This is a genomic window from Microbacterium sp. UNCCL10, assembly GCF_000746195.1.
Classification (GTDB): domain Bacteria; phylum Actinomycetota; class Actinomycetes; order Actinomycetales; family Microbacteriaceae; genus Microbacterium; species Microbacterium saccharophilum.
In genome coordinates this window covers 53,601-101,166 of sequence record NZ_JQKT01000014.1, presented here as the reverse complement: position 1 = coordinate 101,166, position 47,566 = coordinate 53,601, and the positions used below count along the sequence as shown (strand labels likewise).

At 71.6% G+C, this 47,566-nt stretch carries 50 protein-coding genes (1 of these 50 running past the window's edge); 16 read left to right on the top strand and 34 right to left on the bottom strand.

The window, feature by feature from the left end:
• Positions 1–66: 66 nt before the first annotated feature.
• The 5 genes from BR85_RS13410 to BR85_RS13390 are packed head-to-tail and all read right to left on the bottom strand — an operon-like array spanning position 67 to position 6,133.
• On the bottom strand, positions 67–1,047 hold the full coding sequence (locus tag BR85_RS13410) for a Gfo/Idh/MocA family protein (RefSeq protein WP_036273097.1): 981 nt from the start codon (positions 1,045–1,047) through the stop codon (positions 67–69).
• A complete protein-coding gene (locus BR85_RS13405; RefSeq protein ID WP_028497126.1) occupies positions 1,044–1,877 on the bottom strand; it encodes a sulfurtransferase in 834 nt (277 codons plus the stop codon). The genes BR85_RS13410 and BR85_RS13405 overlap by 4 nt, the downstream gene beginning before the upstream one ends.
• Before the next feature lie 43 nt (positions 1,878–1,920).
• Positions 1,921–4,818, bottom strand: a complete 2,898-nt coding sequence (locus tag BR85_RS13400; protein WP_051526391.1) for an FtsX-like permease family protein — start codon at positions 4,816–4,818, stop codon at positions 1,921–1,923.
• Entirely contained in the window at positions 4,815–5,537 is a 723-nt protein-coding gene (locus BR85_RS13395) for an ABC transporter ATP-binding protein (RefSeq protein ID WP_028497124.1), read from the bottom strand. Before BR85_RS13395 ends, BR85_RS13400 begins: the two co-directional genes overlap by 4 nt.
• Positions 5,534–6,133, bottom strand: coding sequence for a PadR family transcriptional regulator (locus tag BR85_RS13390; protein WP_028497123.1), 600 nt, complete (start codon positions 6,131–6,133; stop codon positions 5,534–5,536). The genes BR85_RS13395 and BR85_RS13390 overlap by 4 nt, the downstream gene beginning before the upstream one ends.
• A 140-nt stretch (positions 6,134–6,273) precedes the next feature.
• Between BR85_RS13390 and BR85_RS13385 the strand changes: the two genes are divergently transcribed.
• Positions 6,274–6,846 carry a DnaJ family domain-containing protein gene (locus BR85_RS13385; protein WP_028497122.1) on the top strand — a complete coding sequence of 191 codons (573 nt, stop codon included), beginning with the start codon at positions 6,274–6,276 and terminating at the stop codon, positions 6,844–6,846.
• Between the two features lie 10 nt (positions 6,847–6,856).
• Here the strand turns inward: BR85_RS13385 and BR85_RS13380 are convergent, their stop codons facing one another.
• The 5 genes from BR85_RS13380 to BR85_RS13360 form a co-directional block, all read right to left on the bottom strand.
• Positions 6,857–8,008, bottom strand: coding sequence for a cystathionine gamma-synthase (locus tag BR85_RS13380; RefSeq protein WP_028497121.1), 1,152 nt, complete (start codon positions 8,006–8,008; stop codon positions 6,857–6,859).
• The gene (locus tag BR85_RS13375) at positions 8,005–8,997 is read right to left on the bottom strand and encodes a pyridoxal-phosphate dependent enzyme (protein WP_028497120.1); all 993 of its coding nucleotides are present in this window, start codon (positions 8,995–8,997) and stop codon (positions 8,005–8,007) included. Before BR85_RS13375 ends, BR85_RS13380 begins: the two co-directional genes overlap by 4 nt.
• A 161-nt stretch (positions 8,998–9,158) precedes the next feature.
• Positions 9,159–10,328, bottom strand: coding sequence for a thiolase family protein (locus BR85_RS13370; protein WP_028497119.1), 1,170 nt, complete (start codon positions 10,326–10,328; stop codon positions 9,159–9,161).
• A gap of 1 nt (position 10,329) precedes the next feature.
• Positions 10,330–11,001, bottom strand: a complete 672-nt coding sequence (locus tag BR85_RS13365; RefSeq protein ID WP_028497118.1) for a 3-oxoacid CoA-transferase subunit B — start codon at positions 10,999–11,001, stop codon at positions 10,330–10,332.
• On the bottom strand, positions 10,998–11,750 hold the full coding sequence (locus BR85_RS13360; protein ID WP_028497117.1) for a 3-oxoacid CoA-transferase subunit A: 753 nt from the start codon (positions 11,748–11,750) through the stop codon (positions 10,998–11,000). The genes BR85_RS13365 and BR85_RS13360 overlap by 4 nt, the downstream gene beginning before the upstream one ends.
• A gap of 120 nt (positions 11,751–11,870) precedes the next feature.
• On the opposite strand from BR85_RS13360, the gene BR85_RS13355 reads away from it, so the two are divergent.
• The 3 genes from BR85_RS13355 to BR85_RS13345 all read left to right on the top strand — a co-directional run bounded on the left by BR85_RS13355 (position 11,871) and on the right by BR85_RS13345 (position 14,721).
• The gene (locus BR85_RS13355) at positions 11,871–12,662 is read left to right on the top strand and encodes an IclR family transcriptional regulator domain-containing protein (RefSeq protein WP_028497116.1); all 792 of its coding nucleotides are present in this window, start codon (positions 11,871–11,873) and stop codon (positions 12,660–12,662) included.
• 41 nt (positions 12,663–12,703) lie between these two features.
• Positions 12,704–13,456, top strand: coding sequence for an IclR family transcriptional regulator (locus tag BR85_RS13350; protein ID WP_028497115.1), 753 nt, complete (start codon positions 12,704–12,706; stop codon positions 13,454–13,456).
• Between the two features lie 89 nt (positions 13,457–13,545).
• Positions 13,546–14,721 carry a 4-hydroxybenzoate 3-monooxygenase gene (locus tag BR85_RS13345; protein WP_028497114.1) on the top strand — a complete coding sequence of 392 codons (1,176 nt, stop codon included), beginning with the start codon at positions 13,546–13,548 and terminating at the stop codon, positions 14,719–14,721.
• A gap of 7 nt (positions 14,722–14,728) precedes the next feature.
• Here the strand turns inward: BR85_RS13345 and BR85_RS13340 are convergent, their stop codons facing one another.
• A complete protein-coding gene (locus BR85_RS13340; RefSeq protein WP_028497113.1) occupies positions 14,729–15,727 on the bottom strand; it encodes a VOC family protein in 999 nt (332 codons plus the stop codon).
• A 119-nt stretch (positions 15,728–15,846) separates the two neighbouring features.
• Here BR85_RS13340 and BR85_RS13335 point away from each other — a divergent pair, with 119 nt between their 5' ends.
• The 8 genes from BR85_RS13335 (at position 15,847) to BR85_RS13300 (ending at position 23,893) form a co-directional block, all read left to right on the top strand.
• Complete coding sequence (locus tag BR85_RS13335) at positions 15,847–16,509, top strand: GntR family transcriptional regulator (RefSeq protein WP_028497112.1); 663 nt, start codon at positions 15,847–15,849, stop codon at positions 16,507–16,509.
• Between the two features lie 131 nt (positions 16,510–16,640).
• On the top strand, positions 16,641–17,627 hold the full coding sequence (locus BR85_RS13330) for an ABC transporter substrate-binding protein (RefSeq protein ID WP_231478731.1): 987 nt from the start codon (positions 16,641–16,643) through the stop codon (positions 17,625–17,627).
• Complete coding sequence (locus BR85_RS13325) at positions 17,624–18,442, top strand: ABC transporter permease (protein ID WP_231478730.1); 819 nt, start codon at positions 17,624–17,626, stop codon at positions 18,440–18,442. The genes BR85_RS13330 and BR85_RS13325 overlap by 4 nt, the downstream gene beginning before the upstream one ends.
• The gene (locus BR85_RS13320) at positions 18,439–19,209 is read left to right on the top strand and encodes an ABC transporter permease (protein ID WP_028497109.1); all 771 of its coding nucleotides are present in this window, start codon (positions 18,439–18,441) and stop codon (positions 19,207–19,209) included. Before BR85_RS13325 ends, BR85_RS13320 begins: the two co-directional genes overlap by 4 nt.
• Positions 19,202–20,038 carry an ABC transporter ATP-binding protein gene (locus BR85_RS13315; RefSeq protein WP_051526390.1) on the top strand — a complete coding sequence of 279 codons (837 nt, stop codon included), beginning with the start codon at positions 19,202–19,204 and terminating at the stop codon, positions 20,036–20,038. The genes BR85_RS13320 and BR85_RS13315 overlap by 8 nt, the downstream gene beginning before the upstream one ends.
• A 192-nt stretch (positions 20,039–20,230) precedes the next feature.
• Positions 20,231–21,439, top strand: a complete 1,209-nt coding sequence (locus tag BR85_RS13310) for an MFS transporter (protein WP_036273095.1) — start codon at positions 20,231–20,233, stop codon at positions 21,437–21,439.
• Positions 21,440–21,537: 98 nt separating this feature from the next.
• Positions 21,538–23,439: an FAD-dependent monooxygenase gene (locus BR85_RS13305; protein WP_028497107.1), complete on the top strand. Its 1,902-nt coding sequence runs from the start codon at positions 21,538–21,540 to the stop codon at positions 23,437–23,439.
• Positions 23,440–23,449: 10 nt separating this feature from the next.
• Positions 23,450–23,893: a MarR family winged helix-turn-helix transcriptional regulator gene (locus tag BR85_RS13300; protein WP_197018632.1), complete on the top strand. Its 444-nt coding sequence runs from the start codon at positions 23,450–23,452 to the stop codon at positions 23,891–23,893.
• Positions 23,894–23,900: 7 nt separating this feature from the next.
• Here BR85_RS13300 and BR85_RS13295 read toward each other — a convergent pair whose 3' ends face one another.
• The 11 genes from BR85_RS13295 to BR85_RS13245 form a co-directional block, all read right to left on the bottom strand.
• Positions 23,901–24,461, bottom strand: coding sequence for an NAD(P)H-dependent oxidoreductase (locus tag BR85_RS13295; protein WP_036273093.1), 561 nt, complete (start codon positions 24,459–24,461; stop codon positions 23,901–23,903).
• A complete protein-coding gene (locus BR85_RS13290; RefSeq protein ID WP_036273090.1) occupies positions 24,461–25,510 on the bottom strand; it encodes an LLM class flavin-dependent oxidoreductase in 1,050 nt (349 codons plus the stop codon). The genes BR85_RS13295 and BR85_RS13290 overlap by 1 nt, the downstream gene beginning before the upstream one ends.
• On the bottom strand, positions 25,507–26,835 hold the full coding sequence (locus BR85_RS13285) for an O-acetylhomoserine aminocarboxypropyltransferase/cysteine synthase family protein (RefSeq protein WP_028497104.1): 1,329 nt from the start codon (positions 26,833–26,835) through the stop codon (positions 25,507–25,509). The genes BR85_RS13290 and BR85_RS13285 overlap by 4 nt, the downstream gene beginning before the upstream one ends.
• Positions 26,832–27,533 (bottom strand): alpha/beta fold hydrolase, encoded by a 702-nt coding sequence (locus BR85_RS13280; protein ID WP_155947984.1) that lies wholly within the window; start codon positions 27,531–27,533, stop codon positions 26,832–26,834. Before BR85_RS13280 ends, BR85_RS13285 begins: the two co-directional genes overlap by 4 nt.
• 58 nt (positions 27,534–27,591) lie before the next feature.
• The gene (locus BR85_RS13275; protein ID WP_028497103.1) at positions 27,592–28,425 is read right to left on the bottom strand and encodes an ABC transporter ATP-binding protein; all 834 of its coding nucleotides are present in this window, start codon (positions 28,423–28,425) and stop codon (positions 27,592–27,594) included.
• Positions 28,418–29,236, bottom strand: coding sequence for an ABC transporter ATP-binding protein (locus BR85_RS13270; RefSeq protein WP_051526388.1), 819 nt, complete (start codon positions 29,234–29,236; stop codon positions 28,418–28,420). Before BR85_RS13270 ends, BR85_RS13275 begins: the two co-directional genes overlap by 8 nt.
• Positions 29,233–30,117 carry an ABC transporter permease gene (locus BR85_RS13265; protein ID WP_028497102.1) on the bottom strand — a complete coding sequence of 295 codons (885 nt, stop codon included), beginning with the start codon at positions 30,115–30,117 and terminating at the stop codon, positions 29,233–29,235. Before BR85_RS13265 ends, BR85_RS13270 begins: the two co-directional genes overlap by 4 nt.
• The gene (locus tag BR85_RS13260) at positions 30,114–31,139 is read right to left on the bottom strand and encodes an ABC transporter permease (RefSeq protein WP_028497101.1); all 1,026 of its coding nucleotides are present in this window, start codon (positions 31,137–31,139) and stop codon (positions 30,114–30,116) included. The genes BR85_RS13265 and BR85_RS13260 overlap by 4 nt, the downstream gene beginning before the upstream one ends.
• A gap of 8 nt (positions 31,140–31,147) precedes the next feature.
• Positions 31,148–32,683, bottom strand: a complete 1,536-nt coding sequence (locus BR85_RS13255; RefSeq protein WP_028497100.1) for an ABC transporter substrate-binding protein — start codon at positions 32,681–32,683, stop codon at positions 31,148–31,150.
• Positions 32,684–32,714: 31 nt separating this feature from the next.
• Positions 32,715–34,073, bottom strand: coding sequence for an LLM class flavin-dependent oxidoreductase (locus BR85_RS13250; protein WP_036273088.1), 1,359 nt, complete (start codon positions 34,071–34,073; stop codon positions 32,715–32,717).
• Between the two features lie 161 nt (positions 34,074–34,234).
• Positions 34,235–35,089 carry a sulfurtransferase gene (locus BR85_RS13245; protein WP_028497098.1) on the bottom strand — a complete coding sequence of 285 codons (855 nt, stop codon included), beginning with the start codon at positions 35,087–35,089 and terminating at the stop codon, positions 34,235–34,237.
• Positions 35,090–35,230: 141 nt separating this feature from the next.
• On the opposite strand from BR85_RS13245, the gene BR85_RS13240 reads away from it, so the two are divergent.
• Together BR85_RS13240 and BR85_RS13235 are read left to right on the top strand one after the other, a co-directional pair.
• Positions 35,231–35,803, top strand: a complete 573-nt coding sequence (locus BR85_RS13240; protein WP_028497097.1) for a flavin reductase family protein — start codon at positions 35,231–35,233, stop codon at positions 35,801–35,803.
• Between the two features lie 113 nt (positions 35,804–35,916).
• Positions 35,917–36,537 (top strand): response regulator, encoded by a 621-nt coding sequence (locus BR85_RS13235; protein WP_028497096.1) that lies wholly within the window; start codon positions 35,917–35,919, stop codon positions 36,535–36,537.
• Between the two features lie 92 nt (positions 36,538–36,629).
• Here BR85_RS13235 and BR85_RS13230 read toward each other — a convergent pair whose 3' ends face one another.
• From BR85_RS13230 to BR85_RS13180, 11 genes are all read right to left on the bottom strand, one after another.
• Entirely contained in the window at positions 36,630–37,226 is a 597-nt protein-coding gene (locus BR85_RS13230) for a DoxX family protein (RefSeq protein ID WP_197018631.1), read from the bottom strand.
• 129 nt (positions 37,227–37,355) lie between these two features.
• Positions 37,356–38,126, bottom strand: a complete 771-nt coding sequence (locus BR85_RS13225; protein ID WP_028497094.1) for an enoyl-CoA hydratase/isomerase family protein — start codon at positions 38,124–38,126, stop codon at positions 37,356–37,358.
• An 8-nt stretch (positions 38,127–38,134) separates the two neighbouring features.
• Positions 38,135–39,304, bottom strand: coding sequence for a 1,2-phenylacetyl-CoA epoxidase subunit PaaE (paaE, locus tag BR85_RS13220; RefSeq protein ID WP_081782815.1), 1,170 nt, complete (start codon positions 39,302–39,304; stop codon positions 38,135–38,137).
• Positions 39,304–39,774 (bottom strand): 1,2-phenylacetyl-CoA epoxidase subunit PaaD, encoded by a 471-nt coding sequence (gene paaD / locus BR85_RS13215; protein WP_028497092.1) that lies wholly within the window; start codon positions 39,772–39,774, stop codon positions 39,304–39,306. The genes paaE and paaD overlap by 1 nt, the downstream gene beginning before the upstream one ends.
• On the bottom strand, positions 39,768–40,595 hold the full coding sequence (gene paaC / locus BR85_RS13210; RefSeq protein WP_028497091.1) for a 1,2-phenylacetyl-CoA epoxidase subunit PaaC: 828 nt from the start codon (positions 40,593–40,595) through the stop codon (positions 39,768–39,770). Before paaC ends, paaD begins: the two co-directional genes overlap by 7 nt.
• Positions 40,592–40,897, bottom strand: coding sequence for a 1,2-phenylacetyl-CoA epoxidase subunit PaaB (gene paaB, locus BR85_RS13205; RefSeq protein WP_028497090.1), 306 nt, complete (start codon positions 40,895–40,897; stop codon positions 40,592–40,594). The genes paaC and paaB overlap by 4 nt, the downstream gene beginning before the upstream one ends.
• Positions 40,897–41,889 carry a 1,2-phenylacetyl-CoA epoxidase subunit PaaA gene (gene paaA / locus BR85_RS13200; RefSeq protein ID WP_028497089.1) on the bottom strand — a complete coding sequence of 331 codons (993 nt, stop codon included), beginning with the start codon at positions 41,887–41,889 and terminating at the stop codon, positions 40,897–40,899. Before paaA ends, paaB begins: the two co-directional genes overlap by 1 nt.
• Before the next feature lie 35 nt (positions 41,890–41,924).
• Positions 41,925–42,383, bottom strand: coding sequence for a hydroxyphenylacetyl-CoA thioesterase PaaI (paaI, locus tag BR85_RS13195; protein ID WP_051526387.1), 459 nt, complete (start codon positions 42,381–42,383; stop codon positions 41,925–41,927).
• On the bottom strand, positions 42,380–44,485 hold the full coding sequence (paaZ, locus tag BR85_RS13190; RefSeq protein ID WP_051526394.1) for a phenylacetic acid degradation bifunctional protein PaaZ: 2,106 nt from the start codon (positions 44,483–44,485) through the stop codon (positions 42,380–42,382). The genes paaI and paaZ overlap by 4 nt, the downstream gene beginning before the upstream one ends.
• Positions 44,482–45,336, bottom strand: a complete 855-nt coding sequence (locus BR85_RS13185) for a 3-hydroxyacyl-CoA dehydrogenase family protein (protein WP_028497088.1) — start codon at positions 45,334–45,336, stop codon at positions 44,482–44,484. Before BR85_RS13185 ends, paaZ begins: the two co-directional genes overlap by 4 nt.
• Entirely contained in the window at positions 45,333–46,100 is a 768-nt protein-coding gene (locus tag BR85_RS13180) for an enoyl-CoA hydratase/isomerase family protein (RefSeq protein WP_051526386.1), read from the bottom strand. Before BR85_RS13180 ends, BR85_RS13185 begins: the two co-directional genes overlap by 4 nt.
• A 135-nt stretch (positions 46,101–46,235) precedes the next feature.
• On the opposite strand from BR85_RS13180, the gene BR85_RS13175 reads away from it, so the two are divergent.
• Positions 46,236–46,856, top strand: a complete 621-nt coding sequence (locus BR85_RS13175; protein ID WP_028497086.1) for a TetR/AcrR family transcriptional regulator — start codon at positions 46,236–46,238, stop codon at positions 46,854–46,856.
• 220 nt (positions 46,857–47,076) lie between these two features.
• On the opposite strand, the gene BR85_RS13170 is transcribed toward BR85_RS13175, so the two are convergent.
• Positions 47,077–47,256 carry a hypothetical protein gene (locus BR85_RS13170; RefSeq protein ID WP_028497085.1) on the bottom strand — a complete coding sequence of 60 codons (180 nt, stop codon included), beginning with the start codon at positions 47,254–47,256 and terminating at the stop codon, positions 47,077–47,079.
• A gap of 114 nt (positions 47,257–47,370) precedes the next feature.
• Here BR85_RS13170 and BR85_RS13165 point away from each other — a divergent pair, with 114 nt between their 5' ends.
• Positions 47,371–47,566, top strand: the 5' portion of a protein-coding gene (locus BR85_RS13165) for a cold-shock protein (protein WP_036273086.1). The gene runs 8 nt beyond the window's last position; 196 of the gene's 204 nt are visible here — the first part of the coding sequence; its start codon is at positions 47,371–47,373; its stop codon lies beyond the right edge, outside the window.

Here is a 47,566-nt window from a genome sequence, read left to right as displayed (position 1 = left end):
CGCCGCGTCGCGGGGGCCGAGGCGACACCAAGTGACCCCAACTCGTGAGGCCCCGGCGGGCGTGAGTCAGTCGAGGGCGCGGCGCCAGTCCTCGAGCAGACGCGCGATGACGCGAGTCTGCGCCCACGGCATCTCGGGCGCTTCGGTGCGACCGTCGCGGAGCGCCGCGATGACGGCATCCGCCTCGGCCGCCATCGGATTCAGTGTCTCGGCCGTCAGGTGCTCGACCGTTCCGTCGGGCCGGCGCAGCACGGCGGCATCCGTGCTCTGCTGCCGGCTCCCCCACACGTTGGGCACCTCGATCTCGCCGGACGTGCCGACGATGCGCGCCGCGCGCGGCAGATCCTCGACGATGGCCGTGCGGACGCGCGCCGTCACGGCGCCGAGCTGCAGGACAGCGGATGCCGTCTCGTCGACGCCCGTGTCGCCGATGAGACCCTCGGCGGAGAGCACACGGGCATCGTCGAGCGGCTGCCCGGCCCAGGCCGCGACGCCGGCGGCGAGGGAGACGGGGTAGCAGCCGGCATCGAGGATCGCGCCGCCGGCCACGGCGGGATCGAAGAGGCGGCCCGTCCGCTCGGCCGCCGTGAACCCGATCGTCGTCACGACCTCGATGATCTCTCCGATCGCCCCGTCCTCGATTCGCCGGCGCAGCAGCTCTGGGAAGGGGCCGAAGCGGTACTTGAACGCCTCGACGAGCGGGAGGCCGGTGCGTGCGGCGACCGCGAGCACGGCATCCGTGTCGGCGGGAATCGTCGTCAGCGGCTTCTCGCACAGCACCGCCTTGCCCGCCTCGAGGGCAGCGATCGCGAGCTCGCCGTGCGTCGTGTGGACCGTGCCGATGTAGAAGGCGTCGATGTCGTCGCGCTCGAGGATCTCCTCGTAGGTCCCGGCGACGGCGGCACCGTGCGCGTCGGCGAAGGCGCGGGCGTCGGCGGCGGAGCGGGCACCGACGGCGTGCAGGTGGCCGAGGGTCGCGTGGGTCAGACCGTTCGCGAAGTCGCGGCTGATGGCGCCGGCGCCGAGGATCGCCCAGCGCGCGGTCACGGCTGGGCTCCCGTCACGACGGGGCGGTCCGGGTGGTTGGACCACTGGCTCCACGACCCGACGTACAGGGCGGGGTCGAGCCCGGCGCGCTGCAGCGCGAACACGGCGTGCGCGGCCGAGACACCGGAGCCGCAGTACACGCCGATGGGGCCGTCGACGTCGAGGGCTTCGACGCGGCGACGGAGCGCGGCGGCGGGCAGGAACCGACCGTCCGCGTCGAGATTGTCAGTCGTCGACAGGTTGAGCGCACCCGGGATGTGGCCCGCCTGCGGGTCGATCGGCTCGTTCTCGCCGCGGTACCGCTCTGTCGCGCGGACGTCGAGGAGCGCGCCGTGCGCGGGGAGCGCCGCGGCCTCGTCGATCGTGAGCTGCGGCAGATGCCCGGGCGCGAGCCTCACCGTGCCAGGCACGGGAACGACATCGCCGGTCTCGAGCGGCAACCCGGCGGTCCGCCATGAGCCCAGCCCGCCGTCGAGGAGACGCACGTCGGCGACACCGGCGTCGGTCAGCATCCACCACGCGCGAGCCGCGCCGAAGGACTGCCAGTCGTCGTAGACCACGACGGTGTCGCCGTCGTTGAGGCCCCAGCGCCGCGCGGCGGCCTCGAAGTCGGCCGCGGCGGGCAGCGGATGCCGGCCGTCGGCCGGTTCGCCGTGCGCGGCCAGCTCGTCGTCCAGGCTGACGTATACCGCGCCGGGAATGTGGCCGGAACGGTAGGCCTCCCGACCATCCGGCGCGTCGAGCCGCCAGCGGATGTCGAGGACGACCGGCGGTCGCTCCGATCCGAGGAGGTCATCGAGCTCGGCGGGGGTGATGAGTTCTGCGCCCATCCTCCGAGCGTAGGCCGCGACGCCCGCGTCGGCGTGCTGACCGTCAGGCGATCGCGGTCCGCCGGGTGAGGTCGGGGTCGCGCGGTGGCACGAGCCACGACACGAGCGCAATCACCGCGGGCAGGCCGAGGGCGAGCACGACGAGCCACAGCCACGGCATGTCGCCGAAGGACGGCGGGTTGTAGATCCGCTCCGACGCGAGGGCGACACCCCAGACGGGGAGGATGCCGGCGACCGTACCCGTCACCATGCCGAGGCCGGCCACGATCGCGGCCTGCCAGAGCGCGATCCCCCGGCGCAGCCGGCGGGTGCCGCCGACGGCGGCGAGCGTCGCGTCGTCGGGTCGCCGCTCGACGCGCGCGAGCCCGAGCGCGACGCTCGAGGCGCCGATGACGAGCACGGCGGTCGCGCCGACGGCGAGCCACATCCAGGGGGCGGCGTCCGGCGGGCCGGACTCCAGGTGCGGCCACATGCCGACCTCGCCTGTGCGCGACAGGGTGTCCGCCTCCTGCTGCAGGCTGTCGACCTGCGCCGTCGTCAGCGGCACGTCGTAGGTCGCGATGACCGTCCAGTTGCCGGAGCGGAGTCCCCAGCTGTCGGCGAGTTCCGGGACGATGAGCACCGAGACCTGGCGCTGGGGCTGATCGCGCCGGATCGCGGCGACCGAGACGACGTCGGTGGGGGCCTCGGCGACCTCGGTCTTGGCGAGTCTCTCCTGCGTTGAGAAGGCCACCGCCACCGTGCCATCGTCGCGGATGTAGTCGGGATCGAGGACGAGGGCCGCGCCGTCGCGGTAGGCGGCGAGCTCCGCCGTCGACAGCTCCTCCCCCGTCACCGCCTCCAGCTCCGTCGCATCGACGATGCCGAGGTTCCACCACGGTGACTGGTGCCACCGGCAGTCCGCGATCTCGAGCTCCTTGCACTGGTCCGCCGCGAGCGCGGCATCGATGTGCTCCATCCGCGGGAAGGCCAGGATGTCGTCCGGGTTGAGCAGCGTGCCCGTTGCATCCCATCGCCCGGTCCCGGCATCCCACACGGTGCCGAGCGTGCCCGGACCGGCGGACTCGAGCAGGCTCCGGGCGGTCGCCTCCGCGTCGATGTAGACGCCGCGCGACGCCCCCGCGCCGTCGTCCTGCCACCCGGTCACGACGGTGCCGACGGCGAGGTGCTGCCGGTCGATGTCGTCCATCCAGCCCGCCACCGAGACGCTGCCCACCGGCGCGGCGTAGGTCCAGCCCCGCTCGGCCTGCTTCGTGACGAGGGCGATGGACCCGAGCGAGGCGGCTGCCAGGAACGCGCAGGCCGCGATCGCGGCGAAGGCCGGGACGATCCGGCCCGGGTTCGCCGCGGCATCCCGGCTCGCGATCCGCGAGGCGAGCCCGAGGCGGGAGAGCGGCCGTGCCAGGAGCGAGATGAGCCAGTGCCCGCCCAGCATGACGCCGACCTGCAGCAGGATCGGGCCCAGGATGATGCCGATGATGCAGATCGTGCGCCGGCCGTCGTCGCCGCTGACGAACTCCTCGGCATTGATCGCGGCGAGCCAGAGCGCGCACACCGCTGTCAGCCCCACGCCGGCCGCGATGAGCAGCACGCCCCACAGGGGGCGGTCCACGCGCACCCGCGCCGGCCGGCGCGACCCGCGGAGCGCGGCGATGACCTCGCCCTTCGTCGCGGCGCGCGCCGGCGCAATGGCCGCGATCGTCCCCACGATCACGGCGAAGGCGATGACGGCGGCAAGGCCCCACCAGGGCACGTGCACGCCCTGGAACGCGGTCGTCGACCCGTCGTCGAAGAGATGGAGGAACAGGATGCCGAGCCCGATGCCGGCCGCGGACCCGACGATGCCGCCGACCCCGCCGAGCACGGTGCCCTGCAGCAGCACGACGCGGAAGACGTCCGCGCGGGTGGCTCCCACGCTCGCGGCGACGGCGAGCGCGCGCTGCTGCCGGCGCGCGCTCACCGAGAAGGCTGCGCCGGCCAGGAGGACGACGAGGTACCCGGCGAAGGCGGCGGCGGCGCCGATGAGCCAGACCATCGACAGGGCGAGCGCATCCCCCGACGCCCAGGGGTTCGCCATGTCGCCCGGCGCGACGAAGAGGTCGCGGTCGAAGACGATCATCCCCTCCCGGTTCAACGCACGGACGTCGTCCGGGGTCGGACTCCACTCCGGCAGGTACCAGACCGTGCTCAGGACGTCCTCCTGCAGCGCGCGGTTGGCCGGCGTGCCGGGGAGGAAGACGACTTCGGCGGCGTGGGGGTCTTCCGCCCGCTTGAGGACACCGGTCACGGTGTAGGTCGCGGCCGGCTCGGTGAGCTCCAGCCGGTCGCCGACCCCCACGCCCAGGCGCTCGAGGGCACCGGGCGAGACGACGACCTCGCTGTCGCTCGCAGGAGCCCGCCCCTCGATCAGCTCGAAGCGCCCGCGCAGCACCGGCGCCGCGGCATCCCCGATCACGGCGGTCATCGCGCCGATGCCGCCCGCCGTCTCGGCGGTGACCCGCCCCGCACCGATCTCGATGGCGCCGGCTGGGAGGAACGGGCGGGCGCTCCCGTGGGGCGGCAGCTCCTCGTTGATGAGCTCACCGGTCTGCTCTTCTCGCGCGACATCCCACCAGGTGGGCTCGTCGAGGTACTGCGTGAGCGACGGGTCCGGGCCGTGCACGATCGACACCCAGGCGTCCGCCCCGCCGAGTTCGGCGCGGATCCGCTCCTCCGTCGTTGCGACGTGGCCCATGCCGAACACGATGGCCCCCGCGACGAGGGTCATGGGCAGCGCGATGAGCGCCACGACGAGCAGGCTCGAGGCCCAGCCGCGCAGCGACTGCCGCCGGGCGAGCCGCAGGTCGGCGCGCAGGCGCGGCCAGATGCTCGGACGGTCGGGGCGTGGGTCGGCGGCCGGCGCGGCGGGCGGCGCATCGGCGCGCTCGAGAAGCCCGGTCACGGCGTGCCCGCCAGCAGCGTCTCGGCACCATCGCGGCGCGACTGGTCGACGATACGGCCGTCGCGGAGGAACACGATGCGGTCGGCCCACGCGGCGTGCCGCGCCTCGTGGGTGACGAGGATGCCGGCCGCCCCCTGGTCGACGCGGGAGCGGATCATCTTCATGACCGCCTCGCCCGTCACCGAGTCCAGTGCGCCGGTGGGCTCGTCGGCGAGGATCAGCCGGCGGCCGCCGACGACCGCGCGGGCGATCGCGACGCGCTGCTGCTGACCGCCGGAGAGGTCGTCGGGGTAGGCATCGAGTTTGTCCTCCAACCCGACCGAGGTGAGCGCGTCTCGCCCGGCGCGCCGGGCGACGCGTGCCCGGAAGCCGTCGAGCTCGAGCGGCAGCGTCACGTTCTCGAGTGCCGTGAGCGTCGGGATGAGGTTGAAGTCCTGGAAGACGAAGCCGAGCGAGCGGCGCCGCAGCTGCGCGAGCTGACGAGCGGACGCCGTCGAAAGGTACGTGCCTTCGACGATGACCTCGCCGGTCGTGGGTTTCTGCAGCCCCCCGGCGATCGACAGCAGCGTCGACTTGCCCGACCCGGAGGCCCCCATGATGGCGACGAGCTCACCCCGCTGCACCGTGAGATCGACGCCGGAGAGCGCGGAGACCGACGTCGCACCCTCGCCGTACTGCTGCGTGACCCCGGTCAGCTGCAGCACCGGCGCGTCGGTCATGCGCCCGCCTCCGTCTTGACCGGGCGTCCGCGCTTGGGCTTCTCGGTCGACAGCTCGAGCTCCATGGCGTGCTGCGGGTGCAGCGCGAGCCGCTGCTCGGTGTGGTCGAGCCAGCGGATCTCCGCTTCCGCCGTGAAGATCATCGAGTCCACGACGAGCGACCACGCGAGCTCCTCCGGCCCATCGGGATTGGCGCCGGCGTACTTCGCGCGGTTGAGCTCCTGCAGCTGCCGCAGCGATGCGAGGCGCTGCGTCTGGATCACGTCGCCCACGTCGATGCCCGGCAGGGTTGCGGCGACGGCGAGCTTGATGGCCAGCTCGTCGCGCGTCCCCTGCGAGCGCTCCACGGGCGAGGCGAGCCAGGCGCGCACCTCGAGCCGGCCGGCATCCGTGATCTGCCAGTACACGTGACCCTGCTCGTCGACGTCGCCCTTCTCGACGAGCCCATCGCGCTCCAGCCGGTCGAGGGTGTTGTAGATCTGCCCGACGTTGAGCGGCCAGGTCGAGCCGGTGCGGCGGTCGAACTCCGTCCGCAGCTGATAGCCGTAGCACGGCCCCTGATCGAGGATGGCCAGCAGGCTCTGTCGCACCGACATCATGACTCCGTTCATGGACACGCGTTCATGCATACCGCGTATGTGATTTCTGAGTATATACATACGCGGCATCCCATCGTCCAGCGCCGGGTCTCGCGGCGCGTCGTACGCTGGAACACACGGCGCGGAGGGAGACGCGGATGGGCGAGGATCCGAGACTGGATGCCGCCCGCTATCGCGTCGACAAGCTCCGGCACGAGCTGGGGGAAGACCCGGATGCCGACCAGAAGCCGGCGAACGAGACGACGGATGCCGCGGCTCCCACCGCGCACGAGCGGGCGCTGTACGTGGAGACGGCGATCCAGCAGGCCATCCGCCGCGGCGACTTCGACGACCTGCCCGGGTACGGCAAGCCGCTCGAAGGGCTCGGGGAGAGCCACGATCCGGACTGGTGGATCCGGCGGAAGATCCAGACCGAGAAGCTCACCGGGCTCGGCCCCGCCGCCCTGACGCTGCGCACCGAGCACGCCGAGTTCGCCGAGCGGCTGGACACTCTCGCGCGTGAGGGCGATGTCCGCGAGTACGTCGAGGACTTCAACCGGCGCGTCATCGAGGCGCGGCGGCAGCTGCAGGGCGGGCCGCCGGTCGTGACACCGACGCACGACGTCGAGGCCGACGTCACGGCGTGGCGGGAGCGCCGCGCGGCGCGGCTCGCGGCATCCGCTCCCCCGCCGGAACCGCCGCGCACGCGTCGCTGGTTCCGGCGCCGCTGATCAGCCCCGGCTACGCGCGGAGCGCCTGCTCGACGTCGGCGAGCAGGTCGTCGACCGACTCGATGCCGACCGACAGGCGCACGACCTCGACGGGGACAGCGGCTTCGGTGCCGCGCACCGAGGCGTGCGTCATGGCGTCGGGGTAGTTGACGAGCGACTCCACACCGCCGAGCGACTCGGCGAGCTGGAAGAGCCGCGTCGACTCCGCGAAGCGACGGGCTGCGGTGCCGCTCTCCAGCGCGACCGAGACGATGCCGCCGAAGCCGGACATCTGCCGGGCCGCGAGGTCGTGGCCCGGGTGCGAGGCGAGCCCCGGGTAGTAGACGCGGGCGACGCGATCGGAGCTCTCGAGGAACGCGGCGACGGCGGCGGCGTTCTCGCTGTGCCGCTGCATCCGCACCGCGAGCGTCTTGATGCCCCGCGTCGTGAGCCACGCGTCGAGCGGGCCGGAGACGGCGCCGGCGGCGAACTGCAGGAAGCCGATCTTCTCGGCGAGGGCATCGTCGTTCAGCACCAGGCCGCCGCCGACGACGTCGGAGTGCCCGCCGAGGTACTTCGTCGTCGAGTGCACGACGACGTCGGCGCCGAGGGCGAGCGGCTGCTGCAGCGCGGGCGTCGCGAAGGTGTTGTCCACGACGACGAGCGCGCCGGCCTCGTGGCCGATGGCGGCGAGCCCGGCGATGTCGGTGATCCGCAGCAGCGGGTTGGACGGCGTCTCCACCCACAGCACCTTCGGGGCGCTCTCCTCGAGCGCCGCGCGCACGGCATCCAGGTCGCTCATGTCGACGACCCGCAGCCCGACGCCCCACGGCCCGAGCACCCGCGCGATGAGGCGGTGCGTGCCGCCGTAGACGTCGCTGCCGAGCAGCACCTCGTCGCCCGGCTGCAGCGCGGCGCGCAGGAGCACGTCCTCTGCGGCGAGCCCGGAGGAGAAGGAGAACCCGTGCGCGCCGCCCTCGATCGCGGCGAGCTGCGTCTGCAGCGCCGTGCGGGTCGGATTGCCGCTGCGTCCGTACTCGTAGCCCCCACGGAGGCCGCCGATGCCGTCCTGCGCGAACGTCGTGGAGAAATGCACCGGGGGGATGACGGCACCCGTCGCGGGGTCGAACTCCTGCCCGGCGTGGATGACGAGGCTCTCGAAGCCGCGTGCGTACTCGGTCATGTGAGGCTCCCGGTGGTTTCGGTGGTGGTCGACTCGGTGGCGAAACCGCGCTCGCGCATCCACTCGTCGTCGTACAGCTTGCTGAGGTATCCGCGGCCGTGGTCGGGCAGCACGACGACCACGACGGCATCCGCCGGCAGGTCGCGGGCGACGCGCAGCGCCGCGACGACCGCCATGCCCGACGACCCGCCGACGAGGAGACCCTCTTCGCGCGCGAGCCGCCGCGTCATGGCGAACGACTCGGCGTCGCCCACCCGCTCGTAGTCGTCGACGACGGTGGGGTCGAAGGTCGCGGGGTAGAAGTCCTCCCCGACCCCCTCGACGAGGTAGCCGTGGATCGGGCCGCCGGAGTAGATGGAGCCCTCCGGGTCGGCGCCGATCACGACGACCTCGCCGGCGGAGGCCTCCTTGAGGAAGCGTCCCGTGCCGCTGATCGTGCCGCCGGTGCCGACACCCGCGATGAGGTGCGTGACCTTCCCGTCGGTGTCGCGCCAGATCTCCGGACCGGTCGTCTCGTAGTGCGCGCGCGGACCGTTGAGGTTCGCGAACTGGTTCGGCTTGAAGGCCCCCGGGATCTCGGCGGCGAGCCGGTCGGAGACGCTGTAGTACGAGTCCGGATGCTCCGGGGGCACGCTCGTCGGGGTCATGACGATCTCCGCGCCGTACGCCTTCAGCACGGCGACCTTCTCACCGGCGAACTTGTCGGGGACGACGAAGATCATCCGATAGCCCCGCTGCAGGGCGATGAGGGCGAGCCCGACGCCGGTGTTGCCGCTCGTCGGCTCGACGATCGTCCCGCCCGGCTTCAGCTGCCCGGAGGCCTCCGCCGCCTCGATGATGTTCCGGGCGATGCGGTCCTTCGCGGAGCTCCCCGGGTTGAAGTACTCGACCTTCGCCAGCACGGTGGCGGCGATCCCGTCGGTCACCTTGTTGAGGCGGACGAGGGGGGTGTTGCCGACCATGTCGGCGATGTGTGATGCGTAGCGCACGAGGATGTCCTGTGATGTGGTCGCGCACGCAGAGGCGCGACGGGCTGTCGGTTCGTCGGAGGCGCGCAGAAGCGCTCAGCGACAACACTGACAGGTGAGGAGCATGAAGTCACCCTAGCCCGTCGCGCCCGGGTGATCCCCCGGACGTCGTCATATGACGCTCAGCGCTCGAGGACGACCGCAAGCCCCTGCCCGACGCCGATGCACACGGCGACGACGGCGACGCCGCCGCCCCGCGCGACGAGGTCGTGCGCGGCGCGGGCGATGACCCGGCCGCCGGAGGCGCCGAGCGGGTGGCCGATCGCGAGCGCGCCGCCGTGCGCGTTGAGCTTGGCGGGGTCGAGGTCGGGCCAGCCGGCGAGGCACGCGAGCGACTGCGACGCGAACGCCTCGTTCAGCTCGACGACGTCGACCTCGGCCCATGTGCGGCCGGCGCGCGCGAGCGCCTTGTTCGCCGCCTCGATCGGCGCCGTGGGGAAGTCGTCGGGGTCGACGCCGTGCGCGGCACGCCCGGTGATGCGCGCGAGCGGCTCGGCGTCGATCGCGCCCTCGCCGCCGATGAGCACGGCGGAGGCGCCGTCGTTGATCGAGGAGGAGTTGCCCGCCGTCACGGTGCCGTCCTCGGCGAAGAGGGCGCGGAGGCCCGCGAGCTTCTCCACCGACGTGTCGTCGCGGATGCCCTCGTCGCGGGCGAGCTCCGCCCCGGGGACCTGCACGATCTCGCCGTCGAAGACGCCATCGGCCCAGGCCTGCGCGGCGAGCCGGTGCGAGCGGACGGCGAACTCGTCCTGCGCCTCCCGGCCGATGCCCCACGTGCGCGCGGTCTTCTCCGCCGCCTCGCCGTTGCTGACGGTCCAGTGCGTCGGCAGCTTCCGGTTGGTCATGCGCCAGCCGATCGCGGTGTTCCACATCGTCTGGTTGCCGACGGCGGGGAACGGCTTCGCGGACTTCTCCACGACGAACGGCGACCGGCTCATCGACTCGACGCCGCCGGCGAGGACGAGATCGGCGTCGCCGGACTCCACGGCGCGGGATGCCTGGATGACGGCCTCGACGGACGAGGCGCACAGGCGGTTGACGGTCACGCCGGTGACCGTCGTCGGCAAGCCGGCCAGCAGTGCGCCGAAGCGCGCGACGTTGCGGTTGTCCTCGCCGGCCTGGTTGGCGTCGCCGAAGATGACGTCGCCGATGCGGGCCGGGTCGATACCGCTCCGCTCGACGATGGCCTTCATGACGACGGCGGCGAGGTCATCGGGCCGGACCCCGGCGAGCGCGCCGCCGGCCCGGCCGAACGGCGTGCGGACGGCGTCGTAGATGTAGCTGGTTCCCATGTCAGCGGTTCCCTTCCGTGAGGTCCGCGCCGGTGGCATCGGCCAGCACCAGGCCGGTGAGCTCGGCGAGCGAGGCGACGGTGTTCTCCCCGAACGCCTCGCGCACCGCGAGCCCGTCCGCCGTCACATCGAAGATGCCGTGATCGGTGTAGATCCGCGAGACGCAGCCGACGCCGGTGAGCGGGTAGGTGCAGGATGCCACGAGCTTGGACGAGCCGTCCTTCGCAAGCAGGTCGGTCATGACGTACACGCTCTTCGCGCCGATCGCGAGGTCCATGGCGCCGCCGACGGCAGGGATCGCACCGGGCGCGCCGGTGGACCAGTTCGCGAGGTCGCCGGTCTCGGAGACCTGGAAGGCACCCAGCACGCACACGTCGAGGTGGCCGCCGCGCATCATGCCGAACGAGTCGGCGTGGTGGAAGTAAGCGGCCCCCGGCAGCGCGGTGACCGGCTGCTTCCCGGCGTTGATGAGATCGGGGTCGACGTGCGCGGCATCCGGTGCCGACCCCATCCCGAGCAGCCCGTTCTCGGTGTGCAGGATGATCTCCTGGTCGACCGGGAGGAAGTTCGCCACGAGGGTGGGCGCACCGATCCCGAGGTTGACGTACGACCCCTCGGGGATGTCTGCCGCGATGCGACGCGCGAGGTCGTCGCGGCTGATCCGGGTGCTCACTGGTCCACCTCCGCTGTCGCGTCCCCGTGCGGACGCCCTTCCACATCGACGCCCCCGACGAAGGCGCCTCCCTGCAGCCACGCGCGCTCCCCCACCGCGACGACGCGGTCGACGAAGATGCCCGGCGTGACGACGGTCTCGGGGTCGATGCCGCCCAGCGGCACGACCTCGTCGACCTGCACGATCGTCGTCGTGGCCGCGGAGGCCATGATGGGCCCGAAGTTGCGGGCGGTCTCGCGGTAGACGACGTTGCCCCATCGGTCGGCGCGGAGGCCGCTGATGAGGGCGAAGTCGGCGCGGATCGGATACTCCAGCACGTAGTCCCGGCCGTCGATCGTGCGGGTCTCCTTGCCTTCGGCGAGCTGCGTGCCGACCCCGGTCGGGGTGAAGAACGCGCCGATGCCGGCGCCGGCGGCGCGGATGCGTTCGGCGAGGTTCCCCTGCGGCACGAGCTCGAGCTCGATCTCGCCGGCGCGGTAGAGCCGGTCGAAGACCCAGGAGTCGTGCTGGCGCGGGAAGGAGCAGATGATCTTGCGGACGAGTCCGCGGTCCAGCAGCGCCGCGAGCCCCGTGTCGCCGTTGCCGGCGTTGTTGTTCACGACGGTCAGGCCGCCCGCGCCGTGTGCGATCAGGGCGTCGATGAGCTCGACGGGCTGGCCGGCACGCCCGAACCCGCCGATCAGGATGGTCGCGCCCTCGGGGATGTCGGCCACCGCGGCGGCGCCATCGGGCACGGTCTTGTCGATCACGCGCACTCCTCATTGATCTGAGCGTTCCGCGAAGAATGTTCGCTGTGCGAACGCCCGTTCGCTTCTCGCACTATGCTAGCCCCTATCGACCCGGTGCGGCCAGCCGCGAAAGGAGCCGCCATGGCGGAGGAGACCCCGACCGCGGGCGAGTTCGTCCAGTCTCTGGACCGCGGACTCGCCGTCATCCGCGCCTTCGGGCCGCAGCGTCCGCTGCTGACGCTCAGCGAGGTCTCCCGGGAGGCGGGGATCAGCCGGGCCAGCGCGCGCCGCTTCCTGCACACCCTCGTCGAACTCGGCTACGTGGGAACGGATGGTCGCGCCTTCTTCCTGCGTCCGCGCCTCCTGGACCTCGGGTTCGCGTACCTCTCCGGCCTCGGCCTGCCGGAGATCGCGCAGCCGCACCTCCGGGAGCTCAGCGAGCGGACCGGCGAGTCGACCTCGGTCGCGATCCTCGACGGAGACGACATCGTCTACGTCGCTCGCGTGGCGACCTACCGGATCATCTCCGCGGCGATCGGCGTCGGCACCCGCCTGCCGGCGTTCGCGACCTCGATGGGACGGACCCTCCTCGCCTTCCTGCCGCCCGGGGAACGGGAGGCGTTCCTGGAGCGGGTCGAGCTGCGCCCGCTCACCGACTTCACGATCACGACCCGCGCGCGCCTCCGGAAGGCCCTCGAGGAGATCGCCGCCCAGGGCTGGAGCTTCGTCGACCAGGAGCTCGAGGAGGGGCTGCGGTCGTTCGCCGCGCCCATCCGCGACGCCTCGGGTGCCGTCACCGCCGCCGTCAACGTCTCGACGCCGGTCCGCCGCGGCGGCGTCGACGAAACGCGGGAGCGGGTCGTGCCGCCCCTCCTCGAGGCCGCCCGCCGCATCGAGGCGGACCTGCAGCGCGCCGGCACCCGGATCCGCTGACCCCTCCCGATCAACGGGAGACCGCTGTCAGACTGTCCCCCGTGGCGAACTCCTCCTCCGGTGACGGCATGACCGAGCGGCTCGTGCGGGTGCTCGAGACCTTCACCCCGACCCGCACGGTGCAGACGGCCGCCGAGATCGGGCGCCGCGCCGAACTGCCGAGCTCGACGGCGCACCGGATCGTCGCCGATCTCGTCGACGCCGGCCTCCTCGAGCGCGACGACGACAACGGCATCCGGATCGGGATGCGGCTGTGGGAGCTCGCCACCCGGTCCTCGGCCGCGCTGCGGCTGCGGCAGGCGGCGATGCCCTTCATGGATGCCGTGCAGACCCGGGTGCGCGAGCACACCCAGCTCGCGATCCTCGAGCAGGACGAGGCCCTGTTCCTGGAGCGGCTCAGCGGGCCGCGGTCCGGTGCGAACATCACCCGGGTCGCGGGGCGGCTGCCCCTGCACGCCTCCTCGTCCGGCCTGCTGCTCCTCGCGTACGCCGATCGGGAGACGCAGGATCGCGTGCTCGCCCGCCCGCTCGCACGGCTCACCGCCGCGACGCCCGCCGACCCCGCCGCGATCCGCCGCCTGCTCGCCGAGATCCGCGCGCGCGGCCAGGCCGTCGCCCCGGGCTTCATCGAGGACGTCTCGACCGGTGTCGCCGTCCCGGTGCGGGACGGCACGCGGCGCGTGATCGCGGCACTGTCGGTCGTGCTGCCCCGCGAGGCGTCGCCGGAGCCGGCCCTCGCCGAGCTGCACCGCGCGGCCCGCGGCATCGAAGCGGCGCTCGCCCGGTACCACTGAGCGCTCCCGTTCAACGGGAAGACTCGTTCCGAGGTGGGCGGCGGCGGCGCAGACTGGGCCACGACATCCCGCCCGTCGAAGGAGACGCCATGCCGATCACCACCCGTGTCGCGATCATCGGAGCCGGCCCCGCCGGCTTGCTCCTCTCGCACCTCCTCGCCGAGGCCGGCATGGAATCGATCGTGATCGACCAGCGCACCCGCGAGGAGATCGAGTCCACGATCCGCGCCGGCATCCTCGAGCAGGGCACGGTCGAAGTCCTCGACGGTCTCGGCGAGTTCAGCCGCGCCCGCACCGTGGGGCACCGGCACGACGGCATCGAGTTGCGCTTCGACGGGGCCGGCCACCGCATCGACTTCGCCCACCTCGTGGACCGGAGCGTCTGGCTGTACCCGCAGCACGAGGCGCTCAAGGACCTCATCGCGGCGCGTCTCGCCGGCGGGCAGGATCTCCGCTTCGGCGTCACCGCCGTCCGCGTCGAGGGCGCCGAGTCCGACCGGCCGCGCGTCGTCGCCACGACGGCGGAAGGCGAGCCGCTGGAGATCGACGCGGAGTTCGTCGTCGGCGCCGACGGGTCGCGCAGCGTCGCGCGCGCCGCCGTCACGGGGTCGTCCACGGGCGGCTACTTCCGCGAGTACCCGTTCGCGTGGTTCGGCATCCTCTGCGAGGCCCCGCCGAGTGCCGACGAGCTCATCTACAGCAACTCCCCCGACGGCTTCGCGCTCATCAGCCAGCGCAGCGACACCGTGCAGCGCATGTACTTCCAGTGCGACCCGGGCGTCGACCCGGCGGCGTACACGGAGGCGCAGCTGTGGGACGAGCTGCAGCGCCGCGTCCCCGGAACGACCCTCAAGGAGGGCCCGATCTTCCAGCGCGACGTCCTGCGGTTCCGCAGCTTCGTGGCCCACGAGCTGCTGCGCGGGCGGGTCGCGATCGTCGGGGATGCCGCGCACACCGTGCCGCCCACCGGCGCGAAGGGCATGAACCTCGCCGTCGCCGACGTGCTCGTCCTCGCCCAGGCGCTGCGGGCGCTCCTCCACGACGGCGATACGCGGCTCATCGAGGCGTTCCCGGAGACGGCGCTCGCACGCATCTGGAAGGCGCAGCACTTCTCCTGGTGGATGACGAGCATGCTGCACGTCACGGCGGATGCCAGCGACTTCGACCGCCGCCGTCAGCTCGGCGAGCTCCGCAGCGTCGTGGAGCCCGAGGCCGGCAGCCGGTATCTCGCCGAGGCGTACACAGGCTGGCCCGTCCCGGCCTGAACCGGGCTCAGTGCGGGCGGCCTTCGAGGGCCGCGCGGTCGATCTCCTCCTGGTTCTCCACGTACGGCGTGCCGTGCGTGTGGAACGTGGCGACCGTCTTCATCCCCCACGCCTGGCCCTTCGCGCGCTCGGCCTGCGACCATTCCACGACGGGGGCGTCGGGGTCGAGCACGAGGCGGGCCTGCGCGTTGGCGAACTCGATGCGGTTGCCGCCGGGCTCCCAGACATAGAGGAAGAAGGTCTGGTTGATGGCGTGCTTGTACGGGCCGTACTCGATGTAGATCCCGTTCTCCAGGCAGATGTCCGCGGCGCGGAGGATGTCCTCCCGGGAGTCCGGCGCGAACGCGAAGTGGTGGAACCTGCCGCGCTCGCCGGTCCAGTCGTCGGAGTAGACGACGTCGTAGGACTTCTGGTGGAAACGGAACCACCAGGCGCCGTACCGGCCGTCGTCCAGGCGCACGGCCTCGGAGTCCCGCGTCATCATGACGTCGCGCCAGAAGGCGCCGGCCTTGTCGACGTCGCTCGCGAGGTAGTTGATGTGGTCGAGGCGGCGGACGTTGATGCCGCGTCCCGGGAACGCGGAGGCCTGGTTCTTCAGCGCCGGCCGGTCCTCGTCGTCCGCGACGTACAGCTCGGTGTCGTAGTACAGCGCCATGAGGTGGCCGTCCGGGTCCTCGAACTCGTACGAGCGCCCCACCCCGACCTCGGGGTCCCGCCAGCCGTGGCCGAGGCCGGTCTTCTCGATCTCCGCGACGCGGCGCTCGAGGGCCTCCGGGGAGGTTGTGCGGTACAGCGTCCGGCCGACCCCGTTGGTGTGGGATGCCGTGAGCTTCAGCGAGTACAGCTGGTACTCGTCCCAGCAGCGCAGGTAGGCGGAGTCGCCGATGCGGGCGACCTCCCGCATCGCGAGCAGATCGCGGAAGAAGTGCAGGCTCTCCTCGAACTTCGGGGTGAACAGCTCCACGGCGCCCAGGTGCGCGAGGTCGAAGTTCTCGGGATGCGCCATGGCGAGGTCCTCTCTGACCGGATCGTCCACAATCTTGCTGACGACATTATCGCCATAGAGCGACAGCTCGGCTCCCCGTGGTGCACAATCGGAGGCATCCGTCCGGGAGAGGAATATCGGTGGCCGAGAAGACCGACGTCCGCGCAGCGCTGCGCGACGCCATCCTGCGCGGTGTCTACGCCCCGCGCCAGCGCCTGATCGAAGCGGAGCTCGCCGAGGAGTACGGCGCGAGCCGTTTCGTCCTCCGCAACGCCCTGATCTCCCTGGCCGCCGAGGGGCTCGTCGAGCTGCAGCCGAACCGGGGTGCGCGGGTGCGCGAGATCACCGTCGCGGAAGCCATCGAGATCACCGAGATCCGCCGCGCCGTCGAGGCGATCGTCGCCGGGCGTGCGGCGGAGAACATCACCGACGACCAGATCGTGCTCCTGCGCGGCATCGAGGCCGACATGCGGGCCGCCGTCGAGCAGAACGAGCTGGTCCGCTACTCCGAGCTGAACGCCTCGCTGCACGGGACGCTCCGAGACATCGCCGGGCACACCGCGGCGACCCGCATCCTCGAGCAGCTGAACGGGCAGATGGTGCGCCACCAGTTCCGGCTCTTCCTCGTGCCGGGGCGGCCCAGTGTGTCGCTCCCGGAGCACCTCGCGATCGTCGAGGCCGTGTGCAGCCGGGATCCCGAGGCCGCGAGCGCAGCGATGGCGGCGCACGTCGGGAGCGTCATCGGCACCCTCACGGAGCTGGCGTCGGAGCAGCGCAGCGGGGGACACGCCACGGCGCTCTGACCCGCCGGCGCAGCGCACAATGAGATTGATAACAATCTCGTTGACGGAATTGACAGCGCTGAGAGGCCCGCCTATCGTCGCCCCTATCGAGGGCGCGGGACCAGCCGAGGAGGGCGGGTCACCCAGAGCCCATGACACGACGGAGTGACATGAAGAAGTCCAGCTTTTTCGCCATCGCCGCGATCGCCGCGCTCGCCCTGAGCGGCTGCAGCGACTCGGGTGCGACCCCCAGCAGCACGAACACCGGCGACGCCGACGCGCCCGCCGAACTGACCCCCGTCACGATCGGCGTCATCCCCATCGCCGATACCGCCGCCGTCTGGCTCGGCAAGGACAAGGGCTTCTTCGAGGAGGAGGGCATCGATCTGACGATCGAGACCGCCTCCGGTGGCGCTGCCATCGTCCCGGCCGTCGTCGCCGGCGACTACCAGTTCGGGTTCAGCAACGTCCTGTCCCTCATGGTCGCCGCCGAGAACCTTCCGCTGCAGATCGTCAGCGCCGCCGTCGCGACGACCGGCGACACGTCGAAGGACATGGGCGCCGTCATCACGAAGGCGGACAGCGGCATCTCCGACCCCGCCGACCTCGCCGGCAAGACGGTCTCCAGCAACAGCATCGGCAACATCAACGACACCACCGTGCGCGACGTGGTCGACGGAGCGGGCGCGGACAGCTCGACCATCGAGTTCGTCGAGGTCCCGTTCCCCGAGGCCATCGCCGCCGTGGAGAACGACCAGGTCGACGCCGCGTTCGTCGTCGAGCCGTTCGTCACCTCCGCCGTCGAAGCGGGTCTGAACGTCGTCACGTACGCGTACGCCGACTTCGACCCGAAGCTCGACATCGCGGCCTACTTCGCCAAGAACGACGTCGACGCCGACCTCCTGGAGAAGTTCCAGACCGCGATGAAGAAGTCGCTCGAGTTCGCGACGGACAACCCGGACGAGGTGCGTCGCATCATCGGCACCTACACCCAGACGCCGCCCGAGGTCCTCGAGAAGATCACGCTGCCGCTGTTCCCCACCGAGGTGAACCGCTCGGCGCTCGAGAAGCTCGCCAAGGCCGCGCAGGACTACGGCGTGCTCTCCAAGACGCCGGACTTCGACGCACTCCTGCCGTGACGACCCTTACGGCACCCAAGGCGGCGGAGCGCGTGCGCTCCGCCGCCCTGCGGGGCCCGGTCCTCGGCGTCGTCGGCGTCGTCGGGTTCCTCGTCCTCTGGGAACTCGCCTCCCGCATCGGCCTCATCGACCCCCGCTTCTTCCCGCCGGCCAGCGAGGTGCTCATCCGTCTGGGTGAATACCTCCTCGACCGGGCGTTCTGGCGAGACGTGGCCGCCACCATGTGGGCGTGGTTCCTGGGCCTGGCCATCGCCATCGTGGCCGGCGCCGTCCTCGGCTTCCTCATCGGAGCGAGCCGGTTCCTCGAGCGCTTCACGCAGTCCACGATCGAGTTCCTGCGTCCGATCCCGTCGGTCGCGCTCGTCCCCCTCGCCGTCCTGCTGTTCGGTACGAAGGTCCAGTCGGAGCTGCTGCTCATCGTGTACGCCTCGATCTGGCAGGTCCTCCTGCAGGTCGTCTACGGCACGAAGGACGTCGACCCCGTCGCCGACGCGACCGCGAAGAGCTACGGGCTGAACCTCTGGCAGCGGATCCGCTACGTCGTGTGGCCCACCACGCTCCCCTACCTCATGACCGGCATCCGCCTCGCCGCCTCGGTCGCCCTGATCCTCGCCATCACGGCGGAGATGATCATCCAGACCCCGGGCCTCGGCAAGCAGATCATCCTCACCCGCGAGGGCGGGGCCGCGACGAGCATGTACGCGCTGATCCTGGCGACGGGCCTCATCGGCGTGCTCATCAATCTCGTCATGCGCTTCATCGAGCGGCGCGTGCTCGCCTGGCACCAGTCGGTCCGGATGGAGGTGGCGGGATGAAGATCATGAAGTCCGCGCTGTTCCTCGTCGCGCTGCCCGCGATCCTCATCGCGATCTGGTGGATCGCGACGCTCAACAACACGAGCTACCTCGTGCCGACCCCCGGCGGGCTCATCACGGCCTTCTTCGACACCTGGTTCGGCGACCGGTTCTGGGACGACATGGTCCCCAGCATCGCGCGCCTGTTCGGCGGCATCGCCGGTGCCATCATCGTCGGCGTCGGACTCGGCCTGCTGATCGGCTCGTTCCGGACGCTCCGGCAGCTGCTCGAGCCGCTGCTCGAGTTCTTCCGCGCGATCCCGCCGCCGGTCCTCGTGCCCCTGCTCGGCCTCATCCTCGGCATCAGCGACCAGATGAAGATCACCGTGATCATCTTCGGCTCCGTCTGGCCCATCCTGCTGAACACGATCGAGGGCGTGCGCGCCACCGACGAGGTCCAGCGCGACACGGCGCGCAGCTACCGGCTCACGAGGCCGCATCGACTGCGCTACCTGATCCTGCCCGCGGCGGCGCCGCAGATCATGGCCGGCATCCGGCAGAGCCTGTCGATCGCCCTCATCCTGATGGTGATCTCCGAGATGACGTACTCGTCGTCGGGTCTCGGCTTCGCCATCATCCAGTTCCAGAGAAACTTCGCCATCCCCCAGATGTGGAGCGGCATCCTGGTCCTCGGGCTCATCGGCCTCGCCCTGAGTCTCGTGTTCCAGCTCGTCGAGCGCCGCGTCCTGGCTTGGTACAACGGTTTGAGAGAGGTGCAGCGTGCCTGAACCCACCACCCCCGTCCTCGTCGTCGAGGGCCTGCGCAAGGTCTACCCCGCCCCCACGGCGGGCGGGCAGAGCGTCGAGGCCATCCGCGACCTCACCTTCACGGTCCCGCAGGGGCAGCTCGTCTGCATCGTCGGCCCGTCCGGCGCCGGTAAGACGACGCTGCTGAAGTGCATCGCCGGGCTCCTGCCGCCCACGGCCGGCAAGCTCGAGCTGCAGGGCAAGCCCATCAGCGGACCCCCGCGCACGATGGCGGTGGTCTTCCAGGAGTACGGGCGCAGCCTCTTCCCCTGGATGACCGTGCAGGCCAACGTCGAGCTTCCGCTCAAGAGCGCCGGCGTCGGCAAGGCCGAGCGCCACCAGCGGTCGCACGAGGCGCTCGTCGCGGTGAACCTCGCCGATGCCGGGGAGAAGTACCCCTGGCAGCTCTCCGGCGGCATGCAGCAGCGTGTCGCGATCGCCCGCGCCGTCGCCTACCGCCCCGAGATCCTCATCATGGACGAGCCGTTCGCGGCCGTCGACGCGCAGACCCGCGCGGAGCTCGAGGACCTCGTCCGCAAGCTCTGGAAGGAGCTCGGGGTCACGGTGCTGTTCGTCACGCACGACATCGACGAGTCGGTGTACCTGGGCGAGCGCGTCATCGTCCTGTCGAACCGGCCCACGGTCGTGCAGGACGACGTCGTCATCGACCTGCCGGCTGAGCGCGACCAGCTCACCACCCGGTCGGACCCCCGGTTCGCCGAGCTGCGGCTGAAGATCTATGGCGAGATCCAGCGCGCGAAGGACACGACCGGCGACACCATGACGGTCCGGACGATCCCCGCGGCCTGACGCACGCCACCGTCCCGCACGCAACGGCGGAGATCGTCGTCGACACCCCGCGCATCGGCATCCGATCGCGCAGGAACGACACGATCTCCGCCGTTCGGTCGTGCGGACGCCGTCAGGCGGATGCCGGATGCCGGGCGCCGTCAGGCGGATGCCGGATGCCGGGCCTCCGCCGAAGAAGACTAAGGACCCTGCATGACCGTCATGACCCCTCGCCGCGCGGCTGCCGTGACGCTCGTCGTCGCGTTCTGCCTCGTCGCCGCCAACATGCGGTCCGCGATCACCGCGGTGGGTCCGGTGCTCGATCGCATCGGGGCGGACACGGGGCTCTCCGTCGCCGCCCTCGGCATGATCACCTCGGTGCCGCTGCTCGTGTGGGCCGCGGCGTCGCCCTTCGCGCACGGCCTGAGCCGCCGCTTCGGCCTGTCGCACACGCTCCTCGGTGCCCTCGGACTGCTCGCGGCGGGCGTGATCATCCGCTCCCTCCCCGGCTCGAGCGTGTGGCTGTGGCTCGGCACGCTCCTCATCGGCGCCTCGCTGGCGCTCGGCAACGTGCTCATGCCGGCCGTCGTCAAGCGCGACTTCCCCGGTCGCGTGCCGCTCATGATGGGCGTCTACTCCGCCCTGCTCGGCGCGTTCGGCGCCCTGGCCTCCGGTGTCGCGGTGCCCCTGGCCCGTCTGCCGCTCGGCGACGGTGAGGCCGGCTGGCGGTTCGCGCTCCTGGTGACCGGCGGCGCCCTCCTGCCGTTCGCCATCGTGCTGTGGTGGCGGGTGATCCGTCGCGAGACCGCCGACCCCGCGGTGGCCTCCGCAGCCCCCCGCGCGCGCCGCGCGATCTGGGCCGACCCGGTCGCCTGGGTCGTCGCCGTGTACATGGGGCTGCAAGCATCCAGCTTCTACATCTTCGTCACGTGGATCCCGGCGATCTCGACGTCGATCGGGCGCAGCGAGGAGCTGTCCGGCATCGACGTTGCGGTCTACCAGCTGTGCTCACTCGCCGGCTCCCTGAGTCTGCCGTTCCTCCTGCGCGGCCGCGCGGAGCGGATCATCCCCGCGGCCCTGCCCCTGCTCGGACTCGTCGGCGTCGCCGGGCTCTTCGCGGCCCCGCAGGGGATCCTCGCGTGGATCGCGGCCATCGGACTCTTCTCCGGCGCATCCCTCAGCATGTGCCTCACGCTCATGGCGCAGCGCGCCCGCGACCAGGATGGCGCGACCGCCCTCTCCGGGATGTCGCAGTCGGTCGGCTACCTCATCACCGCGGTCGGGCCCGTCGCGTTCGGCGCCCTCCACGCGCTCAGCGGGGACTGGATCGGGCCCCTCGTCCTGTCCGGCGCGATCATGCTGGGGCAGGCCCTCGTCGGCGTCTTCGCCGGCCGCGACCGGTACGTGTTCGAGCGCCGCTGACCGGACGCGCGGCGCTCACTTTCATCCCCGCACTTGATTCGTTGGGGTACTGACGATATTGTGGGCGCATTCCTCTCACGCTTTCGAAGGAGATCGACGTGCAGTTCTATCGAGACGGCTACCGCCCCGGAGACCCCGACATCCAGCCCGCCGCCGGCTGGGGAGTGGACCGGCCCGCCGACCTTCCCGCCGAGATCGACGTCCTCATCGTCGGCACCGGCCCCGCCGGCTCCGTCCTGGGTGCGCAGCTCGCCGAGTTCCCCGGCATCCGCACCCGCATCGTGGAGCGGCGCGAAGGCGCTCTCGAGGTCGGCCATGCCGATGGCGTCGCGTGCCGCACCGTCGAGATGTTCCAGGCGTTCGGCCTCGCCGACGCGCTCATGCGCGAGGCGTACTGGGTCAACGAGGTGCGGTTCTGGGGTCCGTCCGCCGACGACCGCTCGCGCATCGAGCGCACCGGCTGGGTCGAGGACACCCCCGAGGGCCTCAGCGAGATGCCGCACGTCATCGTCAACCAGGCGCGCATGCAGCAGTACCTCCTGGACCACATGGCGCGCTCCGCGAGCCGCATCGAGCCGGACTACGGCGTCGAGTTCGTGACGCTGAGCGTCGGCGAGGGCGAGTTCCCCGTCGCGGTGACCCTGCGCCGCGGTGCGGAGGAGTTCACGGTCCACGCGAAGTACGTCGTGGGCTGCGACGGGGCGCGCAGCAACGTGCGCCGCGCGCTCGGCCTGTCGCTGAAGGGCGACGCCGCCAACCATGCGTGGGGCGTCATGGACGTCCTCGCGACGACGGACTTCCCCGACTGGCGCACGAAGAACGTCATCCAGTCCGCCGGCAAGGGCAGCCTCCTCATGATCCCCCGCGAGGGCGGCAGCATGGTGCGCGTCTACGTCGACCTCGGCGAGGTGCAAGCCGGCGACACGACCATCCGCAGCACGACTCCGGAGCAGCTCACCGCAGTGGCCAACGGCATCCTGCACCCGTACACGATCGACGTGAAGTCGGTGGCTTGGTCGTCGGTGTACGAGGTCGGCCAGCGTCTCGCCGACCGGTTCGACGACGTCGCCCCGGAGGACGTGGACACCGCGCTGCCGCATGTCTTCATCGCCGGCGACGCCTGCCACACGCACTCCGCGAAAGCCGGCCAGGGCATGAACGTATCGATGCAGGACGGCTTCAACCTGGGCTGGAAGCTCGCCGCCGTGCTGCGCGGCCTGTCCGGCCCGGCGCTGCTGCGCACGTACTCCGCGGAGCGCCAGTCGGTCGCGAAGGACCTCATCGACTTCGACCGGTTCTGGTCGGCGTTCATCGCGCAGCCCACGGTCGATCCCGAGCACCCCGAGCTCGGCGGTGTCACGAGCGAGCAGATGCAGGCGGAGTTCTCGCGGCAGGGCCGCTACACGGCCGGCCTCGCCACGACGTACCGCATCTCGGCCCTCACCGGCGAAGCCGCGCACCAGGATCTCGCCACCGGTTTCGAGATCGGCACGCGCTTCCACTCGTCGCCCGCCGTGCGCGTCGCCGACGGCAAGCGGATGCAGCTGGGGCACGCCGCCCGCGCCGACGGCCGGTGGCGCATCTACGCCTTCGGCGACGCGGACGGCAGTGCACTGCGCGACTTCGCGACGTGGCTCGGCGAAGAGCCGGACTCCCCTGTGACGCGCTTCACGCCGGCCGGCGCCGACATCGATGCGGTCTTCGACGTGCACGGCATCTTCGCGGGCTCGCACCACGACGTCGACATCACGGCGCTGCCCGAGGTGCTGCTGCCCCACTCCGGACCACTGGGCCTGCAGGACTGGGAGAAGGTGTGGGCCGTCGACCCGGCCGATGACATCTTCGCGGCCCGCGGGATCGGGGCGGCCGGCGCCGTCGTCGTCGTGCGCCCCGACCAGTACGTCGCGCACGTCCTGCCGCTGCAGACGCGGGAGGAGCTGACGGACTTCTTCGCCGGCATCCTGCGTCCGCAGCGCGAAGAGGCGGACATCGCCCGGTAGCGTCGTGCGGGTGGACACCCCCCTGGACGAACGCGAGGATCAGGACCCGTATCGGCACACCGGGTACCTCCTGCGCCGCGCGCAGCAGCTGCACGTCGCGACATGGACCCGCCTGGTCTCCGCCGAGACGACGAGCGTGCAGTACGCGGTGCTGGCCCTCCTCGACAGGCTGGGCGCCGCGAGCCAGCGGACGCTCTGCGACGAGGCCGACCTCGACCGTTCGACGATCGCGGACATCCTCGTGCGCATGGAGCGGCGCGGCCTCGTCGAGCGCACGCGCGACCCGGACGACCGGCGACGCAACGCCGTGACCCTCACGGCGGCGGGGCGCGATGAATACGACCGGCTGCGGCCGCGCGTGAACGTCGCGGACGCCGAGCTGACCGGCGCGCTCGGCCCGGAGGAGCTGACGGCGCTGCGCGCCCAGCTGCGCCGAATGCTCGCCTCGGCCTGACCGCGGGCTACGGCACGGGCACGCGGGTCACGCGGGGCACGCCGGGCAGCGCCGGGAGTGCCGCCTCGGCGGCGCGGCGGATGGCGGCCGGGAGCGCCTCGCCGCCGATGCGGCGGTCGGTGAAGTCCGCGCTGCGCGCGTAGACCCCGACCGGCCGCGAGACGGCGCGGAAGAACGCGAACAGCGGCCGCAGCTGGTGGTCGATCGCGAGCGAGTGCTGGTCGTCGCCGCCGGCAGCGGCGAGCAGCACGGGGGTGCCGGCGAGCGCGTCCTGATGCACGAGGTCGAAGAACTCCTTGAACAGACCCGTGTACGAGCCGCGGTAGATCGGCGTCGCGACGACGAGGAGGTCGGCGCCGGCGACGGCGTCCAGCGCCGCCGTGACGGCATCCGACGTCCCCCCGCCCGTCAGCGCGGCGGCGAGGTCGCCCGCTATCGGATGCAACTCGATGACCTCGCGGGTGATGTCGACGTGCGCCGACAGCTCGTCCAGGATGCCGTCGATGAGCGCCGCGGTCGTCGAGGGCGACCGGAGGCTCCCCGAGACGGCGACGGCCCGGAGCGCCATCAGTGCACCAACTCGCCCTGCGGCACGAGCGGGAAGACCTGCTCGGCGATGCGCTCCAGCTCCTCCTTCAGCGGCGAGGACTGGATGAGCAGCAGCGAGATGCCGGCATCCCCGTAGGCGCGGATGCGCTCGGCGACCTGCTCGGGCGTCCCGACGAGGTTCGGACGCAGGCCGCGCGTGCCCACGGAGTACTCGCGCTTCGTGAGCTCCAGCGACAGCTTGGAATTGCGCTGGAACTCCTCGAACGACGCGTATCCCGGCGAGGTCGGGTCGACGTCCGTGATCCGCTCGAGCTCGCGTTGCGCCTCGGACTCGGTGTCGCGGACGATGACGTACGCCGGCATTCCGATCTCGCGGAGCGGCCGGTCGTGGATCCGCAGCGAGCGCTCCGTGATGTCGGCGACGTTGGCCCGCACCTCCTCGAGCGTGCCGCCGTGCATGACGTACGCGTCGGCGAAGCGCGCGATCGCCTCCTTGCCGGCCTCGCTCTCGCCGCCGGCGAACACGACGGGCTGCGCGGACGGCTTCGGCTCGACGATCGTGCCCTCGAGCTCGTAGTGGTCGCCCGCGAACGTGAACGGGCTGCGCCCCCAGAGTCCGCGGAGGACCTGCACGAACTCCTCGGCCTGCACGTACCGGTCGTCGTGGGTCGTGAAGGTGCCGCCGAACTGGCGCGCCTCCTCCGCCCACCACGCCGCGACGACGTTGAGGGCGACGCGCCCCGGGGCGATGGAGTCGAGGGTCGAGACGGTCTTGGCGAGCACGGCGGGCAGGTGGAAACCGGGCCGCACGGCCGTCATGACCCGCAGGCGGTCGGTGACGGCGAGGATCGCGGCGGTCAGCGACCAGGCCTCCAGACTCGGCGCGTCGATGCCCTTCCGGTCGTTCAGGTACAGCTCGGGGACGAGCGTCGTGTGGAAGCCGAGCCGGTCGGCGGTCACCGAGACGTCGCGGATCGACGCCCACGTGGCGGCCATGCCCTCTTCGTCGCCGACGTTCCGCAGGAACCCGCCGTAGACGGGGGTCCAGTAGCCGAGGTTGATCGTCATGGGGTGACCTCCACGGTCTCGATGGATGCGGCGACGAGCGCCTGCGCGATGTCGGCGAGGATGTCGGCCGGGTCTTCCAGGCCGATCGAGAGGCGCACTGTCGTGCGGGAGATGCCCGCCTCGGCGAGCTGCGTCTCGGTCAGGTGACTGTGGGTCATGGATGCCGGGTGGGCGACGAGGCTGCGCGCGTCGCCGATGTTGGCGACGAGTTTCACCAGCCGCAGCGCGTCGACGAAGCGGTGCACGCGGATGCGGTCGGCCTCCGCGTCGCCGGTGGAGACGAGGTCGAAGGAGAACACGGCGGGGACGCCCCGCGGCAGGTAGCGGCGCGCGGCCTCTGACCACGGGCTGGACGGGAGGCCGGGATGCTGCACGCTCGCGACGCCTTCGTGCTGCGCGAGGTATTCCGCGACGGCGAGCGCGGAGGCGCTGTGCTTGGCGATCCGCAGGTCGAGCGTCTCGATGCCCTGCAGCAACTGGAAGGCGTTGAACGGCGACAGCGATGGCCCGAGGTCGTGCACGTACTTCGTCTTGATGAGCACGGCGAGCGCCTGCCCGGACGGGCCGAACCGGTCCCACAGCACGACGTCCGCGATGCGCGGGTACGGCTCGGTCAGCTGCGGCCAGCGGGCCGGCTCCGCGCCGAAGTCGAACGAGCCGATGTCGACGATGACGCCGCCCATCGAGGTGCCGTGCCCGCCGAGGTACTTCGTCGCGGAGTGCACGACGATGTCGGCGCCGTGCTCGCCCGGACGCTGCAGGTACGGCGTGGCGACGGTGTTGTCGATGACGAGCGGGACGCCCGCCGCGTGCGCGATGTCGGCGACCGACCGGATGTCGAGCACCTGCGCCGTCGGGTTGGTCACCGACTCGGCGAACAGGGCGCGCGTCGTGGGGCGGAGGGCTGCGCGCCACGCGTGGAGGTCGTCCTGGTCGACGAAGGTGACGTCGATGCCCCAGTCGGCGAACGTCTCCTGGAGGAGGTCGACGGTGCCGCCGTACAGCTGGCGGGCAGCGACGATGTGCTCACCCGCCTTCGCGAGGGCCAGCAGGGAGATCGCGACGGCCGCCTGACCGGATGCCACGGCCACCGCCGCGCGCCCGCCTTCGAGCGCGGCGACTCGCTCCTCGAGGATGAGCTGCGTCGGGTTCGCGGCACGGCTGTAGAGGTTCCCGACCTTCCGGAGCGCGAAGATGTCGGCGGCATCCTGCAGCGAGGCGAACTCGTACGCCGTGGTCTGGTAGATCGGTGGTGCGACGGCGTTCTGCGGTGTGCCGGGCGTGTAGCCGCGCTGGACCTGGAGCGAGGCGAAGCCGTCGGTCATCGGACGATCTCCCGCACGATCGGCGTCTGCACGCCGGAGGCGCGAAGCCGCTCGAGCCACAGGATGATCGTCGCCGCGACCGAGCGGTGGCTCGCGTCGTTGAGCGCGTCATGCAGGCCGTCGACCGTCTCGACGAGATCGAGGTGCGGGATCGGCGTCAGGGCATCGCGGGCCGCGGCCAGCGGGGCGATGACGTCGGCGCCGCCGTGGATCGCGAGGACCGGGACGCTCAGGCGGCCGAGGGCCGCGGCATCCGGGAGATCGATCTCGGCCGCGACGGCGGCAGAGGTCGCGCGCGCCGCCGCCTCGCCGAGGACGCCGAGGTGCACGGGGCAGGCGGTGCGCTCCGCGTCGTCAGCCGCCGCGTCGTCGCCCGGCCCGGCCGGGGTGCCGGCGACGATGACGCCGTCGACCGGAGCGCCGTCCGCGGCCAGAGCCAGCACGGCGGCGGCGCCACGGTCGGAGCCGACCAGCACGCGCGGCGCGTGCTCCTGCACGGCGAGCCACGCGGCGGCATCGGCCGCGTCCGGCGCCTCGAACGCGGCGACGACGTAGCCGTCCACCGCGATGCGGCTGCCGAACCGCTCGTACACGCGGGTCGTCTCCCCGGCACCGGCCACGAGGGCCAATGCGCCGCGCACCCGCACGGCGGCGGGCGGCGTCCAGAGGGCGGGCGCGGGGGCGGTGGCGTTCGTCATGGTGTCCATTCCACAGCAGCGGTCGGGCGAAATCGCGGGTGTTTCCGTCTGTTGCGTCTCATGCCGCGGAGTGCTCGGCGATCTCGGCTCGCAGTCTCGCGCGATGTGCGCGGTCGGCGCCCGCGGCATCGAGGGTGGGCGCCGACTCGACGAGCAGCCGGGTGTACGGATGCTGCGGGCGGGTCAGCACCTGCGCCGTAGGCCCGTCCTCGACGATCCGTCCGCGGTACACGACGGCGATCCGGTCCGTGACGCCCGCCACCGAGCCCAGGTCGTGGGAGATGAAGAGCTGCGCGAAGCCGCGCTCCCCCGCCGAGAGGCGGAGCAGGTCGAGAACGTGCACGCGGTTCGCGGCATCCAGTGCACTCACCGGCTCGTCGAGGATGAGCAGGCGGGGCTCGAGGATGAGGGCACGGGCGAGGGCGATGCGCTGACGCTGGCCGCCCGAGATGTCGCCCGGCCGGCGGGCGGCGAGCGCGGGGTCCAGACCGACGGCGTGCAGCGCGTCCGCGATCCGGGTGGCCCGATCGGATCGCTCCAGGCGGCCACGCACATCGAGCCCCTCGGCGACGGAATCGCCCACGGGGATGTCGGGGTCGAGGCTGCGCAACGGATCCTGGAAGACGTACTGCACGACCCCCTCACGCCGGAACGCGCGCAGGGAGCGACCCCGGAGGCGTGCGAGATCCCGGCCGTCGACGGCGACCTCGCCCGCGAGGACGCGTGTCAGCCCGAGGAGGGACCGCGCGATCGTCGTCTTGCCGGAACCGGTCTCCCCGATGAGCCCCACGGACTCACCCGGCGCGATGCGGAGCGTGACACCCTTCAGCACCGGCGTTCCCCGGTGGTACCCCACGGTCGCGTCGCGCAATTCCGCGATGAGGTCAGACATGCGCCACCTCCTGCTGCCGAAGACGGTCGAGTCCGTACTCACGGTGGGCGGCGAGGAGGGACTGCGTGTATGGATGCCGTGGCGCCCTGAGGACGTCCGTCACCGCTCCCTCCTCCACGACCACCCCGTCACGCATGACGAGGACACGATCACACACCTGCGTGATGACGGCGAGGTCGTGCGAGACGAACAGCAACGTCAATCCGGACGAGCGACGCAGGTCGGCGAGCACGTCGAGCACTTCGGCCTGCACGGTGGCGTCCAGCGCCGTGGTCGGCTCGTCCGCGATCAGGAGATCCGGGCCCTCGGCGATGGCGACGGCGATCAGCACGCGCTGCAGCATTCCGCCGCTGAGCTCGTGCGGATAGCGCGTGAAGACGCGCGCGGGATCGCGGAGGCCGAGCCGGTCCAGGAGGTCGATGGCCTCGGTCCGAGCGGTACCGCGTGTGTGCCCTTGCTTCACGCGAAGCACCTCGGCGAGCTGCCGTCCGACGGTGAGCGAGGGGTTCAGGTAGGACGCCGGGTCCTGGAACACGGCGCCGATCCGGCTTCCACGAACCCCGCGCCACGCGCGCTCACTGAGCGACCGGAGATCGGTCCCCTGAAAGGCCAGACGAGCGGCGCTGACTTCCAGCCCCTCGGGCACGATGCCGAGGACGGAGCGGCATGTCAGCGACTTCCCGCTGCCGGACTCCCCGACGATGCCCACGCTCTCGCCCCGGCGCAGGACCAGGTCGACGCCGCCGACCAGTTGCGAAGCCCCCGACGCGATACGCAGGTCATGGATCTCCAGCAGGGGCAGATCTGTCATCTTGAGACCTCCGGTTCAGCTATGGACAGCGGCAGGGATTCGGTCGCGGGCTCCTCGGCGACGACACGGCGCGCCTTCGCGGTCTGCGCGTCGCGCAGCGCATCGGCGAGGGCGTTCAGCGCCCACACCGTCGCGACGATCAGGAGCGCCGGGGCGACAGGCCCCCACGGCCGCTGGTACAGGTACTGCAGATCGGTGGCGAGCAGCCCTCCCCACGTCGGGGTCGGTGGAACCACGCCGATGCCGAGGAACGTCAGCGACGAGACGATCACGAGCGAGGCGCCGCTCATGCCGGCCGCGGTCACGGCGACAGCAGGGAGGACATGACGCCAGACGTGGCGGCGCAGCACCCAGGCCGTGGATGCGCCCAGAAGCGTGGCAGCCTCCACGTACATGGAGCGCGAAGCCGTGAGCGCCGCCGCCCGACTCACCCGGTAGAAGGCCGGCGAGATCAGCACACCGACGGCGACCATCGCCTGGATGACGCCGTTGCCGAGGAGCGCGGTCATCGCGATCGCGAACACGAGGAACGGCAGCGCGATGAGGGTGTCCATGAGCCGAAGGGACACCCATTCGAACGCGCGCCCGAGATAGACCGACAGGAGGCCGGGGATGACGCCGAGCACCAGCCCGACCACGACCGCCAGGAGCGCAGCCGACAGCGAGACGGGCGACCCGGCGAGCAGCCTGCTCAGGACATCCCGTCCGAGCGCGTCGGTCCCGAGCAGGTGCACGAAGGAGGGACCTTGCAGCAGGAGGGCCGTGTTCTGCGCGAGCGGGTCATGTGGCGCAAGGATCGGCCCGAAGGCGGCCAGCGTCGCGACGAGAGCCAGCACCACGGCGGCGATCTTGGCGGACACGGATCGGAAGACGGCTCTCATTCGGATCGCGCCTCTCTCCGGCCCGCGGGCTGCAGCCCCTCGAGCACGATGTTGACGAGCAGGCTGAACGCCAGGACGAGCACGACCGCGACGACGAGGGTGCCCTGCACGACAGGGACGTCGCCGCGCAATGCGGAGTCCGCGGCCAGCATCCCGAACCCGGGCATGCTGAAGATCGTCTCGGTCACGACGGCTCCGCCGAGGAGAGTCGGGATCTTCATCCCGAGGATCGCCGTCGCCGGGCCGGCCCCGTTGCGGAGGGCGTGCACCCAGAGGATGCGGGCCGGGCTCAGCCCCCGAACGCGGGCGCCCACGATGTAGTTCTGCTCGAGCACGTGGACCAGTCCGGTACGGAGCTGACGGGCCAACTCGGCCGCGGGATCCAGACTCAGCGCGATGGCCGGCATGAGGATGAGCCGGAACCACAGCACCGGATCCTCGGCGAACGGCACGTAGCCCGAGGAGGGCAACAGCCGCAGCCACACGCTCAGCACCACGATGAGGCCGATGGAGACGACGAACGGCGGCAACGTGGAGATGGCGGTCGTGAAGGCGGTGATCGTCCGATCCAGCAAGCGCCCGTGGAAGACGACGGCGAGCAGGCCAAGCCCCACGCCCGCAACGAGAGCGATGCCAAGGGCGACGCCGGCGATGGACGCCGTGACGGCGAGGCGCTCGGTGATCAGCTCCGACACGGGGAAGCCGTTGTACCAACTCGTGCCGAGGTCTCCCGCCAGGAGCCGGGACATCCACGTCAGGTATTGCACGACGACCGGCTGGTCAAGGCCGAGCTCGGCGTTGATGGCGGCGATGCGCTCCGGTGTCGCCTCATCCCCGGAGAGCGATGCGGCCGGGCTGAGACCGCTTGCCGCGCCCAGCGCGAAGGTGATGACGGTTGCGAGGAAGAACACCGGGATGACGATGAGGGCCGTTCTGCCGACCGCTCCGGCGATGCGGCGCAGGGCGCGCTCCGCCCGCCGTCGCGGGAGGGAAGCGGCGGTGGGCGGAGCGAGCGTGGTCATGTGCGTCATCACCCGTTGACGGTGACGCCTTCCCAGCGCACCTGGGAGGGCAGGAGGTTGAGATCACCCACCTTCTCGCTCGTCGCGAAGATCCACGGCGAGCTGTAGAGGTAGTTCGTGGGCGACTGGGTCACGGCCACCTCGACGGCGTCCCACAGCACCTGCTGGTACTCGGGAGCGTCGATCGGCGTCGCTCGTACGGCGTCCAGCGCAGCCTGGAATTCTTCCGTCGCGTGAGGTCCACTGAGGTTCATGATCCCCTGCGGCCCGTAGGTAGCCAGCAGGTTCGCGACCGGCGACTCGCGTCCGATGGTGCCGTCCAGGGCCAGCTGCGGGGACTTGGCGACGTAGACCTCGTCCTGCCACGTGGTGGACCCCGCAGGAACGACGCTGATCGTCGAGTTGACACCGATGGCTTCCAACTGCGCCTGCGTGAGTTCCGCGGCTACCTCGGCGCCGGCCTGCGCGGTGATTCCCACCGACAGCTCGCCCTCCTCGTAGCCGGCGTCCGCAAGAAGCTGCTTCGCCTTTGCAGGGTCGTAGTCCCAAAGGTCCTCGACCGCGGGGTTGAACGCCAGGTATCCCTCGGGGAACGGCTGATGGGTGACACTGCCCCGACCGGCGGTCACCGCGTCCACGAATGCCTGCCGGTCGAAGGCGTAGCGGAACGCCTCGACGACGGCGGGGTCGTCGAACGGGGCTTTGTTGAGGTTGATCGACGCATCGCTCGCCGTCAATGCCGTCTCGATCGTGACGTCGATCCCCGCCGCCTCCGCCGCGTCGACCTGCGTGGCGGGAATGACTGCAACATCGACGGAGCCGGACTGGATCGCCGCGACGACGGTGGCGGCGTCGAGACGCGGCTTCAAGACGAGCTCATCGATGTGGATGTTCTCGGCATCCCAGTAGTCGGGGTTCTTCACGAACGTCGCCTGCGACTCGGGTACGAAGTCGGTCAGGATGAACGGGCCCGCTCCGACCGGCTCGATGGCCAATCGTGCCGGGTCGGTGCCCGCTTCGGGACTGGCGATGGCACCCGTGCGTCCGGCGACGAGGTACGGGATCTGGTAGTCGACCTCGGCCAGGTGGAGTGTCACCTCCAGCTCGCTGTCGACGGTGACCTCCTTCAGGTCGGCGAGCTGGTCCTTGAGGTGCGAGTCCTCCTGGGTCGTCCCGCGATCGAAGAAGGCCTTCACCGCGGCGGCGTCGACCGGCTCCCCGTCACTGAAGGTCAGGCCGTCGCGCAGCGTGAACGTGATGGCCGTTCCGTCATCGGAGTACTCCCACGACTCCGCGAGGCTGGGCTGGACCGCGCCGTCCGCGTCGAGACGCGTGAGCGAGGCGTACGCCAGCGAGATCGTGTTGATGTCGAAGCCGGTGCGACTGGTGATGGGATCCCACGACGTGGGCAGTGCGAGGGCGACGGTGATCTCCGTCGCGTCCGGCGTCGCTGTCTCGGAACCAGCGGTCGCGCAGGCACTCATCATCATCGCGGAGACGGCGGTGGCTGCGGCGAGGGCGAGGCGACGGGTGTTCCTGGTCATGGGGTTCCTTCTGTGGTCGGGGTGATGCAGGTCAGGGGACGGCTACGAGGTCGGCTTCGGCCGCGGCGCGGGCAAGCGTGTGCCGGTTGCCGGGCTTGGGCAGACCGAGGTGGTCACGAAGTGTCGTGCCCTCGTAGCCGAAACGTGCGAGCCCTCGCTCCCGGAGGATCGGCAGAACCTCATCGATGAAGCGGCGCAGCTGCGACGGCTGGGACACGTAGATGTTGAATCCGTCGGCCGCGCCGGCCCGGAACCACGCCTCGAGCGCGTCGGCGACCGTGAGCGCGGTGCCGACGAACGGCGAACGCCGCGGGGCGGCGTGGAGATCCACAACCTGACGTAGCGTCAGGCTCTGGGCCTTCGCGAGCTCGACGATCTGCGTGGCCTGTGTCTTGAAGCTGCGCTCGGCATGGACGAGGACATCCGGGAACGGGGCGTCCAGGTCGTACTGACGGAAGTCGTGCCAGCCGAACGGCCTGCCGAGCTCGCCCAGCGCCTGATCGAATGTGTTCGAGAGCCGGTGCTGAGCCAGTTCGAGTTCGCGGGCTCCTTCGTCGGTGTCTCCGACGATGATCTTGACGCCGGGGAGGATGAGGACGTTCTCGGGCTTGCGGCCGGCCGCCGCAGCGCGACCCTTGATGTCGTCTGCGAACGCGCGATTGCGCTCGATGGTCGACGCGTGCGTGAAGATGCCGTCCGCGTACCGAGCGCCGAGGTCACGGCCCTCATCGGAGTCACCCGCCTGGAAGATGACCGGCTGCCCCTGCGGTGAGCGTTCGATGTTGAGCGGCCCCACGACGGAGAAGTGCTCCCCGTGGTGGTCGGTCGCATGCAGCCTCGACGGATCGAGGAAGACGCCGCTCTCCCGGTCGCGCGGGAAGGCGTCGTCCTCATACGAATCCCAGAGCGCCTGGGAGACCTCGATGTGCTCGGCAGCGCGCCCGTAGCGGGTCGCGTAGTCGTAGTGCTCGTCGAGCCCGTAGTTGCCGGCCGTTCCCGCATCGCCGCTCGTGACGACGTTCCACCCCGCCCGACCTCGGCTGATGAGATCGAGGGAAGCGAAGCGACGCGCGAGGTTGTACGGCGAGTTGTAGGAGGTCGTGGCCGTGCCGACGAGTCCGATTCGCTCGGTGCGGACGGCGAGCGCAGAGAGGAGCGTCAGCGGTTCAAGCCTGTTGAGGTAGTGGGGCGGCGAGTCGGGGGTGATGAACTGGCTGTCCACGATGAAGACGAGATCCAGTGCCGCCTGCTCGGCGGTTCGAGCCTGCTCGATATACCAGTCGATGTCGACGCTCGCATCCCCGGGGATCTCCGGGTCGAGCCAGCGGTTGTGTTCCCCCGGGCCGCCGGTGCCGGTGAGGATCACGCCGAACGTGATGTGACGCGCCATGCGGAATCTCCTTTCGATGTGGTGCTGTCGTGCGGAGTCTTGATCCTGCGGCATGGCGGCCTGCCACCGCGCGGACCATTGCGACATGTGTAGGCACGTTGCGCCATGTGACGTCGGCAGTCGCCCCGCGCCACGACCGCGTGCTCAGTCGGAGGCCAGGTTCAGACCGCGGCGACGACGTGTTCGTCGCCCGCGCCGCGCGCGACGGGCCGGCCGGGGCTGCGCGCCCACTGGCTCCATGACCCGACGAAGACCCGCGCGTCGATACCGGCGACCGCGAACGCGAGCGCCGAATGCGTCGACGGGATGCCGGAACTGCAGTAGACGACGACGTCGATGCCGGGCGCGATCCCGTGCCCGGCCAGCGTCGCCCGGATCTCGGCGGCGGGACGCAGCAGCCCATCGGCCGCGATGTGACTCACCGTCGGGATGTTCACGGCGCCCGGGATGTGCCCGGCGACCGGATCGACGCCCGGCACCTGCCCCCGGTAATGATGCGGGGCGCGTGCGTCGACGAGCACCCCGGTGCGCGGGGCGCGCGCGGCGTCGTCGATGCTCGCCGTGCCCGCATCGGACGCCGTCAGCACGACGTCGCCGGGCCGGACGGCGCGGTCGCTCGCCTCGACGCGGAGCCCGGCGGCGATCCACGCCCGGAAGCCGCCGTCGAGCACGCGCACGTCGACGCCGTGCCGCCGCAGCGTCCACCACGCCCGCGCGGCGGCGACCCCGTCGTTGTCGTCGTACGCCACGACACGATCGCCGGCACGCACGCCCCAACGTCGCACCGACGCCTCGAGATCGGCCCGCTCCGGCAGCGGATGACGCCCCTCCTCGGGACGCCCGGGGCGGGCGAGCTCCCGCTCCAGATCGACGTAGACGGCACCGGGGAGGTGGGCGGCGAGGTAATCGGGCCGCCCCTCCGGCTGGTTGAGCCGCCACCGCACATCGAGGAGCCGCACGGGCGCGCCCGCCGAGAGCTCGGCGACGAGCTCATCGACGCGGACGAGGGGCGACATGCCCCCATCGTCGCCGGGAAGCGGCATCCGCACCCATGCCGCCGCAACAGGACGAAACCCGCGCCGTCACATGCCGTCACACACTGTCACGGGGGCACACACGCGACCCGCCCCCACTCCCGCGCGGCTTAGCGTCGAATCATGACCACTCGCACCGCCGCCGTCGAGGCCGCCGCCGCACACGCTGCCCACACGCTCGGCACGTCCCTGTCGGCGGATGAGTTCAAGGCGCTCTTCCGCGGGCACCCGGGCGGCGTCGCGGTCATCACGGCGGACGCCGGCGACGGCCCCGTCGCACTCACCGCGACCTCGGTCGCGTCGGTGAGCGCCGAGCCGCCGCTGCTCATCTTCTCCATCTCGGCCCAGTCCTCGGCATCCGATGTCCTGTCCCGCGCGGAGACCGTCGTCGTGCACCTCCTGGACGCGCACGACATCGACGTCGCGAAGCTGGGCGCGACGAGCGGCGTCGACCGCTTCGCCGAGACGCACCGCTGGTCGCGGCTCGTGACCGGTGAGCCGGTCTACCACGACGTGCGCGCCTGGGTGCGCTGCGCCGTCATCGGCCGGATGGATGCCGGCGGCTCCACCGTCATCGCCGCCCACGCCTTGCAGTCCCGCCTCGAGCGCGACGTCGACGGCGGCGACCACGGCGACGCGCTGGTCTACCACAACCGCACCTGGCACCGCCTCGGCGACCACTCCCGCATCGTCTGACCCGGCGCCTGATCCTGCTGGTGTGCGGTTGACTCGCGCCGAATGGCGGGTCGGCACCCCGAAGACCCGCACTTCGGCGCGGGCGAAGGCGTGCTCGCCGCTAGCCTGAGGCGATGACCTCGGTGCTCGTGCTCGACGACCACGACCTCATGCGGCGGGGCATCGCCGACACGATCGACTCTGCACCGGACTTCCGCGTCGTCGCCGAGGCGGCGAGCGCGCACCAGGCCCTCGCCCGCACCCAGGCGACCTCGCCCGACCTCGCCGTGCTCGACATGCGCCTGCCCGACGGCGACGGCGCGCAGGTGTGCCGCAGCATCCGCGCGTTCTCCCCCGCGACGCGGTGCGTCGTGATCAGCTCCGTCGACGACGACACCGCGCGTGCCGCGGCCGCGGAGGCGGGCGCTGCGGCGTTCCTCCTCAAGAGCATCCGCGCCGCCGACCTCCTCGAGGCGCTCCGCGCCGTGGCGGCCGGTCGCACGCTGGCGGCCACCCTCCGGCCACGGGCCGCCGCAGCCAAGACGACGACGCGACGGGATGCGGTGGCTCTGACCGGGCGGGAGACGGAGATCCTCGAGCTCATCGGCGCCGGCCTCGGCAACCGGCAGATCGGGCTGCGCCTGGGCATCGCGGAGAAGACGGTGAAGAACTACATCACGTCGCTGCTGCGGAAGATCGACGTGCAGAGCCGCACGCAGGCCGCGCTGTACGCCGTTCGGCGCACGCTCAGCTGACCGCGACGACCCCGACGACCACGACGACCGCGACGCACGAAGAAGCGGCGCGGACCCCCGGAGGGATCCGCGCCGCGGGTGCGGCCCGGGTATCAGACGAGCCAGCGGAAGCGCTGCACGAGAGGCAGCTTCTTCCACATGGCACCCAGGCCCCACGTGTCGCCGGCCATCGTTGCCGCGACGACGATCAGCGCGAGTGCGTAGATGATGTGGTAGTCCACGAGCGGGTTGGTGGAGCCCACCATGAACGGCCACTCGGCGAGGTACATCATGACCATGATCGCGGTGCCCGCCACAGCCGCGACCCGCGTGCCGATGCCGAGCATGATCGCCGCGCCGACGCCGAGCATGCCGGCCATGAAGAGCACGTCCACGAGGGGGCTCGCGATGCTCTGGAAGAAGGGCTGCAGCGGTCCGACGACGGCGGGGCTGTTGAGGAAGCCCTGGGCGGGGGTGCCGCCGTTGATCCACGCGCGCTCGATGGGGGTCGAGAACCCGAGGCCGAAGGTCTTGTCGAGGAAGGCCCAGAGGAAGATGAAGCCCGTGGCGAACCGGGTGACGGCGAGCCAGCGGCGAGCCGTCACGGAGGTGACGATCTCCGCCTGCAGGGCGAGGGGCTTCGCGGCGACGGCGGTGGCGGTGCGGGCCGCCGTCATCGGGAGGACGGTGGGAACCGCGTGAGTGGTCATTTCGGTGACTCCTTCTCCGCCCGTGGGCTTGTGGCTTCGGGCGATTCGTATGTGGTCTGACCACACTTACGATCCTCCTTCCGCGCGCGGTGCAATAGGGACCTTCGTCCCGGATGCGTGAAGAGCCGGTCAGCGCCCGTGGAACTCCGGCGTCCGCTTGGCCTGGAACGCCGCGAATCCCTCGCGGTAGTCGTCTGTGTCGCACAGCGCGACCTGCGCCGCGTTCTCCGCGCTCATCGATCGCCAGAGGCCCAGCCGCTCGTCGCGCAGCTGCGCGACGAGCTGCTTGCTGGCCCGGAACGCCGCCGTCGCGCCGGCTGCCGCGCGGGCCGCGGCATCCATCGTCTGCTCGAGGACGGTGTCGGCGGAGAAGACCTGCGAGAAGAGGCCGGATGCCACGGCCTCGGCGCCGGTCATCAACCGTCCCGTGTAGATGAGGTCGAGCGTCTTGTGGGCTCCGAGCCGCTCGAAGAACAGGGCGTGCCCGCCGGAATCGAGCGTCGCGCCGAGAGCCGCGAAGGGCGAGCCGATCTTCGCGTTCTCGGCGACGTAGACGACGTCGGTCGCGATGAGGAGGCCGAGACCGACGCCCAGGCAGGCGCCGTGCGCGGCCGCGAAGGTCGGGGCGGGGAACCCCGCCATGCGCTGGAGGAGCGGGGCGACGAGCCCGTCGAGGTACCCGGAGACGTCGTCCTCACGCGGATCGACCCCGGAGATGTCGCGGCCCGCGCAGAACGCGCGCCCCTCCCCGCGCAGGACGAGCGCGCGGACCCCGGCGAGTTCGGCTTCGGCGTATGCGTCGCCGAGGTCGCGGAGCGCCTGCGCGTCGAGCGCGTTGAGCCGGTCGGGGTTGTCGAGCACGATGTGCGCGACGGCGTCGTCGATGCGGAGGTCGATCATGCGGGTTCCTAGACGTCGTAGTCGACCGCGACGCGGTCGCTGGTCGGATGCGATTGGCAGGTGAGGATGTAGCCGCGCTCGAGCTCGTCCGGTTCGAGCGCGTAGTTCTCGGTCATGTGCACGGAGCCGGTGAGCAGGCGGGCGCGGCACGTGCCGCACACGCCGCCGGCGCAGGCGAACGGCGCGTCCGGACGCACGCGCAGGGCGGCGGTGAGGATCGACTCGTGCGCGTCGACGGGGCTCTGCACCGTCGCGGAGTGACCGTCCAGCGTGATCTCGACGGTGACGGACGGCGCATCCGGCCGCACCGCGAGGGGCGCGACAGGGTGTGGCCGCGGGTCGTCGCCGGTCGTGAACAGCTCGTACCGGACGTGCGAGCGATCGACCCCGATGTCGGCGAGGGTGTCGCGGCAGAGCTGCACGAGCTCGAGCGGCCCGCAGAGGAACCACTCGTCGATCGTCTCCGGCAGCACGAGCGCGTCGAGGATGGTGCGGAGCTTCCCCGCGTCGATCCGGCCGGACAGCAGCGGCGCGGAGCGCTGCTCGCGGGAGAGGACGTGGTGCAGCGCGAGGCGCGTCGGGTAGCGGTCCTTCAGATCGGCGAGGTCTTCGAGGAACATGACGTCGGCGCTCGAGCGGTTCGTGTACACGAGCGTCACCCGCGACCTGTCCGAGCGAGCCAGGACGGCGGATGCCAGGGCCATCACCGGCGTGATCCCCGATCCGGCGGCGATCCCGGCGATGTGCGCGCCGTCGAGGTCGGCGAGCGCGGAGGTGAAGGTGCCCTGCGGGCTCATGACCTCGAGGGTGTCGCCGGGGTGCAGCCCGGTCTGCGCCCAGGTCGAGAACCGGCCGCCGCGATCGCGTTTGATGGCGATGCTCAGCGAGCCGGGGGTCGGCGGGCGGCAGAGGGAGTAGGAGCGGCGCATCTCCTGACCGTCGAGCGTCGTCCGCAGCGCGACGTACTGGCCGGGCAGGTAGCCGTAGTCGCCCTGCAGCTCGTCCGGCACCGCGAAGGTCACCTCGATGGCATCCGCCGTGAGCGGGCGCACCTCGACGACGGTCAGCGGATGGAACCGCGCGCGGCCGCGGCCGGCGACGGACGGACCCCCGACGGCGCTCCGCAGGAACGCGTCGGCGACGGCATCCGCGGTGCCCGTCGACGGAGGAACCGTCATCAGTGCACCTTGAAGTGGTCGAAGGGCTCGAGGCAGGACCGGCATGCGTAGAGCGCCTTGCAGGAAGTCGAGCCGAAGCGCGACACCTCGCGGGTGTCCAGCGAGCCGCACTGCGGGCAGCGGACGGCCAGCTGCACCGGGATCGGGCCGACGGCCCGGCGCCCGGTCGGCGGCGCGATCCCGTACGCGAGGAGCTTGCGCTTGCCGTCCTCGCTCATCCAGTCCGTCGTCCAGGCCGGGGAGAGCGTGAGCCGGACATCCACGTCGGCGTACCCGGCGCGGGTGAGGGCCAGCACGACGTCGTCGCGGATGGCGGACACGGCGGGGCAGCCGGAGTACGTCGGCGTGATCGTGACGGTGACGTGCCGGCCGTCGACCTCCACGCCGCGCAGCACTCCGAGGTCCTCGATCGTGAGCACGGGGACCTCCGGGTCGCAGACGGCGGCAGCCGCCTCCCAGGCCGTCACCATGTCGCCCCCGGGTGCCGTCGCGCGAGGACCTGCATCTCGGCGAGAAGGAAGGCGAGCTGCGGGAAGTGACGGCCGTGCCGGCCCCCAGCGGCAGACGGCGGCACCGCCGGCACCTCGAGCTCCGCCTCCGCGAACACCGCGGCGATGACCGCGTCGAACCCGGCCCGCAGGCTCGACGGCCGCACCGCGACACCCTCGAGCGCATCGATGAGAGGCGTGTCGCGGAAGAGCTCGTCGACGTACGGCCACACGTCCCCGGTGGCCCGGATCATCCGGCGGCGCGACTCGTCGGTCCCGCCCGCGAGGCGCAGCGTCCACTGCACGGCGTGGTCGCGGTGGTACTCGACCTCCTTTACGGCCTTCGCGGCGACGGCGGCGAGGGTCTCATCCGCCGATCCGGCGAGCGCCGCGTAGAGCTCGAACAGGTACGCGGATGCCACGAGCTGGCGCGCGATCGTCTGCGCGAAGTCGCCGTTCGGCTGGGCGAACAGCCACGCGCAGCGGAACTCCGGCTCATCGCGGAAGTAGGCGAGGTCGTCCTCCGTGCGACCGTCGAACGTTCCCGCGTAGTGCAGCAGCGAGCGGGCGTGGCCGAGCAGGTCGAGGGCGATGTTGCCGAGCGCCATGTCCTCCTCGAGCTCGGGGGCGCGGGAGATCCAGCCGGCGAGCTGCTGGGCGAGGATCAGCGCGTCGTCGCCGAGCCAGAGCGCGTACTCGGCGACCTCCGCCGTCGCGGCGCGCCGGCCGGCTCCGGCCAGCTCGGCGGAGAGCTGCACCTCGTCGACGGTGACGTGGCCGTGCGTGTCGGATCCGGCGTTCACAGGTGCGGCACCCCCTCCGAGGCGGTGTAGTACCGCGCGTGGCGGAAGTTCTTCCCCGCCGGGGACTCGAAGAACGCCCCCTTGGCGTCGGGGTCGCTCGTCGTGATGGCCTCCGCAGGCACGACCCACACCGACGTCCCTTCGCCGCGCCGCGTGTACAGATCGCGCGCGTTGCGGAGGGCCAGGTCGGCATCGGGCGCGTGCAGCGATCCGGCGTGCACGTGCGAGAGCCCCCGGTTCGCGCGCACGAACACCTCCCACAGCGGCCAGGTGTCGCGGTCCGAGGAGCCCGGGGTCGTCATCACGCCACCGCCCTCTCGGTCTTCTCCGCCTGCCGGCGCGCATAGGCGACGGCGGCCTCCCGCACCCACGCGCCGTCCTCGTGGGCGGCGCGCCGGTGCTGCAGGCGGGCGGCGTTCATGGGGCCGCGGCCGGCGAGCACCTCGTGGAACTCGGTCCAGTCGATCTCGCTGGTGTGCCAGCGCTGCGCCGCCTCGTCCCAGCGGAGTTCGGGGTCGGGCAGCGTGACCCCGAGGATCTCCGCCTGCGGCACCAGCATCCCGATGAACCGCTGCCGCAGCTCGTCGTTGGAGAACCGCTTGATCTTCCAGGCCATCGACTGCGCCGAGTTCGGCGAGGACTCGTCCGGCGGCCCGAACATCATGAGGGACGGCCAGTACCAGCGGTCGACGGACTCCTGCGCCATCGCGCGCTGAGCCGCGGTGCCCTGCATGAGGGTGAGGAGGATCTCGAAGCCCTGCCGCTGGTGGAACGACTCCTCCTTGCAGATGCGGACCATCGCACGCCCGTACGGGCCGTACGACGCGCGGCAGAGGGGCACCTGATTGCAGATCGCGGCACCGTCGACGAGCCAGCCGATCGCGCCCATGTCGGCCCACGTGGGGGTCGGGTAGTTGAAGATCGAGGAGTACTTCGCGCGCCCGTCGATGAGCTGCTGGGTCATCTCGTCGCGCGTGATGCCGAGCGTCTGGGCCGCCGAGTACAGGTACAGCCCGTGTCCCGCCTCGTCCTGCACCTTCGCGAGCAGGATGGCCTTCCGCTTGAGGCTGGGCGCCCGCGTGATCCAGGTGCCTTCGGGCTGCATGCCGATGATCTCGGAGTGCGCGTGCTGCGAGATCTGCCGGATGAGCGTCTTCCGGTAGCCCTCCGGCATCCAGTCGCGCGGTTCGATGCGCTGCTCGGCGTCGATGAGCGCGTCGAACGCCGCCTGCTCGGCGGCCGTGTCATCCGCACTGCCCGCGGTGACCGCGGTGAGATCCGGTGCTGTCGTCATCGTCGACTCCTTTACAGACCGTTCGTTCAGTAAGTCTAGGTGCCGGATGCCGAGGGGGCAACGGTCCCGGCGGTGGGAGACGAGGTGCTGAGAGACGAGGTGAGCGCCGAGGTGACGAGCGAACGCCCCCGGAACTCGGCGACCACCGCGCCGGTCTCGTCCGTGACGGTCACGTCGTACAGCCCCGCGCGGCCGCTGCGGACGCGACGGGCGGCGTGCGCCGTGAGCGTCTGTCCGCTGCGCGTGGACTTCAGGAAGGTGATGTCGGCGCCCGAGGCCACCGTGACCCGGTCGGTCTCGTTGCAGGCGATCGCGAACGCGGTGTCGGCGAGCGCGAACACGAAGCCGCCGTGCGTGATGTCGAACCCGTTGAGCATGTCGTCGCGGACGACCATCGACACGACGGCCTCCCCCGGCTCATCGCGCTCCACCACCATCCCGAGCGCGGCCGAGGCCCGGTCGCGCTGCATCATCGGGCGGAGCGGTGCGGTCATGCGATCGCCTCCGCGGCGGGACGATCCGCGGGCTCCGCCGCGGACGTCCCGCCGGCGGTCTTCGCGACGAGGGTCAGCACGTCGTACTGGGCGACGATCTCGTCCCACTGGTTGTGGATGACGGCATCCCAGCGCACCTCGCCGTACTCGTCGGTCTCCCGCGGGGTGATCTGCTTCGCCGTCAGGGTCACCCGGATCTCGTCCCCGGGCGAGACGGGCGTCACGAATCGCAGCGCCTCCAGCCCGTAGTTGGCCAGCACCGGACCGGGGTCGGGATCGACGAAGAGGCCGGCCGCCCACGACACGAGCAGGTAGCCGTGCGCGACGCGTCCCGGGAAGAACGGGTTGGCGGCGGCGGCGTCCTCGTCCATGTGCGCGTAGAACGTGTCGCCCGTGAAATGCGCGAACGTCTCGATGTCCTCGAGCGACACCGCCCGGAGGGGCGAGGCGAACTGGTCGCCGACCCGCAGCTCGGCGAGCGACTTCCGGAACGGATGCCGTCCGCCGCGGTCGGCGGCGGCCCCCGCGTGCCAGACGCCGGTGAGCGCCGTGAGCATGTCGGGCGAGCCCTGCACGGCGGTGCGCTGCATGTGGTGCAGCACGGCGCGGATGCCGCCGAGCTCCTCGCCCCCGCCGGCGCGTCCGGGCCCGCCGTGCACGAGGTGCGGGACGGGGGCGCCGTGGCCGGTCGAGGTGCGGGCGTTCTCCCGGCTCAGGAAGAGGACGCGGCCGTTGAACGCGCCGATGCGACTCAGCAGCTCGACGGCGACGGCGGGATCGTGCGTCGCGACGCTCGTGACGAGCGAGCCGCCACCCTGCGCCACGAGGTCCGCCGCCTGGGCGAGAGTGTCGTAGGCGAGGACGCTGGCGACCGGCCCGAAGGCCTCGATCGCGTGCACCGCCGGGGTGGCCGGGTCGTCGAAGCCCAGCAGGACGGGGGCCAGGAAGGCGCCGTCCGGCGCGGGCCCGGTCGTCCCGTCGGCGCGGACCACGTCGGGCTCGGGCATCGATCCCAGCAGCATCCGCCCGCCCGCCGCGCGCAGCGCCGCGACCTGGCGGAGCACCTCCTCGCGCTGGGCGAGCGAGACGAGCGGACCCATCGTGACGGCGTCGGCGTGCGGGTCGCCCATGACGAGCCGGCGGTCGAGCTTCTCGCGGACCGCGTCGACGAGGGCGTCGACGGCGCCGGCGGGCACGAGGGCGCGGCGGATCGCCGTGCACTTCTGCCCCGCCTTGGCGGTCAGCTCGACGACGAGCTGCGACACGTACGCGTCGAACTCGGGGGTGCCCGGGGCGGCGTCGGGCCCGAGGATCGAGGCGTTGATGGAGTCGGTCTCCCTGGTGAACCGCACCCCGTCGGGGGCCTGCGCGCGCAGCCGCTCGGCGGTGTCGGCGCTCCCGGTGAAGCCGACGAGGTCGCCGAGCCGGAGGTGATCGAAGAGCCCGGGCACCCCGCCGCTCACGAGCTGCAGGGCGCCGTCCGGGACGAGCCCAGACTCCACCAGCATCCGCACCCACGCCTCCGCGATGTAGGCCGTGGGCGTCGCGGGCTTGACGAGGGTGGGCACGCCTGCCAGGAACGCGGGCGCGAATTTCTCCAGCGCGCCCCAGACGGGGAAGTTGAACGCGTTGATCTGCACCGCGACACCGGGCAGCCGGGTGTACACATGCTGCCCGAGGAACGAACCGTCCTTCGACAGCGGCTCGGGGGCGCCGTCGACGTACACCTGGGCGTTGGGCAGCTCGCGCCGGCCCTTCGAGGCGTAGGTGAACAGCACGCCGATGCCGCCGTCGACGTCGCCCAGCGAGTCGCGCAGCGTCGAACCGGCGTGCCGGGACAGCTCGTAGAGCTCCTCCTTGCGCTCGGTGAGCACGAGGGCGAACTGCTTGAGCAGCAGGGCGCGCTGGTGGAAGGTCAGCCCGCCGAGCGCGGCCTGTCCCACGGTGCGGGCGTGCGCGAGGGCGCCGGGGAGGTCCGCGCCCTCCGCGCTCACGCGGGCGACGGTCTCGCCGGTGGACGCGTCGCGCACGTCCACGGCGTCGACGTCGTCCGCCGGCGTCCACCACGTGCCGGACAGATAGCTGGGCAGGATGCCGGTCATCCGGTGCTCCATTCGTAGAATCCACGGCCGCTCTTGCGGCCCAGGTGTCCGTCCGCGACGAGGCGACGGAGCAGCTCGGGCGGCGCGAACCGCTCGCCGAGCGCGGCGTGCAGCTGTTCCGCGATATCGAGCCGCACGTCCAGGCCGACGATGTCCGTGGTCCGGAGCGGCCCGGTCGCGTGCCGGTAGCCGAGTTCCATCGCGGCGTCGATGTCGGTCGCCGTGGCGACGCCGTCCTCGAGCATGCGGATGGCTTCCAGGGCGAGGGCGACGCCGAGCCGGCTCGAGGCGAATCCCGGCGCATCCCGCACGACGATGGGGGTCTTGCCGAGCGCGTGCACCCACTCGCGGGCCGTCTCGACGAGGCCCGGGGCGGTCTGGGCTGCGACGACGATCTCGACGAGGGCCGAGGACGGGACGGGGTTGAAGAAGTGCAGGCCGAGGAGACGGTCCGGACGGTCGAGCCCCGCCGCGAGGTCGCCGATCGGGATGGCGGACGTGTTGGATGCCAGGACGGCGTCGACGTCGAGAACCGCCTCCGCGCGGCGCAGCGCCGCGGTCTTGACGTCCCGGTCTTCGAACACCGCCTCGACGACGAGTGCGCTGCCGCCGAGATCGCCGGCATCCGTCGTCACGCGCAGCAGCGGCGCGACCTCGGCCGGCGGTCGCTCGGTCGCGCCGCGCTCATGGGACCGCTGCAGACTCGCCGTGATGCGCTGCCCGGCGGCGTGTGCCGACGCGCCATCGCGCTCGACGAGGGTCACCGCCGACCCGGCGAGGAGGAATGCGTGCGCGATGCCTGCACCCATCCGCCCGCCGCCGATGACGCCGACCCGCTCGGGAAGGATCATGACCGCTTCCTCTCCAGGAAGGCCGTCATGCGGCGGAACTTCTCCGGGCTCTCGAAGAGCTCGGCCTGCAGTTCCAGGTCGATCGCGGGGTGCTCCGCGAGCGGCGCGTGCAGCGCGCGCTTGGTGTGCTGCACGGCGAGCGGGTCGAGGCGGGCGATCCGGTCGGCGATCGCGTGCGCCGCGGGCAGCAGTTCGGCCGCCGGATGCACGGCGGAGAGCAGGCCCCAGGCGAGGGCCTCGTCCGCGGTGAGCGCGCGCCCCGTCAGCAGCAGCTCGGCGGCACGCCCGGACCCGACGAGCCGCGGCAGCAGCCAGGTCGCCCCGGCCGCGGCGATGATGCCGAGCGCAGGCTCGGGGTTGCCGATCGCGACGTCCGGGGTGCCGATCCGGATGTCGGCGGCGTAGGCGAGCTCGGCGCCCCCGCCGAGCGCGAAGCCCTCGACGGCGGCGATCACCGGCATGGGCAGCGCCCACACCCGCAGGAACGCCGTCGTGTTGATCCCGGCGCGGGCGTCGTCCGCACGACGTTCCCGCAGCTGGACGATGTCCGCGCCGCCCGCGAACACCCCTCCGGCGCCGTGCAGGATCAGCACACGGGGCTCGGCTTCGAGTTCGGCGCACAGCTCGTGCAGCGCGTCGATCGTCGCCTGGTCGATCGCGTTGCGGACCTCGGGGCGGTCGAGCGTCGCGACGACGCGGTCGGGCCGTCGTTCGATGCGGAGCGGGCCCCCCGGCGCCCTCGCGCCGTTCGTCGCACCGGACATCGTCATCCTTCCGCCCCGCCCGCCGCGTTGCGAGCCCCGCCGGTGCGCACACTGTTACTCACCGATCGTTCAGTAATAGTGTCAGAGGGTGCGACGGGCGGTCAACGGCCCGCCGCGCGGATGGGAGACTGAACCGTGACCACCCCCGCCGACACGGCGGCCGCCCGCCGCGGCCGGCCCGGCTACGACCGCCGGCAGGTGCTCGACGTCGCGGTGGCCCTCTTCAACGAGCAGGGGTATGACGCGACCTCGGTCGCCGCGCTCGCGGAGCGGCTCGGCCTGTCGAAGTCCGCGCTGTACCACCACTTCGCGTCGAAGGAGCAGCTGCTCGCGATCGCGCTCGAGACGGCGCTCAGCCGCCTGGAGGCCGCCCTCGACGAGGCTCTCGCGCGCGAAGCCTCCGCTGCCGACCGCCTGGAGCACGTCATCCGCGGGGCGGTCGCGGCCCTCACCGCCGAACTGCCCTCGGTCACGCTGCTGCTGCGCCTCCGCGGCAACAGCCCCGTCGAGGTCGCGGCGCTCGAGCGTCGCCGCCACTTCGATCAGCGTGTCACCGGCCTTGTGCGCAACGCCCAGGCCGAGGGCCGCATCCGCACCGACATCGATGCCGGCGTCGCGACCCGGCTCATCTTCGGGATGGTGAACTCCGTCGTCGAGTGGTACCGCCCGGACGGCCCTGTGGACCCCGCCCTCCTCGCGGAGGACGTGCTCGCCGTCGCGCTCGACGGTCTCCGGCCGCGCGGCGGGCGCGCCTGATCTGTCACGAATTCGACACGAGTACAGCACAACCACACCCGGACCGGCTAAGGTGATCACGACGGATACCGCCGTCCGGATCTCCTGGTCACTCGGAGATCTGCGAACCGAATACCGTCATCCACTCAATCTGCAGGGATCCGCGCACTCGCGCATCGGGCTGATTGCCTCACGAATCGAATAACTCTTCATCTCTTCACCCCATCCGGTCGCGTGCCCGTCATGCGCGCACCAGGTCATCTGGCATCAGGCCGACGACGACGTCTACTCCGCCACGCGGGGCAGCGAGTTCGCCGGCTTCATCACCGTCGACGCCGACGGCTACACCGCTCACGACGCGCTCGCCCGGCGACGCGGCGTCCACCCGTCCCTCGCCGCCGCGCAGGCCGAGTTCGTCCACTCCGGACCCTCGCCCTTCGCCACGCTCGGACACTCCACCCCGCTTCCGTCGCGACGCCGTCGCTTCGGATCACCAGGGTCGCACCGCGGCCCCACACCAAGAAGGAAGAACACAATGGCCGTTGGCACTGTGAAATGGTTCAACTCCGAAAAGGGCTTCGGCTTCATCGAGCCCGAGGATGGCTCGGCGGACGTCTTCGCCCACTTCAGCGCGATCGAGGGCAACGGCTACCGTTCGCTCGACGAGGCTGCCCGCGTCGAGTACGACGTCGAGCGCGGCCCGAAGGGCCCGCAGGCTTCGCGTATCCGCG

Excerpts from the sequence above, each read along its gene's own strand:
- BR85_RS13260 (WP_028497101.1), bottom strand. The coding sequence starts at position 31,139 with ATGACCACGCTCGCTCCGCCCACCGCCGCTTCCCTCCCGCGACGGCGG.
- BR85_RS13265 (WP_028497102.1), bottom strand. The coding sequence starts at position 30,117 with ATGAGAGCCGTCTTCCGATCCGTGTCCGCCAAGATCGCCGCCGTGGTG.
- BR85_RS13245 (WP_028497098.1), bottom strand. The coding sequence starts at position 35,089 with ATGTCGCCCCTCGTCCGCGTCGATGAGCTCGTCGCCGAGCTCTCGGCG.
- BR85_RS13320 (WP_028497109.1), top strand. The coding sequence starts at position 18,439 with ATGAAGATCATGAAGTCCGCGCTGTTCCTCGTCGCGCTGCCCGCGATC.
- BR85_RS13240 (WP_028497097.1), top strand. The coding sequence starts at position 35,231 with ATGACCACTCGCACCGCCGCCGTCGAGGCCGCCGCCGCACACGCTGCC.
- BR85_RS13355 (WP_028497116.1), top strand. The coding sequence starts at position 11,871 with ATGGCGGAGGAGACCCCGACCGCGGGCGAGTTCGTCCAGTCTCTGGAC.
- BR85_RS13395 (WP_028497124.1), bottom strand. The coding sequence starts at position 5,537 with ATGACCGACGCGCCGGTGCTGCAGCTGACCGGGGTCACGCAGCAGTAC.
- BR85_RS13185 (WP_028497088.1), bottom strand. The coding sequence starts at position 45,336 with ATGATCCTTCCCGAGCGGGTCGGCGTCATCGGCGGCGGGCGGATGGGT.
- paaE (WP_081782815.1), bottom strand. The coding sequence starts at position 39,304 with ATGACGGTTCCTCCGTCGACGGGCACCGCGGATGCCGTCGCCGACGCG.
- BR85_RS13235 (WP_028497096.1), top strand. The coding sequence starts at position 35,917 with ATGACCTCGGTGCTCGTGCTCGACGACCACGACCTCATGCGGCGGGGC.
- BR85_RS13340 (WP_028497113.1), bottom strand. The coding sequence starts at position 15,727 with ATGGCGCATCCCGAGAACTTCGACCTCGCGCACCTGGGCGCCGTGGAG.
- BR85_RS13380 (WP_028497121.1), bottom strand. The coding sequence starts at position 8,008 with ATGACCGAGTACGCACGCGGCTTCGAGAGCCTCGTCATCCACGCCGGG.
- paaI (WP_051526387.1), bottom strand. The coding sequence starts at position 42,383 with ATGACCGCACCGCTCCGCCCGATGATGCAGCGCGACCGGGCCTCGGCC.
- paaA (WP_028497089.1), bottom strand. The coding sequence starts at position 41,889 with ATGACGACAGCACCGGATCTCACCGCGGTCACCGCGGGCAGTGCGGAT.
- BR85_RS13370 (WP_028497119.1), bottom strand. The coding sequence starts at position 10,328 with ATGGGAACCAGCTACATCTACGACGCCGTCCGCACGCCGTTCGGCCGG.
- paaZ (WP_051526394.1), bottom strand. The coding sequence starts at position 44,485 with ATGACCGGCATCCTGCCCAGCTATCTGTCCGGCACGTGGTGGACGCCG.
- BR85_RS13390 (WP_028497123.1), bottom strand. The coding sequence starts at position 6,133 with ATGTCGGTGCGACAGAGCCTGCTGGCCATCCTCGATCAGGGGCCGTGC.
- BR85_RS13255 (WP_028497100.1), bottom strand. The coding sequence starts at position 32,683 with ATGACCAGGAACACCCGTCGCCTCGCCCTCGCCGCAGCCACCGCCGTC.
- BR85_RS13310 (WP_036273095.1), top strand. The coding sequence starts at position 20,231 with ATGACCGTCATGACCCCTCGCCGCGCGGCTGCCGTGACGCTCGTCGTC.
- BR85_RS13280 (WP_155947984.1), bottom strand. The coding sequence starts at position 27,533 with ATGACGAACGCCACCGCCCCCGCGCCCGCCCTCTGGACGCCGCCCGCC.
- BR85_RS13270 (WP_051526388.1), bottom strand. The coding sequence starts at position 29,236 with ATGACAGATCTGCCCCTGCTGGAGATCCATGACCTGCGTATCGCGTCG.
- BR85_RS13295 (WP_036273093.1), bottom strand. The coding sequence starts at position 24,461 with ATGGCGCTCCGGGCCGTCGCCGTCTCGGGGAGCCTCCGGTCGCCCTCG.
- BR85_RS13230 (WP_197018631.1), bottom strand. The coding sequence starts at position 37,226 with ATGACCACTCACGCGGTTCCCACCGTCCTCCCGATGACGGCGGCCCGC.
- BR85_RS13250 (WP_036273088.1), bottom strand. The coding sequence starts at position 34,073 with ATGGCGCGTCACATCACGTTCGGCGTGATCCTCACCGGCACCGGCGGC.
- BR85_RS13290 (WP_036273090.1), bottom strand. The coding sequence starts at position 25,510 with ATGACGATCAACCTCGGCTACTGGACCCCCGTCTACGGCGGGTTCCTG.
- BR85_RS13385 (WP_028497122.1), top strand. The coding sequence starts at position 6,274 with ATGGGCGAGGATCCGAGACTGGATGCCGCCCGCTATCGCGTCGACAAG.
- BR85_RS13225 (WP_028497094.1), bottom strand. The coding sequence starts at position 38,126 with ATGATCGACCTCCGCATCGACGACGCCGTCGCGCACATCGTGCTCGAC.
- BR85_RS13345 (WP_028497114.1), top strand. The coding sequence starts at position 13,546 with ATGCCGATCACCACCCGTGTCGCGATCATCGGAGCCGGCCCCGCCGGC.
- paaD (WP_028497092.1), bottom strand. The coding sequence starts at position 39,774 with ATGGTGACGGCCTGGGAGGCGGCTGCCGCCGTCTGCGACCCGGAGGTC.
- BR85_RS13275 (WP_028497103.1), bottom strand. The coding sequence starts at position 28,425 with ATGTCTGACCTCATCGCGGAATTGCGCGACGCGACCGTGGGGTACCAC.
- BR85_RS13285 (WP_028497104.1), bottom strand. The coding sequence starts at position 26,835 with ATGACCGACGGCTTCGCCTCGCTCCAGGTCCAGCGCGGCTACACGCCC.
- paaB (WP_028497090.1), bottom strand. The coding sequence starts at position 40,897 with ATGACGACCCCGGGCTCCTCGGACCGCGACACCTGGCCGCTGTGGGAG.
- BR85_RS13180 (WP_051526386.1), bottom strand. The coding sequence starts at position 46,100 with ATGTCCGGTGCGACGAACGGCGCGAGGGCGCCGGGGGGCCCGCTCCGC.
- BR85_RS13405 (WP_028497126.1), bottom strand. The coding sequence starts at position 1,877 with ATGGGCGCAGAACTCATCACCCCCGCCGAGCTCGATGACCTCCTCGGA.
- BR85_RS13330 (WP_231478731.1), top strand. The coding sequence starts at position 16,641 with ATGACACGACGGAGTGACATGAAGAAGTCCAGCTTTTTCGCCATCGCC.